Source organism: Sphaerisporangium sp. NPDC049457 (assembly GCF_055586705.1).
Window position 1 is genome coordinate 286,158 of the sequence record NZ_JBVJHR010000003.1, and the last position, 47,026, is coordinate 333,183.

Sequence of the window (47,026 nt, forward strand, 5' to 3'; positions counted from 1 at the left end):
CGGGCGGGATGAGGAGGAGTCGGGGGAAACCGACCCGAGAGGGCTCCCGGCGCGCCCGGAGGCCTGCTCTTCCTGCTGCTCCTTCGCCGGCCGGCCGCGGAGATGCGACACGGGCCGGGTCTCGTCGGACCGGTAGCCCGACCCGGTCGAGGAGTCGCTGTCGGACCGGGGGCCGCTTGCGGAGGACGACGACGAGGACCGCGAGGACGAGGCGGTGGAGGCGCTGGAGGCGGTGCCGGAGGCGCCCGGAGTGGTGGGGGCTTTGCCTGCCACGGCGTTCGGCGTGCGGCCGGACTCTGGGGTGCTCTCGTCGTTCTCGTCGGCCTTGCTCGTGTCCCGGCCCTTGCCGGTATCCGTCGCCGCGGTCGTGCGGTCGCGCTGGGCGCCCGCTGGGCGGGCGGTCTCCTCGGAACGCGAGGCGGGCGGCTCGGACGAGCGGCCGGGTTCGGAGCGGAGGGCGGCCGTGCCGGAAGGACGGGCGGACTCCGGACGCGACGCGGACGGCTCCGCGGTGCGGGAGGACGAGGAGGCGGTAGACGTCCGTTCGGCCGGCGAGGAGGCGGTGGACGTCCGCTCGGACGGGGAGGAGGGTCCGGCGGGGGCGCCGGTGGTGGAGAGGCGGTCAGGGGTGGGGGGTGCGGAGGGCTTGTAGCCGTCGGGGAGGCAGGTGGTGCAGGCGCTGAAGCCTTCCTCGCGCGCCTCCTCGTAGGTGAGCTCCTCGGTGTCGCGCCCGGCCAGCTGGCGGCAGCCGGGCAGGTGGAACCGCTTGCGCCCGGGGACCACCAGGACGATCGCCCCGGGGGACGACCCGCCGCGCGCGCCCGCGGCGGCCGGCCCCCGGACCTGCCCCGGCACGGGGATGCCGCGCGCGCCAAGGGGGGTGGCCTGGTGCGGCATGGGCATGGGGCGGCCGAGGGGCGAGGACGGCCCGCGCGGAGGACCCGCGGGCGCGGCCATCATCCCGGATCGCTCCGGACCCACCGTCGCGGCGCTCCCCATCACGCCGCTGCCGACGCCTGCGCCGACCGGGGACATGGACGGGACCACGTCCGCCGGAGCGCCACTGGACGGGAACAGCTCGTGGCGCCGCAACAGCGCACCGATCATCAGGAAGAGCGCGGACAGCACGCTGACCACGATCGACCACATGACCAGGACCGCTGTCCCGGTCACCACGCCCGCGACCAGAAGGCCGAAGGCGAGGACGACCAGAATGGCGCTGACGTAGATCACAGGTGCTCCAAGACGCGGGTCGGTGACTGCCCTGACCCGTTACCTTAACGGCGGTCGTTGTGCGGGCCGTCAACTCCCTGGAAGGCGCCGGAGTGCTGGGAGGGCTCGGGGGCGAAGGGGTTGTTCGGGGCGCCCTGCAGCTGCTGCTGGCCACCCTGGGGAACCGCGTGGGACATGGCCGGAGCCCCGCCCATCTGCGCGCCCACGACGGGGAAGCCGCCGCTGCCCTCGGCCGAGACGTTGAGCTCGGCGAGCTGGTTCTCGAGGTAGAGCTTGAGCCTGCTGCGGTACTCGCGCTCGAAGCTGCGCAGCTCCTCCACCTTGCGCTCGAGCTCGTCGCGGGTCTGCACCAGCGAGCCCATCGCCTGGCGGTGGCGCTCTTGCGCGTCGCGCTCAAGGGTCTCGGCACGGGCGCGCGCGTCGCCGATGATCTGCTCGGCCTGACGGCGGGCCTTGCCGAGGATCTCGTCGGCCTCGCGCCGGGCGCGGGTCACCGTCTCGTCGGCCTCGCGGCGGGCGTCGGCGATCGCCTGGTCGGCGGTCTGCTGCGCCAGCGCGAGCACGCGAGCCGCGGTGTCCATGTTGTCCTCGGCCGGGGGCATGCCCATGTTGACGGGCACCGGCTCGGGCCGCATCGGCTCCGGCGGCTTCATCGGCTCAGGCTGCTGCATCATCATTTCGGGCTTGGGCTCGGCGACCGGTGCCGGCGCCATGCTCATGCCCATGCCACCCGGCACCTTGCCGCGCAGACACTCGGTGAGCTTCGCCCGGAGCTCCTCGTTCTCCTGGATGAGGCGGTCGAGCTCGGCCTCGACCTCGTCCAGGAAGGCGTCAACCTCTTCCTCGTCGTACCCCGGCCTGAGCCGGGTCGTACTGAACTGCTTGTTCCGCACATCAGCGGGCGTCAGCGGCATTTCGGTCTCCTTGGCGCGCTCGGAGTCTGTCCGGAGGACGGTACCCGATCAAAAACGAAGCGCGGACACGATTTGGATCATGACCAAGACCACAATGAACAGCACTGTGAAGCTTAGGTCAAAGGCCACCGTACCCAACCGGACGGGCGGAATGAAACGGCGGAGGAACTTGAGAGGTGGATCCGTCGCCGTGTACGTGACCTCCGCCAGCACCAGGACGACCCCACGGGGACGCCAGGAGCGGGCGAACGCCTGCACCGCATCAAAGATCATTCTGCCTATCAGCAGGACGAGGTAGATGGACAGGACGGTGACCAAGATGTTGCTAACGATCCCCACGGTCGCGTCCTGCCTCCATCCCGATCTGCCGACCTCGGTCCGGACTGGCCATGCGTGGCCGTTCACTGCTCATGGTGGAACTCTAGCTCTGGTTGAAGAACCCTCGTTCCGCGATTCGGGCCTTGTCCTCGGCGGTCACCTCGACATTGGCAGGGGACAACAGGAACACCTTGTTGGTAACACGTTCAATGCTGCCATGTAGGCCAAAGACCAGACCTGCCGCGAAATCAACAAGCCGCTTCGCGTCGCTGTCGACCATTTCAGTCAAATTCATGATGACAGGTGTGCCCTCGCGGAAGTGCTCTCCGATGGTGCGCGCCTCGTTGTACGTGCGAGGGTGCAGGGTCGTTATGCGCGCCAGATCGGTCGTACGGCGCTCCACGACGGCGGCCCCCGCCCGGGGGGCCGGAACGGCGCTTTCGACCTCTTCCTGACCCTCTTGGGGCGTTCCAAGCACCCGCTCGTCGCCGCGACGGCGCTCGACGTAGTCGTCGGTGTAGTCGTCGTCATCGGCGTAGTTGCCGTAGTCGGGGTAGCGGTCGTCCTCCACGAGACCGAGGTAGACCGCCATCTTGCGCATCGCGCCGGCCATCGCTACGTCGTCCTCCTGCTCATGGTCGCCGCACCCAAGGGCAACTTAAGGCACCGCTGTCGACCTCTGCTCGGATACATGGACATCAAGGTCCACTCGGGGGGACATTACCTGACGAAGGGCTTCCGGCGACCGAGCAACGCCGTACCGACACGCACGAGTGTCGAACCATGGGCTATCGCTTGGTCGAGATCTCCGCTCATGCCCGCCGAGATCACCGTGGCTTCCGGATGATCCGCCCGGAGATCTGATGAAAGTTCCGCCAGCCGGGCGAACGCCCTGCCGGGATCGCCTCCGAGCGGGGCGACGGCCATCACGCCGCCGAGGACGAGGCTCTCGGACGCCGCCACCGTCTCGGCCAGCGCCGGCAGTCCGGCGGGGACGACGCCGCCGCGGCCGGGGTCGTCGTCCAGCGCCACCTGCACCAGGCAGGTGACCCGCCGCCCCGCCTTGACCGCCTCGCGGCTCAGCGCCTCCGCCAGCCGGGGACGGTCGACCGAGTGGACCACGTCGGCGTACGACACGACCGACCTGGCCTTGTTGGTCTGGATCTGGCCGACGAAGTGCCAGGTCAGCGGCAGGTCGGCGCAGTCGCGGGCCTTGGGCGCCGCCTCCTGGTCGCGGTTCTCGCCGACGTCGGCCACCCCCAAATCGGCCAGGACGCGCACGTCCGAGGCGGGATAGGTCTTGGTCACCGCGACAAGGGTGATCTCGTGGCGTGCGCGCCCCGCGGCGGCGCAGGCGGCGGCGACGCGGCGTTCGACCTCGGCCAGGCCGGCCGCGATCTCGTCGCGGCGGGTGATGTTCGGGTTGTTCAAGGGGGTTCGATCACTTCGGAGGTGCGGGGCGTGCCGAGTGCCGGACGCCTGCGGGAACCCGGGCGGCGAGCGGAGCGGTCCGCGGCCGCGCGGGACGGGACGCCACCAGGCTACGCAAGGCGAGATGCGCGTGCCGCCGCTCCCCCGGGGGGAACGGCGGCACGCGCCGGGCTCACTTCAGGAAGTCAGGAACGTCCAGCTCCTCTTCCTGCTCCTCGAAGACCACCGGGCGGCGCCGGGCGGGCTCGGAGACGCGGGAGGTGATCGGCGTCGGCGGCTCGGGAGCCGGCCTCGGGATCGACACCGGCCCCTGTGACTGCTGCTCGCCGGGCGCGGCCTGGCCCGCCTGCGCGGCCGGGGCGGCCTGCGCGCCGTGGGCGGCCTCCGCCGCGGCGGGCTCGCGGGTGAACGGCGTGGCGGCCTGGGCGGACGCCGCGGCGGCCGGAGCCGCCGCCTCGGCGGGCGGCGCCGGGTCGGGCACCGCGGCCGGCTGCGCGGAGGGCAGCGGGCGCACGGGCGCGGGACGCTGCTCGGCCCGCGGCGGCTCGTTCTTGGGCGCCGCGAAGGCGGAGGTGGCCGGGCGGGACGGCTGGGCGGGCGCCGCCGGGGCTGTGGCCGGCCGCGACGGCGGCTGGGTGCGCGCCGCCGGCTGGGCCGCGGTCTTCTCTGGCGCGGGCTCGTCGAACCCGGCGGCGATCACCGTGACGCGGACCTCGTCGCCGAGGGCGTCGTCGATGACCGTGCCGAAGATGATGTTGGCGTCCATGGCGGCGGCGTTGGAGACGAGCTGGGCCGCCTCGTTGATCTCGAACAGGCCGAGGTCGGAGCCGCCCGCGATGGACAGCAGCACCCCGTGGGCGCCGTCGATGCTGGCCTCCAGCAGCGGGCTGGACACGGCCATCTCGGCGGCGGCGACCGACCGGTCGTCGCCGCGCGCGTGCCCGATGCCCATGAGCGCCGAGCCCGCGCCGGACATGACCGACTTCACGTCGGCGAAGTCCAGGTTGATCAGGCCGGGCGTGGTGATGAGGTCGGTGATTCCCTGCACACCGGACAGCAGCACCTGGTCGGCCGCCTTGAAGGCGTCAAGGACGCTCACCTGGCGGTCGGAGATCGACAGCAGGCGGTCGTTGGGGATGACGATGAGGGTGTCGACCTCGTCGCGCAGCGTCTCTATGCCGGCCTCGGCCTGCATCGCCCGGCGACGGCCCTCGAAACTGAAGGGCCGGGTGACGACGCCGATGGTCAGCGCACCGAGCGAGCGGGCGATGTTGGCCACCACGGGCGCGCCGCCGGTGCCGGTGCCGCCGCCCTCCCCCGCCGTGACGAAGACCATGTCGGCCCCCTTGAGGACCTCCTCGATCTCCTCGCGGTGGTCCTCCGCGGCCTTGCGCCCGACCTCGGGATTGGCTCCCGCGCCGAGGCCGCGCGTGAGCTCGCGGCCCACGTCCAGCTTGACGTCGGCGTCACTCATCAGCAGCGCCTGGGCGTCGGTGTTGATGGCGATGAACTCGACGCCCTTGAGTCCCTCCTCGATCATCCGGTTCACGGCGTTGACTCCGCCGCCGCCGATGCCGACGACCTTGATGACCGCGAGGTAGTTCTGCGGTGCTGCCACGACGAGGGGCCTTTCCGCTCGTTTACTTGCATTACGTGAAGCCCGAAACGGTGCCGGACCTTCTGGTTTAACTCTCACCCTCAAGTTGAGATTTAGAGTTATGTCAACCTGAGGAATGATACGGACAGTAGGGTTGCCCCTCCCCCAGGGTCAACTCACCGCGCCGCAAGCTCGTCCGGCGTGTCGCGCCCTGTCCCTTTCGCTCCCGCCGGAGGCCGTCCGGCTGTGGGGCTCGTCACTCGACCGTCACGACGTCCGGCGAGCTGACGTCGTAGGCGTCGGCCGGGCGTCGCAGCAGCGTGAGCGCCACACGGGCCTTGTCCTTGGTGCGATCGGCCCCACCCCACATGATCGTACGGCCGTCGGCCAGAAGCAACGACACGTCCTGTGTCGTCGTCGCGCGGATGGTGCGCACCATGTGGCGCAGGTCGGCCGGGAGCCCGGCGGCGACCGCGAGCGCGGCCCCGGTGGCGGGATCGCCGGGGGCGAAACGGCCGAGGCTCAGCGACGGCAGCCCGGCCGGGGCGGCGGCCCTGGCCTCGATCACGACGCCGTGCCGGTCGACCACGTCGGCCCTGCCCGCCGCGGGCACCACGGCCACCGGCCGGCGCTGGACGACGCGGACCTTCAGCGTGCCCGGCCAGGCGCGCTCGACGCTCACCGACTCGATCTGGCGCAGCGCGGCGATGCGGCGGCGGACCTGGTCGAGGTCCACGGTGGCCAGCGGCTGGCGGTCGGGCACCGCTGCGGCCCGGCGCACCTGGTCGGCGGCCGTCCCCGCCGCGCCGGAGACCGCGACGCGCTGGACGCCGAGGACGGGCGAGAAGAACACCAGCCAGGCGGCGGCCCCCACCACCCCGAAGGACAGCAGGACGACGAAGGCGGTGCGCCACGCCGACGAGCTCACCGTGAGGCGAGCTCGGCGACGATGTGCGGGCCCAGCTCGGTCACGTCGCCCGCGCCCATGGTGAGCACGATGTCGCCGGGGCGCGCCCGCTCGGCCACCAGGCCCGCGACCGCGGCCCGGTCGGGCGCGAAGGCGACGTGCTCGGCCGGCAGCGGCACCTTGCCCGCCACCAGCGCGCCGGAGACCCCGGGCTCGGGATCCTCGCGAGCGCCGTAGACGTCGAGCACGATGGCCTCGTCGGCCAGCCCGAGCGCGGCGCCGAACTCGTCGGCGAAGAAGCGGGTGCGGGAGTACAGGTGGGGCTGGAAGACGGCGATCACCCGGCCGGACGGCCCGGAGAAGCTGGCCACGACGTCGCGGGCGGCGCGCAGGTCGGCGGCCAGCTCGGTCGGGTGGTGGGCGTAGCTGTCGAAGACGGCGACCCCGGCGGCCTCGCCCTTGGCCTCGAACCGGCGCTTGGCCCCGGTGAAGGCGGCCAGCCCGTCGCGGAACTCGTCGAACGGCACGCCGAGCTCCTCGGCGACGGCCAGGGCGGCGGTGGCGTTCAGCGCGTTGTGCCGGCCGGGGACGACCAGCCGCACATCGCCCTTGCCCTCGACACTGAACACGACCCCGAACCCGTCGGGGGCGATGCCGGTGAGGCGGAAGTCGGCACCCTCGGCCTCGCCGTAGGTGCGCACGCGCAGGCCGCGGGCGCGGGCGAGCGGGACGAGCGCCGCGGCGCCCGGGTCGTCGGCGCAGACCACCAGGACCGAGCCGATGCGCTCGACGAAGCGGGCGAAGCTGTCGTGCACCGCCTGCGGGTCGCCGTAGTTGTCCAGGTGGTCGGCCTCGACGTTGGTCACCACGGCCACCTGGGGGGCGAGCATGAGGAAGGAGCCGTCGCTCTCGTCGGCCTCGGCCACGAAGACCTCGCCGGCGCCTTCGTCGGCGCCCAGGCCGGTGGTCACGAGCTGGCCGCCCACGCAGTACGACGGGTCGCGGCCGCACTTCTGCAGGGCGACGGTGAGCATCGAGGTCGTGGTCGTCTTGCCGTGGGTGCCGGCGACGGCGATGCCCGCGCGCCCGACCATGACGGCGGCCAGCGCCGCCGCCCGGGGGATGACGCGCAGCCCCTGGCGCAGCGCCTCGCCCAGCTCGGGGTTGGAGTCGCGGATGGCGGTGGACACCACGACGGTGTCGACGTTCTTGATGTGGGAGGCGGCGTGCCCGACGTGCACCGTGGCGCCGAGCTCGCGCAGCTCGGACACCATCTGGGAGCTGCGGGCGTCGCTGCCGGAGACCGCCACCCCGCGCTTGAGCAGGATGCGCGCGATGCCGGACATGCCGGCGCCCCCGATGCCGATGAAGTGGACGCGGCCGAGGTCGGCGGCGGCGACCGGTTCGATCAGTTTGACCAGGCTCATCGGCGGCCTCCGGCCGAGACGATCTGCATCACCTTGCGGGCCAGCACCGTGTCGGCGTCCTTTCGTCCGATGCGGGAGGCGGCGTCGGACATCTGCACCACCCGCTCGGGGTCGCGCAGGATCGGCAGCACGTGCTGGAGGATCCAGTCGGCTGTCAGGTCGGCGTTGTCCACCATCAGTCCTCCGCCGGCCTCGACGATGGGCGCGGCGTTGAGCTTCTGCTCGCCGTTGCCGTGCGGCAGCGGGACGTAGGCGGCCGGCAGGCCGACGGCGGTCAGCTCGGCGCACGTCATGGCGCCGCTGCGGCACAGCACGAAGTCGGCGGCGGCGTAGGCGAGATCCATGCGGTCGACGTAGGGCAGCACCACGTACTGCGGGTCGCCGGGCGGCGGCTCGACCTCGACGGTGTTCTTCGGGCCGATGACGTGCAGCACCTGGACGCCCGCCTGGCGCAGCACGGGCGCGGCGCCGAGCGCCGCCTCGTTGACGGCCCGCGCCCCCTGCGAGCCGCCGAACACCAGCAGCGTCGGCCGGTCGTTCTCCAGCCCGAAGTAGGACCTGGCCTTGTCGCCGGTGGACAGTCGGTCGAGCATGACGATCTCGCGGCGCAGCGGGATGCCGACGTACTCGGCGTGCGGCAGCGAGGCGTCGGGGTGCCCGGTGAAGACGTGCTCGGTGAGCCGGGCGCCGAGCCGGTTGGCCAGGCCCGGGCGCGGGTTGGCCTCGTGCACCGCGATGGGCACCCCGCGCCGCCTGGCGCCGAGATAGGCCGGGGTGGCGACGTATCCGCCGAACCCGACCAGCACGTCGGCCTGGACGCGGTCCATGATGCCGGCGGCCGCGTTGATCGCCCCCGCCAGCCTGCCGGGAACCGTGAGCAACTGCGGCGTGATGGCGCGCGGCAACGGCACGGCGGGCACCAGCGCCAGCTCGTACCCCCGCGCGGGCACCAGCCTGGTCTCCAGCCCGCGCTCGGTGCCGAGGCAGGTGATCCCGATGCCCGGATCAAGCCTGCGCAGCGCGTCGGCCAGCGCCAGGGCGGGTTCGATGTGGCCGGCCGTACCGCCGCCTGCGAGGACCACCCTCATGTCGGTCCTTTCAAATCCGCGTGCCTCGATGTCGGCCTGCGCCGCTCGGGACGGCGGACCCCCGCCGGCGGGCGACCCAGGCCAAGCCAGCTTAGAGCCCTCGCCGCGGGCCCGGGTCCACGAGCGGCCAGCGCGTCGGCCGCGCCGGGCTCGCGTTTGGCGAACGACAACAGCATGCCGAGCGCCGCGAGCGTCGGCAACAGGGCCGAACCACCGTACGACACAAGGGGCAGCGGGATGCCTGTGATCGGCAGCGCGCCGATCACCGCGCCGATGTTGACGATGGCCTGACCTGCGATCCAGGCCACCGCGGCGGAGGCCGACAGCCGGATGAAGGGATCTTTGACCCGGGAGGCGACGCGCAGCCCGGCGTACCCCAGCAGGCCGAACAGGGCGATCACCACGAGGGTGCCCATCAGGCCGAGCTCCTCGCCGAGGATGGAGAAGATGAAGTCGCTCTCGGCGTGCGGCACCCGGCCCCACTTCTGCCGGCTGCTGCCCAGGCCGAGCCCGAACCAGCCTCCCGAGCCCATCGCGATCTGCCCCATGGCGGCCTGGTAGCCGGTGCCGGAGGCGTTGCCCCAGACGTCCAGCCACCCTTCGATGCGGTCGGAGCGGTAGCCCTCGACGCTGATCATGATGACGGTGGCCATGGTGGCCAGGGCCAGGATGCCGCCGAACAGCCGCAGCGGCGCGCCCACCACCCACAGCAGCGCGAGGAAGATCAGCATGAGCACGACGGTGGTGCCGAGGTCGCGCCCGAGCATGACGAGGATCGCGATGATCGCGGTGCCGGGCATGAGCGGGAGCAGCAGATGGCGCCATTCGATCAGGCCGCCCTTGGCCCGGCGTGCCAGCAGGTCGGCCCCCCACAGCATCAGGCCGAGCTTGGCCGGCTCGGACGCCTGGACGGTGAACCCGCCGATGTCGAGCCACCGCTGGGCGCCGAGCTCGGTGCGGCCGATGAAGACCGTCATGATCAGGCCGATGATGGAGATGGCCATCAGGGGGTAGCCGGCGAGCCGGAAGAACCGGGGCGGCAGCCGTGAGCAGACCCACATCAGCGGCAGGCCGATGGCGACCGACGTCGACTGCTTCAGGAACCAGTAGAACGGGTTGCCGGTGAGCTGCAGCGCCTTGATGCTGGAGGCCGACAGCACCATCATCAGCCCGAGCGTGAGCAGCAGGGCGCTGCAGCCGAGCAGCAGATAGTAGGAGGTCAGCGGCCGGTCGAGCAGCTTGCCGAGCGCGGTGAGCCGCTCGTGCCCCCACCCGCGGCCCGCGGCGGCCGCGGGGTCGCCCGCGCCGCCGCCCGCGGCCCTGCCGTCGGCGTGCGGGGCGCCGGGAGCGCCCGGGGCGCCTGGGACGATGGCGGCGTCGCTCATCGCACGCCCGAGGTCGCCAGGCGGTGCACGGCTGTCGCGAACGCCTCCCCACGGGCTCCGTAGTCGGCGAACATGTCCAGCGAGGCGCCCGCGGGGGCGAGCAGCACGGTGTCCCCCGGGGAGGCCAGCCGGGCGGCTTCGGTCACGACACGGTCCATGACCCCAGTGTCTTGCCCCTCGACCTCCACGACCGGAACATTCGCCGCGTGTCGCGCCAGCGCCTCGCGAATTCGTGCCCGGTCGGCGCCCAGGAGCACCGCCGCGCGCAGCCGTCCCGCCGCCTGGCGCACCAGGTCGCCGACGTCGGCGCCCTTCAGCAGCCCCCCGGCGACCCAGACGACGGACGGGTAGGAGGCCAGCGACGCGGCGGCGGCGTGCGGGTTGGTGGCCTTGGAGTCGTCCACGTAGTCGACGCCGGCCACCCGGGCGACGTGGGCGATGCGGTGCGGGTCGGGCACGTGATCGAGCAGGCCCTGCCGCACGGCGGCGGCGGGCACGCCGTACGCGCGGGCCAGCGCGGCGGCGGCGAGCGCGTTGGCCACGTTGTGCGGCGCGAACGGGCGGACGTCGGCCAGCGTGGCGAGCTCCTCGGCGGCGTGGTCGGGGTCGTCGACGAACGCGCGGTCGACGAGCAGGTCCTCCACGACGCCGAGCTGCCCGCGCGCGGGCACCTCCAGGGTGAACCCGGCCGTGCGCGGCCCGCCGCCCGCCTGCGCGGCGTACGGGGCGGCCAGGCGGGCCGACCACGCGTCGTCGGCGTTGTGCACGACCACGCCCGCGCGCTCGAAGATGCGGCCCTTGACCCTGGCGTACTCCTGCATGGAGCCGTGCCAGTCGATGTGGTCGTCGGCGACGTTCAGCACGGCGGCGGCGTGTGGCGCGAGGGTGGAGGACCAGTGGAGCTGGAAGCTGGACAGCTCGACCGCCAGCACGTCGTAGGGCTGCTCGACGACCTCGACGATGGGCGTGCCCACGTTGCCGACGGCGGCCGCGGCGTGCCCGGCCGCCCTGAGCATGGCGGTCAGCATGCGCACGGCCGTGGTCTTGCCGTTGGTGCCGGTCAGCGCCAGCCAGGGGGCGGCGCCGGGGGGACGCCGCCGCCAGGCCAGCTCGACCTCGCCGATCACCTCGACGCCGCGCGCCGCGGCCGCCACCAGCAGCGGCTGGTCGGGGCGCCAGCCGGGCGAGGTGACCACCAGGGAGGCGTCCTCCGGCAGCGCGCCGCCGAAGTTCACCTGCGCCCCGAGCTCGGCCAGCTCGGCCGCCGCCGCCCGCTGCCGCTCTCCGTCGCGGGTCTCGACCACCACGACGCGCTCGCCGTCCCGCAGCAGGCTGCGCGCCGCCGCCACCCCGGAGACGCCCAGACCCGTGACACAGATGGTCATGCCTTGGGCATCCACTCGACGTAGAACAGGCCGAGGCCGGCGGCGGCGCAAAGCCCGGCGATGAGCCAGAAGCGGACCACGATGGTGGTCTCGGCCCAGCCCTTGAGCTCGAAGTGGTGCTGCAGGGGCGCCATGCGGAAGACCCGTCTGCCGGTCATCTTGAAGAAGCCGACCTGGATGATCACCGAGGCGGTGATGACGACGCACAGCCCGGCCAGGATGAACAGCAGGAACTGGGTGCGGGTGGTGATCGCCAGCCCGGCCAGCACGCCGCCGAGGGCCAGCGAGCCGGTGTCGCCCATGAAGATCTTGGCGGGCGGGGCGTTCCACCACAGGAAGCCCACGAGGGCGCCGAGGACGGCGGCGGCGACCACGGCCAGGTCGAGCGGGTCGCGCACCCAGTAGCAGTTGGGGCCGAGCTGGTTGAGGCAGCTGTTGCGCAGCTGCCAGTTGCCGATCAGCACGTAGGCGGTCAGGACGGCGCCGGTGGCGCCGCTGGCCAGGCCGTCGAGGCCGTCGGTGAGGTTCACGGCGTTCGAGAAGCCGACGATCATGATGAGCACCCAGATGGTGAACACCACGATGCCGATGGAGGGCCCGAAGTCGCGCAGGAACGACAGCCGCGTCTCGGCGGGGGTGATCGAGTAGGCGTTCTTGAACTGCACGACCAGGACCGCGAAGATGGCGCCGACGACGAGCTGGCCGAGCGCCTTGGCGCCGCTGCGCAGGCCGAGGCTGCGCTGCTTGTAGATCTTGATGAAGTCGTCGAGGAAGCCGACGGTGCCGAGCCCGGCCATCAGGAACAGCACCAGCACGGCCGAGGCCGTCGGCGGGGTCAGCGTGGCCAGGTGGGAACACGCGAAGCCGATCAGCGCGGCGATCACGATGACCGTGCCGCCCATGGTGGGGGTGCCGCGCTTCTCGTGGTGCCCTGAGGGGCCCTCCTCGCGGATGTTCTGCCCGTACCCCCTGCGGCTGAAGAGCCTGATCGCCAGCGGGGTGCCGAGCATCGACAGCAGCAGAGCCACCCCTGCGGCGACGAGGATGTCCCTCATCGGGCGTCACCGCCGAGCAGGGCTTCGGCGACCCGTTCGAGGCCTTCGGCGCGCGGCCCCTTGATCAGCACCACGTCGCCGGGGGCGAGCCTGGCCGAAAGCTCGGCGGCCGCCGCGGCCGCGTCGGGCACGTGGACGGCCTGCGCCCCCTTGGCGCCCGCCAGCACCGGCCAGGGGGCCTGCCCGACCACCCACAGCCCCGCGAGGCCCGCCTGCGCGGCGACCCGGCCGATCTCCTCGTTCAGCGCGTCGCTCTCGTCGCCCAGCTCGCGCAGGGCGGCGATCACGGCGTACTTGCGGCGGTCCTTGCCGAGCACCCCGAGGGTGTCGAAGGCGGCCCGCATGGAGTCGGGGTTGGCGTTGTAGGCGTCGTTGATCACGGTGACGCCGTCGGGGCGGTCGGTGACCTCCATGCGCCAGCGGCTGGCCGGCTCGGCGGCCGACAGCTCCTCGGCGATGGTCGCGACCGGCAGCCCCAGCTCGTAGGCGGCCGCGGCGGCCGCCAGGGCGTTCTGCACGGCGTGCGCCCCGTACAGGCGCAGCCGCACCCGCGCGGCGCCCGAGGGCGTGCGCAGGGTGAAGGAGGCCCGGCCGCGCTCGTCGGACGTCTCGTCCTCGACCCGCACGCCGGCCTCGGCCGAGCGCCCGAACCAGCTGACGCGGGCCTGGGTGCGCTCGGCCATGGCCCGCACGAACGGGTCGTCGGCGTTCAGCACGGCGACCCCGCCGGCGGGCAGGGCCTCGACCAGCTCGCCCTTGGCCTTGGCGATCTGCTCGCGCCCGCCGAACACGCCGAGGTGCGCGGTGCCGACGTTGAGCACCACGCCGACCTGCGGCGGGGCGATGCGGGCCAGGTAGGCGATGTGGCCCTCCTCGCGGGCGCTCAGTTCGAGCACCATGAAGCGGGTGTCCACGTCGGCCCGCAGCACCGTCAGGGGGTGGCCGATCTCGTTGTTGTGGCTGCCCGCCGGGGCGATGGTGGGCCCCATGCGGGCGGTGAGCCTGGCGAGCAGGTCCTTGGTGGTGGTCTTGCCCGCCGACCCTGTGACGCCGACGACGGTGGCCTGCGGCAGTTCGGCCACCGTGGCGGCGGCGAGGTCGGCGAGCGCCGTCACGACGTCGCCCACGACCACGCAGGGCGCCTCGACGGGCCGGCTCGCCAGCACGGCGACCGCGCCGGCCTGGCAGGCCTGGGCCGCGAAGTCGTGCCCGTCGGACCGTGCTCCTCTGATCGCCACGAACAGCGAACCCGGCTCGGCGGCGCGCGAGTCGATGAGGACGGGCCCGCGGACCACGGCGCGCGGGTCGGCCATGCCCGCGAGGGCGCCCGAGGTCACCTCGGCGATCCTCGCCAGCGGCAACGGGATCATTCGTTTTCCCTACTCTCCATACAAGCTGTCCGTGCGTGTCGGGAGGGCCGGCGCCTCGCACGGGGCGCCCGGCCCGGCTTTCGCATCAGCCTCGCACAACCACACCGGTCACATGTGGTCCCGTCTGCGGATGGCCTCCGCGACCACCTGCCTGTCGTCGAACGGCAGCACTTCACCGTCGACGTACTGACCCTGCTCGTGGCCCTTGCCGGCGACGACCACCACGTCACCCGGACCGGCCCGGCCGACGGCCAGGTCGATCGCGGCGGCGCGGTCGGGCTCGACGACCACGTGCGCGCGCTCGCGCGGCGGCACGCGAAGGACGCCCTCGTACATGGCCGCGAGGATGCGCAGCGGGTCTTCGGAACGCGGGTTGTCGCTGGTGAGGACCGCCAGGTCGGCCAGGCGCGCCGCGGCCTCGCCCATCATCGGGCGCTTGCCGCGGTCGCGGTCGCCGCCGCAGCCGAGGACGATGATCAGGCTGCCCGAGGTGACCTCGCGCAGCGCCCGCAGCACCGACTCGACGGCGCCCGGCTTGTGGGAGTAGTCGACGATGGCCTGGAAGCCGCGCGCGCCCGGCACGCGCTCCATGCGGCCGGGGACGCCGGTGACCGTCCCCACGCCGTGCACGGCCGTCTGCAGCGGCACTCCGGCCTCGACGAGGGTGACGAGCGCGCCGAGGGTGTTGGCGACGTTGAACGGGCCGGGCAGGGACACCGACACGTCCGCCTCGACGCCGCCGGGCCCGACCACCCTGAAGGTGCTGCCGTCGGAGCCCAGGCGCACGTCACGGGCCCGCCAGTCGGCCTCGGCGGCCCCGGCGGCGGAGAAGGTGGTGATCGGCACCTTGGCGATGCGGGTCAGCTCTCTGCCGTGCTCGTCGTCGATGTTGACGACCCCCGCGCGGCACAGTTCGGGGGTGAACAGCCTCGCCTTGGTCAGGAAGTAGTCCTCAAGGTCGCTGTGGAAGTCCAGGTGGTCCTGCGAGAGGTTGGTGAACAGCGCCACGTCGTAGGCCGCCCCGTCGACCCGGCCGAGGGCCAGGGCGTGGCTGGAGACCTCCATGGCGGCGGCGGTGACGCCGTCCTCGCGCATGAGCGCCAGCAACCCTTGCAGGTCGGTGGCCTCGGGGGTGGTGAGCGTGGGCGGGAAGACGGTGTCGCCGACGTGGATCTCGACGCCGCCGACGAGGCCGGTGCGGTGGCCGGCGGCCCGCAGCCCGGCCTCCAGCAGGAAGCTCGTCGTCGACTTGCCGCTGGTGCCGGTCACGCCGAGGAGCAGCAGGCCGGAGGAGGGCTGCCCGTAGACCCAGGCGGCGACCCGGCCGAGCACCGAGCGCGGGTCGGGCACCACCAGGACCGGCACCCCGGTCGCCACCGCGGTCTCGCGGCCGGCCGGGTCGGTCAGGATGGCCACGGCCCCGCCTGCGACGGCGGCGGCCGAGAAGGCGGCGCCGTGGGCGGTGGAGCCGGGCAGGGCGACGTAGAGGTCGCCGCGCTGGACCTGGCGCGAGTCGATGGTGACGCCGGTCACGGCGGCGAGCGGCGCACGAGGGCCGCCCGAGGGCGCGCCGAGCATGGCCGCCAGGCCGGAGAGCGGGCGGACCGGGCAGGTCTTGGGACGCATTGACGACGGGGGACGCACGGGCGAGAGCGTACCTTCCCCCGTCACCCGCCGGTGCTCATGCGCACCGATGGAGCGGTCGTACCGGTCGGCGGTATCTTGCGACTCTTCAACGCGAACGTCATGACATCCTTGAACACGGGTGCGGCGATCTCCCCGCCGAAGTGGCCGTTCTCCGGAGCCTGGAGCACTGCCAGCGCCACCAGCCGGGGCGCGTCGGCGGGAGTGAACCCCACAAACGTAGCGGTATATCCGCAATACCCCTGGCAGCTTTCGTCGTACCGCATGGCCGTGCCGGTTTTACCCGCCACCCGGTAACCCTTGATCGCGGCGAGGGAGCCGGTGCTGCCCTCGGCGCTGACCGCGGCCTCCAGCATGCGGGTGATGTCCTTGGCGGTGCGCGGGGTGATGACCCGGGTCTGCCTGGCCGGCTTGGCGGGGACGAACTTGCGGTGCTGGTCGATCGTGCCGGCGACGATCTGCGGCGTGACGCGCACGCCCCCGTTGGCGATGGTCTGGTAGACGCTCGCCATCTGCAGGGCCGTCACCGACACGCCCTGGCCGAAGGCGATGGTGCACCGCTGGCTGCCCGACCAGGTCTCGCGCTTGGGCAGCAGCCCGGCCTCCTCGCCGTAGAGGCCCGAGCCGGTCTTGGCGCCGAAGCCGAAGGCCTTCAGCATGTTGTACAGCGGCTGGTCGCCGACCCTGTCGGCCACCATGATGGTGCCGACGTTGCTGGACTCGGCGATGATGCCGGTGAAGGTAAGGTTCTCGGGCGCGTGCGGGTGGGCGTCGCTGAGCACCCGGTCGGCGCAGCGGTACTTGTCGGCGACCTCGAACACCGTCTCGGGCCTGACCGCCCCGGCCTCCAGGGCGGCGGCCGCCGTGATGACCTTGTTGGTGCTGCCCGGCTCGAAGACCTCCGACACCGCGCGGTTGCCCAGCGCAGGAGTGCGCTGCCAGTTGCCGAGATCCACCTCGGGGGCGTTCGCCATGGCGACCACCTGGCCGTTGCGCACGTCCATGACGATGACGCTGCCGCTGCGGGCGCCGGTGGCCTTGACCTGCTTGGCGATGGCCTCCTGGGCGGCCCACTGGATGTCGCGGTCGATGGTCAGCCGCAGGCCCCGCCCGGCGACCGGCTCCTGCTTGGTGCTGCGCGTCATGGGGATGCGCTGGCCGGTGCCGCCGGTCTCGACGGTCTGCTTGCCGTCCTGCCCGGCCAGCAGCTTGTCGTAGACGTGCTCGAAGCCCACCAGGCCGTGGCCCTCGTCGCCGACGTAGCCGATCACCCCGCCGGCGAGGTTCCCGCCCGGGTACAGGCGCTCGTAGTGCGGCGTCGCGGCCAGCCCGTCGATCTCGAGGTCGAGCACCTTCGCGGCGGTCGCCGTGGGGACGTTGCCCGCCAGCAGCGTGTACCGCGTCTTGGGCCGGGCGAGCTTGGCGGCGATGACGCCCTTGTCGACGCCCAGCAGCGGGGCCAGCGACGCGGCGACCTGGTCGCGCTTGTCCGCGGGCACCTTGCTCGGGTCGGCGGAGATCGCGCGGGCCTCGACCGTGAGGGCGAGCTCGTGGCCGTTGACGTCGGTGATGGAGCCCCGGCGCGCGGTCAGCGTCTCTTCCTGGACGCGCAGCCGCTCGGCGCGGGCCTCGAACACCTTGGAGTCCAGGCCCTGGAGCTGGACCAGCCGCCCGGCGAACAGCGACAGCACGACGGCCATGCCCATCAGGCCGATGTTGATGCGGCGCGAGGGGTTGCCCAGGCGCAGCGGGGCCGGCGGGCGGGGCGTCCAGGTGATGCGCAGCCCGGGACGGCGGGGGTCGTCGGGGTCGAGCGGGCGGCCGCGCGGCGGCACCCGGCGTGGGCCGGGCCTGAACGGGGGCCCGGCCCCCTCGCCTCTGGCCGCGCCGCGCCGGAGCGGACGCGCCGAGCCTTCGCCCCTGGCGCCGCCCGGCCTGAGCGGGCGCCCGGAGCCGCCCTGCCGCCCGCCCGGGACGCCGGCGCGTCCGCCCGCTCCCTCGGAACGACCCGAACCCCCCGTACGACCACCACCGCCGTCGGAACGGCCGGAACCCGCCGCACGACCACCGGAACCGTCGGTGCGGCCGGAGCCGCCCGCGCCCTCGGGACGGCCGGAACCGCCCGCACGGCCGCCGGCCCTGTCGGAACGGCCGGAACCGCCGGCCTTGCCGGGACGGCCCTCGCCGCCCGCCGCGCCCGTCCCGCCTGAACGGCCCGAACCGCCGGAGGCGTTCGAGCGGCCGGAGCCGCCGGAGGCGCGGCCGGGATCGTCGGGGCGGCCGGCATCGCCGGAACGCCCGGACCCGCCCGAACGCCCTCCGGGCGCGTCGAAGCGCCCAGGGCCTTCGGACCGGCCCTGGCGCCCGCCCGAGCCGGAGCCCGGGCCGCGCCTGGGCCCGCCGGGTCCCCCGGGGCCGCCGCGACCGCCTGAGCCGCCTCCTGGACCGTTGCGGCCGGGCCCCGAGGGGCGGCCGCCGCCTTCCCTCACCGGGTCGCGACCTCCGCCTGCGCCCGCGGGTCACCGCCCGCCGGAGCCTGGCCTTGGCCCTGGCCCGCCGGAGCCTGGCCCTGGTTCGCCGTGCGGCCGACTTCGCGTCCCTGCCGGTCGAGCTCCAGGAACCGCGGCTCCTTCGTGCCCGGCTTCTCGCCGAGCTGCTCGGCGCGGTCGGCCAGCCGCTGCGGCTGCGAGTCGATCAGCAGCTTGGTGCGCTTGTCCTGGGCCTCCTGGCGCAGGCGCTGCGTGGTCTTCTGCAGGTCGGTGGCCCGGAAGGAGTCCTTGGCCAGGACGGTGTTGAGCAGCAGCAGGCTCACCAGGCCGCCGCAGAGCAGGCCCACGACGAGCAGCACGAACGGCGTGCGCGGCGCAGGGCGCCGCAGGGGCGCGCGACTCGGCGTCCGCACGGCCTGGGCCGCCGGACGCGCGGGCATGGGCGCGGCCTCGCGTTCGGGGCCGCGGGGCGGCGCCGAACGCCGGACGGTGCGGTCGGGCCGGGGCGGGGCGGTGACCGTGCGGGTGCCGCGCGCCGTGCGCACGGGCCTGTCGCCGACGGCCGTCGCCGTGCCGCCGCCGGTCTCTTGCCTTGTCTCCTTGGTCTCCTTGTCGATGCTCATTCCGGCTCCCGGATCCTCTCTGCCGCCCGCAACCTGGCCGAGGCGGCGCGCGGGTTGCGCGCCACCTCCTCCTCGTCTGGGAGCTCGGCTCCCCTCGTCACCAGACGGAACCGCGGCTGGTGGGCCGGCAGCGGGACGGGCAGCCCCGGAGGGCTGGTGTCCCTGGTTCGCGCCGTGAGGGCCTGCTTGCTCAGCCGGTCCTCCAGTGAGTGGTAGGAGAGCACGACCACGCGCCCTCCGACCTTCAGTGCGTCGAGTGCCGCGGGGAGCGCCCGTTCGAGAGCGGTCAACTCCCCGTTCACCTCGATGCGTAACGCCTGGAACGTTCTTTTCGCGGGATTTCCCCCGGTACGGCGGGTGGCCGCGGGGATCGCCTCCCGGACGATCTCGGCCAGCCGCTTGGTGGAGGTGATCGGCTCGGCCTCACGCTCGCGGACGATGAACCGCGCGACGCGGGCGGCGAAACGCTCTTCGCCGTAGTCGCGCAGGATGCGGGTCAACTCGCCCTCGGAGTAGGTGTTGACCACGCCGCCCGCCGTGAGCTCCTGGTCGGGGTCCATGCGCATGTCGAGCGGGGCGTCGTAGGAGTAGGCGAACCCGCGCTCGGCCTCGTCGAGCTGCGGGGACGACACCCCGAGGTCGAACAGCACCCCGTCGACGCGCGGATGGCCGGCGCGCGACAGCACCTCGGGAAGCTCGTCGGAGACCGCCCGCACCAAAGTCGTCCGCGCGGCGTACGGCGCGAGGCGCGCGGTGGACCGCTCGATGGCGGCCGGGTCGCGGTCGATGCCTATCAGGCGCAGATCTGGGTGCGCGGCCAGCAGCGCCTCGGCGTGACCGCCGAGGCCCAGGTTGGCGTCGACCAGCACGGGGCTCGGACCCGACAGCGCGGGAGCGAGAAGCTCCAGGACGCGCCGAAGCATCACCGGGACGTGCCCGCCCGGCTCCGCATGATCATGGACATGCATGGTCAAACCCCCTTTGCCGCCTCGGTCGTGTCCTTCGAATCCCCCCGGACACTTCCCCTGCTCGCGGATTCGCGGCTTTTCGCGTTATTCGGCCATCTCATCAGCGGGCTTCGCCCCCGCGCCACGTCAACGGCTCGTCCGGCCAGGTCCCCATCCGCGTCCCCTCTTCGCGCCCCGCCACCTGACACCGGGGAAGGTGCATCAGCTGGCGGCGGCGCTGCGGTGGCCGGGAACCGTCCCGGCACCATGGGAGCGGGTGGAGACCTCGCCGAACGACGTTTTCACCGACGAGTCGACCCGTTGTCTAAAGGACTCCTGGCAGCACCTCCTCCGACAGTTCGGAGAACGCCTGCTCTTGGTCGGCCAGATAGGTGTCCCAGGCCGTCGCGTCCCAGATCTCCAGCCGGGTGTTGGCCCCGATGACCACACAGTCTCGGCGGAGGCCCGCGTACTCGCGCAGGCTCTGGGGGATGGTGATCCGCCCTTGTTTGTCGGGCGTCTCGTCGGAAGCACTGGCGAAGAAGACGCGACTGTAATCGCGGACGGCCTTGGCTGTCACGGGCGCTGTGCGCAGCGCCTCGGTGATGCGCTGGAACTCCTCTACAGGAAATACGTAGAGGCACCGCTCCTGGCCCTTGGTGATCACAAGACCCTCCGCCAGCTCCTCACGGTACTTCGCCGGCAGGAACAGTCGTCCTTTCTCGTCCAGACGCGGTTGATGGGTGCCGAGGAACATCGGCCCCACCTCCCGTGCCAAGTGGAAAGACTGGTCGCTACTACCCCAGCCCCTCCACTGCGCACCACCATACTCCACTTCTCCCCACCGTCAACTGATTCAAAGCGCGCCACGCCGATATGGCGAACGCGTTTTCGCAGGTCAATAGCGGTGGAGCGAAGTGGAGCGCCCTCGGTGGCCGAAGACGGCGGCGGGCGTGTCGGAGGAGCCTTCGACACCCCGCGACCGGCCGCCGCGGCCACACGCCGGGGCGGGCGGCCGTGAAAGGGCGGAACGGCCCGGCGGCGGGCCCTCCGGTGGGGGAAAGTGGAGTGTCCGGCGGCGGGGAGGAGGCGTCCGCGGGGCGTCCGAGACGGCCGCGCGCGAGGCCGGAGAAGGAGACGCGGCCAAAGAAGCGGCCCGGAAAGCGGCCCGGGAGGCCGGCCGGGAAAGCGGAGGGGCGCGAGGGGCGCGCGTGTCACGGGATTCGCACATCGGCGGCACCTGAACGCGACCACGGAGAAGAACACTGGGGCTGTTCATCCCCGAATATGGCGGAAAGTCGCCCTGGAACCCACGGCACCGTAGTGTCGGTACGCACAATGGAAAAGGAAAGCAAAGCCCCCCGCAATACGATGCCGGCGCGGGGCTGCCGCACCCTCATGGAGGCCCGGTGGGAATAACCCACGATGTCGGACAGGAGCTGGAAGGTCTGGTCGCCACGGCGCACCGGATCCGTGAGGCGATCGAATCGGTAATCGAGGGCAAGGACGACGTCGTCCGGCTGACCCTCACGGTGCTGCTCGCCGAAGGGCACCTGCTCATCGAGGACGTGCCGGGAGTCGGCAAGACCATGCTGGCCAAGGCGCTGGCCCGGTCCATCGACTGTCCCGTCCGCCGCGTCCAGTTCACCCCTGATCTGCTTCCCAGCGACATCACGGGCGTCAGCGCCTTCAACCAGCAGTCGCGCGAGTTCGAGTTCAAGCCCGGCCCGGTATTCGCCAACATCGTCGTCGGCGACGAGATCAACCGCGCCTCCCCCAAGACCCAGTCGGCATTGCTGGAGTGCATGGAAGAGCACCAGGTCACCGTCGACGGCACCACATATCGGCTCGATACACCGTTCATGGTCATCGCGACCCAGAACCCGATCGAGATGGAGGGCACCTATCCCCTGCCCGAGGCCCAGCGCGACCGCTTCACCGCCCGCATCGCGATGGGCTATCCCGAGGCCGCCGCCGAGCTGGAGATGCTGGACGTCCACGGCGCCTCCTCGCCGCTGGACAAGCTGGAGCCGGTCGCCACGACCGCCGAGGTGAAGGCGCTGATCGACGCCGTGCGCGCCGTCTACGTCTCCCAGGCGGTCAAGAAGTACGCCATCGAGATGGTGTCGGCCACCCGCCAGTCCCCCGACCTGCGGCTCGGCGCCTCACCTCGCGCCACGCTCCACCTGGTGCGCGCCGCCCGCGCCCACGCCGCGCTGTCCGGGCGCGACTACGTCATCCCCGACGACATGCAGGAGCTGGCCGTCCCCGTGCTGGCCCACCGCCTGCTCCCGAGCCTTGAGGCCCAGGGCCGCCGCCGCCGTCCCGAGCACGTCCTCGCCGAGCTGGTACGCCGCGTCCCGGTGCCGGACAGCCGGGAGAGGGGGTTCGACGAGGAGGGGGCGCGCAGGTGATGGCCGGGCTCCGGGCGCTCACCTCGCGCGGCCGCTCGTTCCTGGCCTCGGGCGCCGCCGCCCTGCTGTGCGCGTTCGTCCTCGGCGAACACGACCTGCTGAGGGTCAGCGTGCTGATCATCATGCTGCCGCTGCTCGCCGCCCTGGTCGTGGCCCGCACCCGCTACCGCCTGAGCTGCGCGCGGCGGCTGGACCCCGCCAGGGTCGAGGTCGGCTCCGACAGCACGGTCACCGTGCGGCTGGAGAACGTCACCCGCCTGCCCACCGGGCTGCTGCTGATCGAGGACACCGTCCCCTACGCCGTCGGCACCCGGCCCCGCTTCGTCCTTGACCGGGTGGAGTCGCGCGGCATCCGTGAGATCGACTACAAGGTCCGCTCCGACCTGCGGGGCAGGTTCCCCATCGGGCCGCTGTCGGTGCGCATCGCCGACCCGTTCGGGCTGGTCGAGCTGACCCGCGCGTTCACGGCCACCGACACGCTGATGGTCGTCCCGGAGGTCGTGCCGCTGCCCCACGTGCGCCTGTCGGGCGAGCTGACCGGCGGCGGCGACAGCCGCAGCACCAGCGTGGCCGCCGCGGGCGACGACGACATCGGGCCGCGCGAGTACCGCCAGGGCGACGACCTGCGCCGGGTGCACTGGCGGTCCACCGCGCGGTACGGCGAGCTGATGGTGCGCCGCGAGGAGCAGCAGTGGCAGAGCCGCGGCGCGCTGCTGCTGGACACCCGCAGGCACGCCCACCGCGGCGAGGGCCCGCGCTCGTCGTTCGAGGTGGGCGTCTCAGCGGCCGCCTCGATCGGCATGCAGCTCGCCCGCGAGGGCCTCGGCCTGCGGCTGGTGACCGACCAGGGCGCCCAGCACCTGCCCGACTCCGCGAGCGGGCACTCCCTGCTGGACGCGCTCGCCGTCGTGCGGCAGAGCACCGCCCGCTCGCTGGAGTCGGGAGTCACGGCGCTGCGCCAGGGCGGCGGGGACGGCCTGATCGTCGCCGTCCTCGGCGACCTGGACGCCGAGGAGGCCCAGGCGCTCGCCCGGCTGCGGAGCGGCGGCGTCACCGGCGTCGCCGTCATGCTTGACGTGCGCGGCTGGCAGGTGACCCCGGCCCACCACCAGGAGGCGGACGAGTCCTTCGAGATCGCGCGTGCCGTGCTGGCCGGGTCGGGCTGGCGCGTCGTACGGCTGCCCGCGGGCACGTCCTTGGCCGCCGTCTGGCCGGACGCCGGCCAGAGCAGCCACTACGCCGGTCCCAGGGACACGATCACGGCAGGAGACGCCGCATGAGGCTCCCCATCGCGGCGGCGCTCGCCACGGCCGCGACCTCCCTTTCCCTCTATCCGCTGCTGCGCGGGGGCACCTGGTTCTGGGCCGGAATAGGGGCGATCATCGTGGTCGCCGCCGCCTCCCTCCTGACCACCCGCCACGCCACGCCGCGATGGCTCGGCCCCCCGGCCGAGCTGTTCCTGCTGTGGATCTACCTGACGGTGGTGTTCACCCGGGACGACAACTGGGCGTGGGTGGTGCCCACCCGCGACTCGGTACTGTCCTTGGGCGAGCTGCTGGCCGAGGGGTTCAAGGACATCCAGCGCTACGCCGCCCCGGTGCCGGACAACCCGCCGATCGCGCTGCTCACCGTGGGCGGCGTCGGCCTGATCGCCGTGCTCGTCGACCTGCTGGCCGTGCGGCTGCGCCGCGCGGCGCTGGCCGGTCTGCCGCTGCTGGCCCTGTTCACCGTCCCGGCGGCGGTGATGACCGACCCGATCGGCTGGCCGGTGTTCATCATCGGCGCGCTCGGGTACGTGGGGCTGCTCACCGCCGACGGGCGCGAGCGACTCAGCCACTGGGGCCGCGCCGTGCTGGTGCGCCGCTCGCGCGGCACCGGCGCCGGAACGCAGGTCGACACCGCGCCGCTGTCGCTGACCGGCAAACGCATCGGCTTCGCCGCGATCGCCCTGGCCATCGGCCTGCCGGCGCTGCTGCCGACGCTGGAGCCGAGCCCGCTGTTCGGGTTCGGCGTGGGGTCGGGCAACGGCAGGGGCGGCAACACCATCACCATCCCCAACCCGATCGCGAGCCTGCGGGGCCAGCTCACCCAGCCGCAGAACGCCACGGTGCTGACCTACACCAACAACGACAACGTCCCCCGCTACCTGCGCATCTACGCGCTGGACACCTTCGACGGCGAACAGTGGACGATGTCGCAGCCCAAGGGCAGGCCCGAGGACCGCGTCTCCGAGGGGCCGATGCCGGCGCCGCCCGGCCTGTCCTCGTCCGTCCCGGTCAAGCCGGTCCGCACCGAGATCACGGTGAGCGACGACGTCGAAGGGCTCAGCTTCCTGCCGTTGCCCTACCCGTCCTCGTCGGTGCAGGTGGACGGCGACTGGCGCGCCGACCAGAGCTCGCTCATGGTGTTCTCCACGCGGGACACGGCCGGCGGGCAGACCTACCGCGTCACCGGGCAGGAGCCGCAGCCGTCCCCCGACGAGCTGCGGACGGTGCCCGCCGTCACCGACCCCGTGACCGTCGCCCGTTACCTGGCCCTGCCGGCGGACCTGCCGCCGCGGATCGACACCCTCGCCCACGCCGTGGTCGCCGGCGCCGGGACGCCCTACGAGATGGCGGTCAAGCTCCAGTCGTGGTTCACCGGCGACAACCGGTTCACCTACAGCCTCGCCACCCAGGGCAACGGCAGCCAGGCGCTGCTCGACTTCCTGCGCAACCGCACCGGCTACTGCGAGCAGTTCGCCGCGGCCATGGCGGTGATGGCCCGCGTCCTCGGCATCCCCGCCCGCGTGGGCATCGGCTACACCGGCGGCGCCTACATCGGCGGGTCGTGGCAGGTGCGCACCCACGACCTGCACGCCTGGCCCGAGCTGTACTTCCCGGGCACCGGGTGGCTGCGGTTCGAGCCGACCCCGGCGGGCGGTCTCGGCCAGGCCACGGCCCGCGTCCCCGGCTACAGCCGCCCGCCGGTCGACATCACCGCGCCGGGAGACACCCCGAGCGCGGGGCCGAGCGACGGGACCGACCCGGCCGACGCGGCCGGACCGACGGCGCGCGGGCGCGACCCCCGTGACCCCGACGCGGGCCGGGACGCCGGTCCCGTGGTCCTGGACACGGGCCTGTCGCTGCCCACCAAGATCGGCATCGGCGTGGGCGTGCTGTTGCTGATCGGGCTCATCCCCGCCGCCGCGCGGTCCGTGACGCGCTATCGGCGCCGCCGCGCCTGGGGCCGGGTCAACGCCGCGGACCCGGCCGCCCTCGGCTCCGGGGCGTCCCGGGCGCATCTCGGCGACGCCGTGCGCGCGTCCTGGCAGGAGCTGATCGACACGCTGGACGACCTGGGGCTCGGCCACGAGGCCGGCGAGAGCCCGCGCGCCCTCGCCAGGAGGGTCGTCCAGCAGTGCGCGCTGGACGACGCCGCCGCCGCGTCCATCACCGCGATCGCCTCGGCCGAGGAGCGCATGCGCTACGCGCGGACGCCGGGACGGGTCGGCGCGCTGGACGGCGACCTGAGGCGGGTGCGGAACGCGCTGTACGCCGGGGTCACGCGCGGGCGCGGGCTGCGGGCCACGCTGCTGCCGCCCTCCACGCTGCGCAGGCTGAAGGGCGCCGGAGAGAAGGTGCTCGACGGGTTCGACCGGCTGGAGACGCTACGCCTGTGGCCGCGCCGCCGCCACGTCGCCGACCGCACCGGCGCCGACCCCGTGGAGGAGCGCGTGCTGACCGGCTCCCGCCGCTAGAACGCCCCTCCATCCGACGAAGGCCCGCGGAAACCCGCGGGCCTTCACACTGCGCGGGCCTTCACACTGCGCGGGCCTTCACACTGGGCGGCCCTCCACACCGGGTGGACCTGCACACCGCGCGGGCCTGCGCATCGGGTGGCGGGCGGCGGCGTGCGATGGAGATCGCCGTACGGCTACGAGGGCGGGGCCGTCGCCCTCGTGCGCCCTTGGGGTGCCGGGGCGGGCCGTGAGTCGTGCGGGGCACGACGGCGGGCCCGCCGCGGCGGTCAGCGTTCTTCGCCCCGGCGGCGCCAGCGCTCTTCCATGCGTTCCATGAAACTCTGCTTGCCGGCACGCCGGCGCTCGGGCTTGCCGGTCGCGGCCGGCCTCGCCTCACCGCCGAACCCGTTCATGCGTTTCCAGCTGGACAGACCCCACAGACACGCGGCGAGCATGACCACGAAGCCGCCGACACCGAGTGGGATGATCGGTGCCACGACGCCCACCATCAACAGCACGACGCCCAGGACGAAGCCGATCGAGGCTTTCACCAGGCGACGCTTGTAATGGTTGCGCGGATCACTGATCCGAACGGTATTGGCCCACTTCGGGTCCTCGGCGTAGAGGGCCTGCTCGATCTGGTCGAGCAAGCGCTGCTCGTGCTCAGAGAGCGGCACGGCGCCTCCCAAGGACGGCCCCTAGTCGGGGAAGACGGCAACGGGCACCACAGGGTGTCCGGACCTCGCGGTCGGTTATCCCCAGAATACGAGGCTGTAGACGTAGGCGAAAGAAAACGTCCAACGTAGACCAAACCGGAGGTGACGTCATAGATCCATTCCATCAAACCGTGGGCGGACGAGCGAAGCCGGGCGGACCGCCTCGGGGCCGAACCTGCGCGTGGCCTTGTCCATCGCCATTTCGGCCTCCCGCCAGCCGGTTTCGCGTTCGCCGAGGCCCATCTGGTGGGTCGCCGTGCCAGCGGGACGGAGGTTCTCGACCCGCACGCCGACCAGACGGAGCCGCACGCGATCGAGCCCGGCGGCCCTGTAGAGCTCACAGGCAGTGGCATATATCTCTTTCGCCACATCGGTCGCCTCGCGGAGCGTGCGGGCACGGGTGATCGTCGTGAAGTCGGAGCGGCGGAGTTTGACGCTCACGGTGCGGCCGACGTGACCGCCGGCGCGCAGCCGGGCGGCGACCCGCTCGGACAGCCGCAGCAGCTCACGCCGGATGGCGTCGGGATCGTCCACGTCGTGGGCGAAGGTCTCTTCGGCGCCGATGCTCTTGTCGGGGGCGTGCGGGGTGACCCTGCGGTCGTCGCGGCCCCAGGCGAGGGCGGCCAGGTGCGCCCCCACCGCCCCGAACTCGCGCTGGAGGGTGGAGACGGGCACATGGGCGAGGTCGCCCACGGTCTTGATGCCGAGCCGCACCAGGGCCTGCTCGGTGCGCTCGCCGACGCCCCACAGGGCGGCGACCGGGAGCGGGTGGAGGAACTCCACCACCCCGTCGGCGGGGACCACCAGCAGGCCGTCGGGCTTGCAGTGCCGGGAGGCGAGCTTGGCGACGAACTTGCTGCTCGCCACGCCCACCGAGCAGGTGATGCCGTGGCGCTCGGCGACCTGGGCGCGGATCAGCGCGGCGATCTCGGCCGGGGACCCGAGCCTGCGGACGGCGCCGCGCACGTCGAGGAACGCCTCGTCGGAGGCGATCGGCTCGACCTCCGGGGTGATCGCCTGGAAGATCTCCATCACGCCCTTGGAGACCTCGGAGTATTTGCCGTGGCTGGGCGGGATGACGACGGCGCGCGGGCACAGGCGGCGGGCGCGGGTCATCGGCATCGCCGAGTGCACCCCGAACCGCCGGGCCTCGTAGGTGGCGCTCAGCACGACGCCGCGGGCCCCCGTGGCGCCGATGATCACCGGGGTGCCCTTCAGCTCAGGGCGGTCGAGCAGCTCGACGCTGGCGAAGAAGGCGTCCATGTCGACGTGCAGGATCGGGCAGCCGGTGTCGTCGGCCAGCGGGGCCCGCGCCCCGCCGTGGCCTCGCCCCGGCTCGGACCGCAGAACCTGCTTGCGCGACACAGGATCATCCTACCCGAACAGGCGTTCTACCTGCGAGAGGCGCCGACGGGCCCGCCGCGGCTCTCATCGGTGCCCGAGGAAGTGGAGCTGGGTGGCGATGTCGCGCAGCACCGGGTGGGCGGCGGCGGCCTTCTCGAGCGCGATCAGCGCCCGCGCGGCCCCCGGCTCGCCGTCGAGCAGCCGGCCGGGCACCAGATCGGCGAAGACCCGCACGCCCCTGGCCTCGCCGAGGGTGAACCCCGCCTCCGCCAGCAGGCCCGCGAGCGCCTCGCCGGCGAACCGCCGGGGGGTCGGATCTTGCTCGCCCCACCTGCCGGACGGATCGCCGAGGGCGTGGCGCGCCTCGTCGAAGTGGCCGGAGAGCGAGCGGTGGATCGCGGTGGCGACCGGGTTGGCCGCGAGCACGCTGATCACCCCGCCGGGCCTGAGCACCGCGGCGACGGCGGCGAGGGCGCTGGCGGGGTCTTCGACGTACTCAAGGACGCTGTGGCACAGCACCAGGTCGGCGCAGCCGGGTTCGAGCAGGTCGCGCAGGTCGGAGGCGTCGCCCTGGATGCCCTTGACGCTCACCCCGGCCTCGGCCGCCCGGCGTTCGAGGGCGGCCAGGGAGTCGGGGCTCGGGTCGACCACGGTGACCGCGTGCCCGCGCTCGGCGAGCGGGACGGCGAACCCGCCCGTGCCGCCGCCGGCGTCGACGATGTCGAGCCGCTCACGCCCGGTGGCGCCGACCCGGCCGGCCAGGGCTGCCAGGAGCGCGTCCCACACCACGGCGGTGCGCACCGCCGGAGAGGTGGCCGCCTGGCGTGGGGCGCCGTCGGTGCGCAACTTCAGCTCGCCTCCTAAAGCGTGTCGGTGGGCCCAGCCTACGCCGTGCGGGCGGCGGGCCGGCCTTCAGAGGGCAAGGGACGGCTTGAGCTGTTTGAACCGGGCGAGCAGGCCGTTGACGAACTGCGGCGACTCGTCGGTGGACAGCTCTGAGGCCAGGTGGACCCACTCGCTGATGACCACCGCCTCGGGGACGTCCGTGACCCACAGCAGCTCGTAGGTGCCGGCCCGCAGCAGGTTGCGGTCGACGGCGGGCATGCGGTCGAGCGTCCACCCCTCGGCGTAGGTCGAGATCAGCTCGTCGATGCGCGCCCGGTGCCGGGTCACGCCCTCGACCAGCGTGGCGGTGTACTCGTTGACGGGCGGTTCTGCCCGCTCCACTCGCTCCGCGAGCACGCTGACCGGCGGCTCGTCGCGCAGCTCGGCCTCGAAGAGGATGTCCAGTGCGCGCCTGCGAGCCTTTCCCCGAGCCGACACCTCAGGCCCGGCCGAGGTACTCGCCGGTGCGAGTGTCGACCTTGACCTTCTCACCCGTGGTGATGAAGAGCGGGACCTTGATCTCGGCGCCTGTCTCCAGCGTCGCGGGCTTGGTGCCGCCGGTCGAGCGGTCGCCCTGCAGGCCCGGCTCGGTCTGGGAGATGGTCAGCTCGACGGCCGCCGGGAGCTCCACGTACAGGACGTTGCCCTCGTTGACGGCCACCGTGGCCAGGGTGTTCTCGAGCAGGTAGTTGGCGGCGTCGCCGACCGTCGCGCGCGAGACGTTCAGCATGTCGTAGGTCTCGGTGTCCATGAAGACGAAGTCGTCGCCGTCGAGGTAGGAGAACTGCATCTCGCGCTTGTCGACGTTGGCCACCTCGACCTTCACGCCGGCGTTGAAGGTCTTGTCGACGACCTTGCCCGAGAGCACGTTCTTGAGCTTGGTGCGGACGAAGGCACCGCCCTTGCCCGGCTTGACGTGCTGAAAGTCCACCACGCTCCAGAGGTCACCGCCTTCGAGCTTGAGCACCAGGCCGGTCTTGAGGTCGTTGGTCGTCGCCACTCGTTACTCTCCTGCGTCGTCATGGTCGCGCTGAGCGCCGTCCTGCCTCACAGGACGAGCAGCTCCTTGGTGGTGCGGGTGAGGAGCTCCGGGCCGCCGGCGCGCGTCACCAAGGTGTCCTCGATGCGGACGCCGCCCCTGCCTGGCAAGTACACGCCGGGCTCGACGGTGATCGGAACCCGATCGTCAAGTCTACCGGCACCCGCGGGACGCAGGAACGGATCCTCGTGGATCTCCAGGCCGACGCCGTGTCCCAGGCCGTGGCCGAAGTGCGCGGCGTACCCGGCCGCGGAGATGATCTCGCGCGCGGCGGCGTCCACCTCGGCCGCGCCGGCTCCGGGGCTGAGCGCGTGCCGCCCTGCGCGTTGCGCGGCGCGGACCAGATCGTACAGCTCCTGCTGCCAGCCGGACACGGCTCCGACGGCGACGGTCCTGGTCATGTCGGCGTGGTAGCCGCCGTACAGCGCGCCGAAGTCCATGGTGACCAGGTCTCCGCGCTCGATGGGACGGTCGCAGGGGACGTGGTGGGGGACGGCGCCGTTCGGCCCGCTCGCCACGATGGTGTCGAACGCCGGCTTGTCGGCGCCGAGCTCGGCCATGCGGGCGTCCAGCGCCCGGGCGACCTGCCGTTCGGTCATGCCCGGCGCGATCGTGGCGACCACGTCGGCGAAGGCGCGGTCGGTGAGCTCGCACGCGGTGCGCAGCGCCTCGATCTCGGGCTCGTCCTTGACGACGCGCACCTGCTCGACCAGGCCCTCGACCGGCGGCAGATCACCGCCGAGCCGCCGGTAGCGGGCCACGGACATGTCGTGGGCCTCGATCGCGGGCCGGCGCGCGCGGTCGGCCAGGCCGCGGGTCACGTCGCGTTCTTCGACGACCTCGACGTCGGGGCAGTCGCGGCGCGCCGTCTCGATGTAGCGGGAGTCGGTGGCGAGGACGGCGGAGGCGTCCGCGCGCACGAGCAGTGCGGCGTTCGAGCTGACCAGGCCGGTCAGGTAGCGGACGTTGACGCCGCGGGTGACCAGCAGGGCGCCGAGGCCGCGCTCGGACAGCAGGGCGGCGACCCTGGCACGCCGCGTTTGGTGCATGACGGTCATGTAGCGAACTGTACGGGTCAACCGGTCTCGGCCGCCTCGCCGCGCGAGGAGCGCAGCGGCAGCTCGCGCAGGCAGATCACCGCGACGAACCCGATGACGGCCGCGGGGACGCACGCCAGGAAGACGGCCTGCATGGCGTTGGCGAAGGAGTCGATGACGGCGTGCTGGAGTGCCGGGGACAGTTGCCTGATGGCCTCGGGCGTGCCGAGACCGAGATCGGCGCCCGGGGGGACCGGGATGCGTTCGGCGGTCAGCATGTCGGTGATGCCGCCTCTGACCCGGTTGGTGAGCAGCGCACCGAGGGCCGCCACGCCCACCGCCCCGCCGAGGTTGCGGAAGAAGGAGACGCCCGAGGTGGACACCGCCATGTCGCGTCTCTGGGCGGCGTTCTGCGCGGCCAGGACGAGCATCTGCATGCTGAAGCCGAAACCCGTGCCGAGCAGGGCGATGTCGAAACCGATCAACCAGTCGCTGGAGTCGCTGCGCACCGTCGACAGCAGCGCGCTGCCGGCGCCGATGAGGAACAGGCCGGCGACCGGGTAGATCTTCCACCGGCCCGTGCGGGTGACCAACCGCCCGGACACCACGGCCGACAGCAGCAGGCTGAGCACCATCGGCGTGGTCATGACGCCCGACATGGTGGGGGTCATGCCCTTGACGACCTGGAAGTACTGCGGCAGGTAGGTCATCGCCCCGTAGAGCGCGAGGCCGACCAGCAGCGAGGCGGCGCCCGCCAGGACGAAGGTGCGGTCGCGGAACAGGCGCGGCGGCAGGATCGGCTCGGAGGCGTGCCGCTCGGCGAGGACCGACGCGGCGATCAGCACCGCCGCGAGGGCGCCGAGGGCGTAGGTCCAGGCGGAGTTCCAGGGGAACTCGTTGCCGCCGAACGCCAGCAGCAGCATCAGCGCGCTGGCCCCGCCGGTGATGGTGAAGGCCCCCCACCAGTCGATGCGGGCGTCGCGCGGGCCGTGCGCGTGGCGCAGCACGCGCTGGATGACGGCGAAGGCGGCCACGGCGAAGGGGACGCAGATGTAGAAGCACCAGCGCCAGCCGAGCCAGGGGGAGTCCACGATGAACCCGCCGAGCAGCGGGCCGCCGACGGTGGAGACCCCGTAGACCACGCCGATGTAGCCGGAGTAGCGGCCGCGCTCGCGCGGCAGGACCACGTCCCCGAGGATCACCTGGGTCAGCGCGGACAGCCCGCCGCTGCCTGCGCCCTGCAGGGCGCGGGCGGCGACGAGCATGCCGATGCTCTGCGCCATGCCGGCCAGGATGGAGGCGACGATGAACACCGCGAGGGCGAGCTGGAACATGCGCTTGCGGCCGAACAGGTCGGAGAGCTTGCCCCACAGCGGGGTGGAGGCGGTCATCGTCAGCAGCGGCGCGCTCGCGACCCAGGCGAGCTCGTCCTGCGCGCCGAAATCGCCCACGACGGTGGGCAGCGCGTTGCCCACCAGGGATGTCGAGATCATCGCGGTCATCAGGGCGATGAGCAGCCCAGACATGATCTTGAGGATCTCGCGATGCGTATAGGTCCGGCGGTCCCCCGACTCGCCATGTGCGTCCGCTCGGGCGTCCCCCTGTACCGCCACTACAGGCCCCCAGTTTTCTGTTTTTACCAACTATTTGTATTAGAGGGGTGTTTACCTTGTCAAACAAGCACACACCGTTATATGCACCCGAATGCATATATCGATTGGTGCCGCAGCCGTTACTCGGCGTTCGCCACCAGGGCGGACGCCGGCCGCACGCGCCGGCCGGAGACACCGGGGACGCGGGCCGGCGGACACCGGGGACGCCGACCGGGAGACGCCGGGGGACGCCGGGGGACGCCGGGGGACGCCGGGGGACGCCGGGGGACGCCGGGGGACGCCGTCCGGGGGGACGCCGTCCGGGGGGGACGCCTGCCCGGGACGCCGGGGGCGCCGGCCGGGGACGCCCTAACCGTTCAGGTCAGACGGCCAGTTCCTTGATCTTCTCGATCAGCGCCAGCCGCTCCTTGTGCGTGCCGGCGACCGGGTTGACGTTGATCGTGGTGACCCCGGACTCCCTCATGGCGGCCACGCGGTCGCGGACGAAGCCCTCCGGGCCGATCAGGGACATCCTCTCCAGCAGTTCCATGGGCACGAGCGCCGCCGCCTCGTCCTTCTTGCCCTCGAGGTAGAGGTCCTGGATGCGCTCGGCCTCCCGCTCGTAGCCGTACCGGCGGGCCAGGTCGTTGTAGAAGTTCTTGCCCTTGGCGCCCATGCCGCCGATGTACAGCGCCGCCATGGGCCTGCCGAACTCCAGGAAGCCGGAGACGTCGTCGCCGATCGCCAGCGTGGCCTGGGCGATGACGTCCAGCTCGCCGAGCTCGGGGTCGCGCCGCGCCCTGCCCGCGGCCAGGGAGGCGCCCCACACGTCGGCGGCCTTCTCGGGGACGTAGAAGATCGGCTCCCAGCCCTCGGCCAGCTCGGCGGTCAGCTCGACGTTCTTCGGCCCGATGGCGGCGACCACGATCGGGATGCGCGGCCGGACCGGGTGGTTGATCAGCTTGAGCGGCTTGCCGAGACCGGTGCCCTGCCCCGCGGGCAGCGGCATCGTGTAGTGCCGGCCCTCGTGGGTCAGCCGCTCGCGCCGCCACACCTTGCGGCAGATCTCGATCACCTCGCGCGTGCGGGCCAGCGGCGCGGTGTACGGCACGCCGTGGAAGCCCTCGATCACCTGCGGGCCCGACGCGCCGATGCCCAGCACGAACCGGCCGTCGGAGACGTAGTCCATGCCGGCCGCGGTCATGGCGAGCAGCGTGGGAGTGCGCGAGTAGATCGGCAGGATGCCGGAGGCGATCTGCAGCCGCTCGGTCTTGGCGGCGATGTAGCCCATCTGGCTCACCGCGTCGAAGCTGTAGGCCTCGGCGACGAACACGATGTCGAGTCCCGCGCGCTCGTAGTCGGCCAGTTCGGCGACGGTCTCCTTGAATCCCCCGGCGTAGTTCAGTGCCATGCCGATGCGCATCCCGCGACCTCCTACTGATTGGTAACCGAACTATATTCTCCCGTTCGGTCACCCAAGGCTAGCCAGCCGCGGCCCCTCGGACCACCCGCCCGCACCGGCCCGCGCACGGCGGGGACGGCGCGCGGGGCCGAGGGCACACAGGCTTGGACGGCGAGCGCGAGGCCCGAAGCCATGACGGGGACGGCGCGCCGGGGCCAGGGCACGCGGCCGGGCGGGCTCACCGGTCGGCGGCCCGCAGGGCGTCCAGGTCGCCGGGGGTGTCGACGTCGGCGGGGTCGCCCACGTCGTCGCAGGCCACCGTGGTGACCAGCTCGGGATGGGCGCGCAGGAACGGGCGGGCCCCGACGTCGCCCTCGGCCAGCGCCCGCACGCGCTCGAAGTGCTCGCGGCCGATCAGCACGGGGTTGCGCGGCGCGCCGCTGTAGGCGGCCACCGCGACGGTGGCCCCGGCGCGGTGGGCGGCGATCAGGCGGCGCACCGCCTCGGGGCGGATCAGCGGCTGGTCCACCAGGGCGATCACCACCGCGAGCGCCTCCCGCGGCACCGCCGCCAGGCCGGCCCGCAGAGACGAGCCCATGCCCGTCTCCCAGTCGGGGTTGTGCACCGTCAGGGCGCCGGGGACGCCGGCGCGCGCCGCGCCCAGCACCACGAGGACGGGGTCGCACCCGCCGTCGCGCAGCAGCCGCACCCCGCGGTCGGCGAGCCGCTCCCCCTCGTACTCCACCAGCGCCTTCGGCGCGCCGAACCGCCTGCCGCCGCCCGCGGCGAGCAGCAGGCCCGCGACCCCCTGCTCGGTCACTGGGCGTCGCGTCCCGGCGTGGTCACTGGCGTCGCCTCCCTGCTCGGTCACCCGGCGTCGCCTCCGGGCTCGGCGCCGTGGATGCGGCCGCTGGTGTCGGTCAGCGCCCGCCCCGAGCCGCCCCAGCGGAGCTGGATGAGCTCGGCGGCGATCGACACGGCCGTCTCCTCCGGGGTGCGGGCGCCGAGGTCCAGGCCGATCGGCGAGCGCAGCCGGCCGACCTCCTCCGGGGTCAGGCCGGCCTCGCGCAGCCGCTCCAGGCGGTCGTGGTGGGTGCGGCGCGAACCCATGGCGCCCACGTAGCCGGCGGGGGTGCGCAGGGCGACCTCCAGCAGCGGCACGTCGAACTTGGGGTCGTGGGTGAGCACGCAGATGACGGTGCGCTCGTCGACGTGCGCGGTGGACAAATAGTCGTGCGGCCACCTGACCACCACCTCGTCGGCCTCGGGGAAGCGCTTGGCGGTGGCGAACACCGGCCGCGCGTCGCAGACCACGACGTGGTAGCCGAGGAACTTGCCGACGCGCGCGACGGCGGCGGCGAAGTCGATGGCGCCGAAGACGAGCATGCGCGGCGGCGGGGCGAAGGAGTGGACGAAGACCGCGAGGTCGTCCAGCCGCCGTTCGCCCTCCGGGCCGTACCTGCGCACGCCCGTGAGGCCCTGGGCGAGCATGCCCCGCGCGTCGTCGTCCACGGCGGCGTCCAGGCGTGCCACTCCGAGCGACCCCGAGGCGCGGTCCGGCCAGATCACCCGGCGCGCGCCCACGCGCCCGGGCGCGGACATGACCGTGGCGACCGCGACCGGCTCCTGCCGCCGCACCGACGCGGCGATCGCGCCAAGTTCGGGGAAGGTGCGCCGCGACACCGGCTCCACCAGGATGTCGATGATGCCGCCGCAGGTCAGCCCGACCGAGAAGGCGTCGTCGTCGCTGACCCCGTACCGCTGGAGCACCGGGGCGCCGGTGGCGACGACCTCCCGGGCCAGCTCGTACACCGCGCCCTCCACGCAGCCGCCCGACACGCTGCCGACGGCCTCCTCGCCGAGGACGGCCATGGAGGCGCCGGGCGGTCTCGGCGCGCTGCGGAAGGTGCCGACCACCGTCGCCAGGCCGAAGTCCTCCCCGGCCTCCCACCACCGCAGGATCTGCGACAGCACGTCACGCATGCGACAGCCTCTCCGCGAGTTCCTCGAAGGCCGCGAGACTGTGTCCCGCGACGAACGCCCCGACGTAGGGCAGGGCGGCGCGCATGCCGCCGGTCAGCGGCCGGTAGCCCTCGCGGCCCTTGTGCGGGTTGACCCACACCACCCGGCGGGCCAGCCGGGACAGCCGCGCCATCTGCCGGCCGAGCAGGGACGGGTCTCCGCGCTCCCAGCCGTCCGAGGCGATCACCACGACCGCGCCCCGGGCGCACGACCACCGGTCGAGGAACTCGCACAGCTCCTCTCCCAGCCGCGTGCCGCCGCTCCAGTCGGGGATGGCCGCCGAGACCCGCAGCATGGCCGTGCCGGCCTCGCGATGGCGCAGCTCGGGGGTCAGGCGGGTGAGCCGGGTGCCGACGCTGAACACCTCGGTGGCCCGCGGCTCGCACCGCACCAGCGCGTGGGCGAAGCGCAGCAGCGTGTCGGCGTAGGGGGCCATCGACCCGCTGACGTCGACGAGCAGCACGACGCGGCGCGGCCGTACGCGGCGGGCGCGGCGCCGCAGGCGGGCGGTCTCGCCGCCCCTGCGCAGGGTCTCGCGCATCGTGCGGCGCGGGTCCAGGCGGCCGCGCGGGGCGGGGGCGAACCGCCGGGAGCGGCGCTGCTCGCGGCGGGCGCGCAGCATGGCGAGCAGGCGGTGGATCTCGTCCCGCTCCGCGGCGGTCAGGCGGGCGATGTCGCGCCGCCTGAGCACCTCGGTGGCGCTGGCGGTGGCCGCGATGGCCTGCCGCTCGTCGGTGTCGCGCGTTCCGGCGCCGTTGGTCGCGGCCGTGTGCCGCACGACGGTGACGGCCGGCGGGGCCGAGCGGCCCGCGCGGGCGCGGTCGCCGCCGAAGTAGGCCGCGAAGCACCGGTCGTAGCGGGGCAGGTCGTCGGGGCCGGCGCACAGCGTGAGGCGGCCGGCCCAGTAGACGGCGCCCGGATCGGCGGCGCCGAGGTGCCCGGCGGCGCGCAGGAACGCCTGGGTGCGCTCGTGGTCGGCGGGAACGCCCGCCGACCGCAGCGTGCGGGCGAACCCCGTCATCGTCTTGGCGACGGCCTCCTCACCCATGGCGCAAAAGCCCGTTCGCCAGGGCGGCCTCCTGGTCCTCGCGGTACTTCAGCACCGCGCCGAGGGTCGCGGCGGCGAGCCCGGGGTCGAGGTCGCGGGCGCCGAGGGTGAGCAGGGCCTCGGTCCAGTCGAGGGTCTCGGCGACGCCCGGCGGCTTGAGCAGGCCCGCGCCGCGCAGCCGTCCCGCGGCGGCGGCCACCTGCCCGGCGAGGGTCTCGGTGCACGCGGGCAGGCGCCGGCGCAGGATGGCGACCTCCCGGTCGAAGCCCGGGTGCTCCAGCCAGTGGTACAGGCACCGGCGCTTGAGCGCGTCGTGCACGTCGCGGGTGCGGTTGGAGGTGACGACCACGACGGGCGGCGTCGCGGCGCGCACCGTGCCGAGCTCGGGGATGGAGATGGTGAAGTCCGACAGCACTTCCAGCAGGAACGCCTCGAACTCGTCGTCGGCCCGGTCGATCTCGTCGACCAGCAGCACGCTGGGGTGGGTCTCCAGCGCCCGCAGCAGCGGGCGGGCGATCAGGAAGCGGCGGTCGTACAGCTCGCCCTCCAGGCGGGCGGCCTCGCCTGCGCCGGTCGCGCCGGTCGCCTCGGCGGCCTTGAGGTGCAGGAGCTGCCGGGCGAAGTCCCAGTCGTAGAGCGCCTGGGCGGCGTCCAGGCCCTCGTAGCACTGCAGGCGGATCAGCGGCGCGCCGAGCACGTCGGCCAGGGTCTTGGCCAGCTCGGTCTTGCCGACGCCGGCCTCCCCCTCAAGGAACAGGGGACGGCCCATCTTCAGCGCGAGGAAGCACGCGGTCGCCAGCCCCTCGTCCGCCATGTACGCCCGCTCGTCGAGCAGCCCGGCGAGCATGGCGGGGGATTCGATATCGGACGCCCGGAGTTTCTCGTGCCGCACTCCCTCAGATTACGCGTCCCGCCCCCGGAAGGAAGTTCCGCGAAACAGGCGCGGGCCCCGCGCCGGCCGGCCGTTCACACCGGCAGGCGGGCGCGTCACACCTTCAGGAGCCGGACGTCGTACTCGTGGATGTGGCCGTCTCTGGTGGCGAGGACCAGGCCCTCGGCTCTGGCCTGCGCCACCAGCATGCGGTCGAACGGATCACGATGCAGGAGCGGGAGCCTGCCGGCCTCGATGGCATGCGCGAAACGCAGGGGAAGTTCGCGCAGCTCGCTGTCTCTGATGCGCTCTGGCAGATCGTCGGGCGCCTCCAGCTTGCCGAGGCTCTGCTTGATGGCGACCTCCCACAGGGTCACCGCGCTGACGAAGACGTCCGGCTCCTCGTCGATCAGGTCTTTGACGTCATCGCCGAGCTCCGGGTCGTCGCTCAGCCACCAGAGAACGACGTGGGTGTCGAGCAGCACCCTCACGTCATCAGCCCGAAGTCCCGCGCGATGGCGTCGTTGACCTCGGGCGAGTCCCAGTCGGCGGCGGTGCGCAACCTCCCCTTCAACGAACCGCGCCCGCGCCGCCGAACCTTCGCCGGCAGCGGGATCACCTTGGCGACGGGACGTCCCGCCCGGCTGATGACGATCTCCTCGCCATGCTCCACCCTGTCGATGATGCGAGACAGGTTCGTCTTGGCCTCATGGATGTTGTACTGCTGAGCGGCGCTCTCGGACATGGCGACCTCCTTAGCCAAGCTAGCTTAGTCCTGGCAGCGCCGCCACGCGATGATGGCAACGCCGGCCCCGCTTGGGACGACGTCCAGGACCAAGGCGCGTACGGCGGCGAGCGTGTCTAGGGCGTTCTCGCCCGGCCGCACCGGGCGGCCGGGCTAGCGGTGGTCGGGGGCCTCGCCGTAAGTGTGGATGAGGGCTCGGAGTTCGGCGACGGCCTTGCGGGAGCGGGCCTTCTCGGCGCCCTGGATGCCCATGGCGCCGACGCTGGAGCCGTCGGCCAGGTCGAGCTTGGGCCACGGCTCGCCCTCGGGCATGGTCACGCCCAGCACCTCCGCCCATTCGTACCGGTGGACGCGCAGGGCGTTGACGACGGTGACGCCGCGGTCGTCGGCCTCCACCCGCAGCCGCCCGAGCAGGTGGAGGATGAAGGCGACCAGGCACCCGAAGGCCACCACGCCGATCTTGTCGGGCAGCTTGAACGGGTGGGGCAGCAGCAGGGCGAGCACGATCGACCCCACGACCATCACCGTGGCGAACCCGTACGCCAGATACATGGCCCGGCGCGGCCGCCAGGTCACCGGGAGGGGCGGCGGCTGATCGCTGTCAGGCACGGCGGCCCGTCCGGCGGGGGCGGCAGGTGGATCGGCGCGGCAATTCGCTCATCCCTTCAGGTCACGCAGCACCATCGCTGTCTCGATCGCCGCGACCGTGGCCTCGTACCCCTTGTCCTCGTGGCTGCCGGGGAGACCCGCCCGGTCGACGACCTGATCAAGGTTGTCACATGTCAGCACCCCGTTGCCCACCGGAGTCGACTCGTCCAGGGACACTCGGGTCAGTCCTGATGTGACCGAGTCGCAAACGTACTGGAAGTGGGCGGTCTCCCCGCGGATGACCACACCGAGCGCGACGACCGCGTCGTACCGCCGGGCCAGGGACTGGGCCACGACCGGGATCTCCAGCGAGCCGGCCACCCGGACGGTGACCCACTCGGCCCCGCACTCTTCCGCGGCCCGTTCGGCGCGGGCCACCAGCTGGTCGGTGATCTCCTGATGCCAGCGGGCGGCGACGATGCCGACCTTCATCCCCTCGGCGACGACGGGGGCGGCCTGGGGCCGTCCGGTACCGCTCACCGGTGCTCCTCTCTGTGCGCGCCGCGGACGGCGCCGCCGGCGGCGCGGGGCGCCGTCCGGCTCATCGGACTCCTTCGATCTGGTGGCCGAGGCGGTCGCGCTTGGCCGTCAGATACTTGATGTTGTACGGGTTGGCCGCCACGGGCATGGGCTCGCGGCCGAGCACCTTGATGCCGTACCCGTCCAGGCCGCGCAGCTTGGCGGGGTTGTTGGTCAGCACGCGCACCGACCGCACGCCGAGGTCGGCGAGCATCTGGCCGGCGTTGGAGAACTCCCGGGCGTCCACCGGCAGGCCGAGTTCGAGGTTGGCGTCCACGGTGTCGCTGCCGTTGTCCTGGAGGCTGTAGGCCTTCAGCTTGGCCAGCAGGCCGATGCCGCGTCCCTCGTGCCCGCGCAGGTAGACGATCACTCCCTTGCCCTCGGCGGCGACGGCGCGCATGGCGTGGTCGAGCTGCACCCCGCAGTCGCAGCGCAGCGAGCCGAGCACGTCCCCGGTGAGGCACTCGCTGTGGGCCCGCACGAGGATGTCCTCCCCGTCGCCGAGGTCGCCGTACACCAGGGCGAGGTGCTCGCCGCCGTCGATGCCGCTGGCGAAGCCGTACGCGCGCCACACGCCGTACTTGTTGGGGATCTCGGTGACGGCGACCCGCTGGACGACCCGTTCGGTGCGGCGGCGGTACTCGGCGAGCTGCTCGATGGACACCAGCGCGAGGTCGTGCTCGTCGGCGAACACCCGCAGCTCGGGCAGGCGCGCCATCGTCCCGTCGTCGTTGACGATCTCGGCGAGCACTCCGGCGGGGGTGAGCCCGGCCAGGCGCGCGAGGTCGACGGCCGCCTCGGTGTGGCCGCGCCGGGCGAGCACGCCGCCCTCGTGGTAGCGCAGCGGGAAGATGTGGCCGGGCCGCGCCAGCTCGAACGGCTCGGTGGCCGAGTCGGCCAGGGTGCGGATGGTCTTGGCCCGGTCGGCCGCGGAGATGCCGGTGGTGACCCCGTCGCGGGCGTCCACGCTGATGGTGTACGCCGTGCGCAGCCGCTCGCGGTTCTGGTGGACCATGAGCGGCAGGCCCAGGCGGTCCAGGTCCTTGCCGAGCATGGGGACGCAGATCACGCCGCTGGTGTAGCGGATCGTGAAGGCCAGCAGCTCGGGAGTGGCCTTGGAGGCGGCGAAGATGATGTCGCCCTCGTTCTCCCGGTTCTCGTCGTCGACGACGACGACCGGCCTGCCCCGGCGGATGTCGTCGATCGCCCTCTCGATCTGGTCGAGTTCTATCTGGTCGAGCGTGATGTCGCTCATGCCGTTGCCACCTCCAGCCGGCGGCTGTACTGCCGCCGCCATTCACGGATCCCGAGCAGGACCATGACGAAGAAGATCCCGTACACCACGCCTGAGACGATCAGGCCGGAGTTGAACGCCAGCGGGACGCCGACCAGGTCGACGGCGATCCAGATCCACCAGAAGTCGATCAGGGCCCTGCCCTGGGCGTAGGTGGCGATGGCGCTGCCGACGAAGATGTAGGCGTCCGGGAGCGGCGCCCACGACCAGCCGGTGTAGGAGAAGAACAGGGCGACGAGCGCCGTGGCGGCCGCCATCACGGCCACCAGCGCGACGCGCTCGCCGGTGCGTCCGGGGCGCACGGCCAGCTGCTCGCCGTCCCTGGTGCCGCGCATCCAGCGGACCCAGCCGTAGAGGGCGAGCAGGCCGAACATGGCCTGCTTGAGCGCGTTGCCGGTGATGTGCGCCTGCACCGAGGCGACGAACAGCAGCACCGAGCCGACGAGCTGCACCGGCCAGGTCCAGATGGTGCGCTTCATGGCGAGCACGACGGTGGACAGCGCGCAGATGTTGCCGATCAGGTCGGTCCACAGCAGGTGCTGGCCGAACAGGTCGAAGCCGGCCTGGGTCCAGCTCATGACGCCACGCCCTGCCCCCGGGGGCCGACGAGCCTCTCGACGTACTTGGCGATCACGTCGACCTCGAGGTTCACCGGGTCGCCGGGCTTCTTGTGGCCGAGGGTGGTGAGCTGGAGGGTGGTGGGGATCAGGCTGACGGCGAACTCGCCCGGCGGCAGGGCGGCGACGGTGAGGCTGACGCCGTCGACGGCGATCGAGCCCTTCTCCACGACGTACCGCTCCAGCGCGGCGGGCAGGGACACCCGAACGACCTCCCAGTGCTCGGCGGGCTCGCGGGCGAGGACGACGCCGGTGCCGTCCACGTGGCCCTGCACGATGTGGCCGCCGAGCCGCTGGTCGGCGCGCACGGCGCGTTCGAGGTTGACCCGGTCGCCGGGGGCGAGGGACCCGAGCGAGCTGCGGTCGAGGGTCTCCTTCATCACATCGGCGGTGAAGACGTCCCCGCGGACCTCGACGACGGTCAGGCAGACGCCGTTGACCGCGATCGACTCGCCGTGCTGGGCTCCGGGGGCGACGGCCGGGCCGCGGATGGAGAAGCGCGCCGCGTCGGGCAGCGCCTCCACCGCGGCGATCTCGCCGAGTTCCTCGACGATTCCTGTGAACATCAGATCTCCTTGTGCGACGCGGCCGGCGGCTCGCCGGAGCGCGGGCCGATCGATGACGTGCGTGAGGAGGCAACTCGCCGGGACGTCTCCGTCTTCCGCGGGGCACGGGAGAGCTTCCGCGGTGCACGGGACGGCCACGCCGGAACGGTCACGGCGGGAGATGGCGCGGCGCGCTCGGCGGCGCGGCGCGCGTGAGATGACGGTCGGCCCACCCGGCCCCCTCCTACTCGCCAGTAGCTTTCTGCCACGGCGGGCCCCGGGGTGATCGGGTGCGGCACGCACCACGGAGGCGTACGGCGACGGATCGCCGGACGCTCGCGCGCTTCCTCCCATCCGGACTTTCACCGTCGGTCCCGGAATTCCACCAGGTCCACCGGCCGATGGACTCGGCCGGGTCGCGGACTGTCACCGCCGGTTCGGAATTTCACCGACCCCGGAGCACGCTGCTCTGCCTATCAGTGTGCCATGCTCGGCAAAGCGGACGTAACCCGCGAACACCCCTACGGTAAGCAAGCGCTTGCTACACGGGGTACCCCAGTTCCAGGCGCCGTCAGACCGCGGCCATCAGGCGCCGGGCGCGCCTGGCGTCCGGGCTGTACCGCAGGCCCTCCGGGATCACCCGGGTGCCGCGGTACAGCGCCTTGAGCGCCGCGCCGGCCCACACGTCCTCCAGCGGCGTCGCCGGCAGCCTGTACAGCCGGCGGGCCCAGCGCGGCAGCGTCGCGAACGCGAGCAAAGTGATCATTGGCACGGCCGGCTTCAGCGCGGCCAGCCGGAGCGGCACCGGCGCGTTCAGCGACAGCAGCAGCGGGTGGGACGCCTCGGGCACCAGGTACAGGCCGGGGCGCCGGGCGTCGATGTAGGCGCGCATCTCGGCCACCGACCCGGGCACGTCGTCCCCGGCCAGCCCGACGAGCCGCGCCGAGGCGCGCTGCTCGGCCACGAACCGGTCGGCGTCCTCGTCGCTGAGCGCCAGGCCCGCGCGCCGCGCCACGGTCAGGTAGGAGTCGACCTCGCCCATGTGCACCCAGCGCAGCGCGTCGGGGTCGTCGAGCCGGAAGTCCTCCCCGGTGTCGGGGTCGTACGCGGTGAGCGAGGCGTGGATTCTGCGGACCCTGGCGGCGGCCCGCTCCACCTCGGCGCGGGTGCCATAGGTGCGGACGCGGACGAACTCGGTCGTGCGCCAGAAGCGCGCCCACGCCTGGGCGGGGTCGAGGAGGGCGGAGTTCTGCGTCAGGCCGCGCATGGCCCTGGGATGCAGGCCCTGCATGAGCAGCGCGCGGAAGCCGCCGACGAACTGGACGGGCTCGCCCATCACCCGCCACGTCACCGACCGCGGACCGAAGAGGCCGTGGTCCATCGCGCCTCACCTCCGCCCGAAGCCCGAAGCTGTAAGTGATGCATTACCCCGGCGGACGCGGCGCACACCGCCGGATGGCGGGCAGCGGACGGATTTGCGGGGCACGCCGGTTTTCGGCGCCGATTCGTCATGGCCTTGTCATGTTCGTGTCACAGAATCGTGACACGGCCAATGAGATGGGTCTCACAGTGTGTCGCACAGCATCACCGCAGGTCAATGGGGTGACGGACACAACCTGATTGACATTCCACAACGAACGTCGAAATGGCGCCCCGGAGGCCTCCATGAGATTGACCAACGGCTAATTCATTGCCAAAGTTCCGTCTAGTCACGATTTACTGCGATCCGATCTCTGGGGTGGCACCCGCACAATGGCTCTCCCCTCTCCGGCCGGGACCGACGTTTCCGACACCGTGGACTCCGTCCAGGCCGCGACCGCCGGCACCGGCGCGACCACCCTGGTGGGCCGCTCGCCGGCCCAGCTGATGTGGCGGCGTTTCCGCCGTGACAAGACAGGCGTGACCTCCGCCGTCATCGTGCTGTTCTTCATCCTGGTCGCGCTCGGCGCGCCGTTGATCTCGGCCGTGTACGGCAAGGACCCCTACACCACCTACGGGCTGGACAACCCCGGGCTGCTCAACGCCTACGGCTTCCCGATCCTGCCGAACGGCGGCATCAGCTCGCAGTTCTGGTTCGGCATCGAGCCGGGCCTCGGCCGCGACGTGTTCATGCAGCTCGTGTACGGCATCCGCACCTCGCTGCTGATCGCGCTGGCCGCCACGGTCATCACGACGATCCTCGGCATCGTCGTGGGCATCGTCGCCGGGTACGCGGGCGGGCGCACCGACTACCTCATCGGCCGCGCCATCGACGTCCTGCTGTCGTTCCCCTCGACGCTGTTCATCATCGCGTTCATGCCCGTGCTGGAGAACCTCCTGGTCAAACCGGAAGAGGAGACCCCGGTGTGGCTGCGCGCCGCCGCGCTGATCATCTTCCTGACCGTGTTCGGCTGGGCAGGGCTGGCCCGTCTGCTGCGCGGCAACGTGCTGTCGCTGCGCGAGCGGGAGTTCGTGGAGGCCGCGCGGGTCACGGGGGCGTCGCCGTCCAGGATCATCTTCAAGGAGCTGCTGCCCAACCTGTGGACCCCGATCCTCATCCAGTCGACGCTGCTGCTGCCGGCGCTGGTGACCTCCGAGGCGGCGCTGTCGTTCCTCGGCGTCGGCATGATCGAGCCGGTCCCCGACTGGGGCCGCATGTTCCTGCGCGGCACCGAGGTCTACCAGTCCGACATCACCTACCTGATGTTCCCCGGCGTCGCGCTCCTCGTCTTCGTCATCGCCTTCAACCTCCTGGGTGACTCGGTCCGGGACGCCTTCGACCCGAGGATCAAGCATTGACCCGGCCCTCCATCCTGCACATCTCTAGTAGGAGTGAAATGTCAGCACGAACGCGGTCCGCTCTGGCCGTACTCGCCGTCGGATCCCTCGCGCTCACCGCCGCGTGCGCGCAGGGGAACGCCGGCGCCCCCGCCGCCACCGGTACCGGCCCCGCCGCGTCCGCGTCCCCCACGAACCTCACGGACCTGTTCGCCCCGCCGAAGGTCACGGTGGGCACGGCGGACGACTCAAGCGGCCCGGCCATCCCGCCGGAGGGCGTCGTCAAGGGCGGCACGGTCAACATGATCGACCGCGACGACTACCCGCACCTCGACCCGGGCCGGGTCTACGACAACGTGACGGCCAACTTCCACAAGCTCATCACCCGCCAGCTCACCGGCTACAAGCGCGTGGGCAAGGGCGAGTACAGGGTGGTCGGCGACCTCGCCACCGACGCCGGGCAGGTGTCCGACGGCGGCAAGACCTGGAAGTTCACCCTCAAGGACGGGGTGAAGTGGCAGGACGGCAGCGCGATCACCTCCGCCGACGTCAAGTGGACGATAGAGCGGCTGTTCGCCCCCTACATCACCGAGGGCCCGCCCTACATCCAGCAGTGGCTGACCGCCGAGGACTACAAGAAGGCCTACGGGGGGCCGTACGGCGGCAAGGAGCTCGACACCATCGAGACCCCCGACGACAAGACGGTGATCTTCCACTTCACCTCGCCGCACGCGGACGCCAACTACGCGCTCGCCATGACCGGCTACGGCATCGTGCCCAAGGAGAAGGACACCAAGGAGAAGTACGACAAGGAGCCCTTCTCCAGCGGCCCGTACATCATCGCCAAGCACACCGTCGACAAGTCGATGGACCTGGAGCGCAACCCCAACTGGGACCCGGCCACCGACCCGATCCGCGGCGCCTACCCCGACAAGTGGCACCTGGAGTTCGGCTTCCAGGCGCTGCAGGTGACCGACCGGTTCGTCGCCGACACCGGGGACGACAAGAAGACCTTCAGCTTCTACAGCCACGTCGCCGCCGAGCGGACCCAGCAGGTCGTCGAGAACCCCGACCTGCAGTCGCGCCTGCTCAAGGCGCCCTCGCCCTACGGTGACTACTACTACTTCAACCTCGACAGGGTGAAGGACATCAAGCTGCGGCAGGCGATCAACTACGCCTGGCCGACCCAGCAGATCATGCAGATCAGCGGCGGCCCCGCCAGCTCGGTGATCAACACCACGATCCTCAACCCGAGCGTTTCGGGCTGGCAGGACTACGACGTCTTCGGCATGAAGCAGCACCCCGAGGGCGACCTGGCCAAGGCCAAGGAGCTGCTGGCCCAGTCGAGCGACCCGACGCCGACGATCGTCTACGGCTACAACGACACCCCCACGGAAGAGCGCATCACGGTCGCCATCAAGAACCAGCTCGCCAAGATCGGCGTCAAGGTGGTGGCCAAGCCGATGAACACCAAGACCTGGTACGACTCGACCAGCAAGGTGGACAACGGCCTCGACATGTACTGGGGCGGCTGGGGCGCCGACTGGCCGACCGCGGCCACCGTGTTCCCGGTCATCTTCGGCCCGATCCACGACGGCGGATACAACCAGTCGCACCTGAACGACCCCGCCATCACCGCCGAGATCAAGCGCATCGAGGCGCTGCCGGACGCGACCGAGGCCAACCAGGCGTGGGGCGCGCTCGACAAGAAGATCATGGAGACGGTCACCCCGCTGGTGCCCGCGCTGAACAACGTGGGTCTCCAGCTGCACGGCTCGCTGGTGGGCGGCGCCGAGATCGACCCGATCCAGTGGGTCGTCTCGCCCGACACCATCTTCGTGAAGTCCTCGTGAACCACTAGCACTCCCGGCTCCGGGGGGGGGGGGGGGGGGCCGGGGGGGGGGTGGGGGGGGGGGGAGGGGACACCTTGGGTTTTTTTCCCTCCCGCCCCTCGTGGGGGGGTTGTCCTCCTTGTCCTCGCCATCTCTGAGTTTTTT

At 72.5% G+C, this 47,026-nt stretch carries 43 protein-coding genes and 1 riboswitch (1 of these 44 running past the window's edge); of the genes, 5 read left to right on the forward strand and 38 right to left on the reverse strand.

Annotated features, from left to right (window positions below; translation table 11 throughout):
* The 18 genes from ACZ6QO_RS07235 to mraZ all read right to left on the reverse strand — a co-directional run.
* Window positions 1–1,233: the 5' portion of a hypothetical protein gene (locus tag ACZ6QO_RS07235; RefSeq protein WP_465848520.1), read on the reverse strand. Its footprint begins 963 nt before the window's first position; the window shows 1,233 of its 2,196 coding nt (coding positions 1–1,233); the start codon lies at window positions 1,231–1,233; its stop codon lies off the left edge, out of view.
* 44 nt (window positions 1,234–1,277) lie between these two features.
* Window positions 1,278–2,147, reverse strand: a complete 870-nt coding sequence (locus ACZ6QO_RS07240; RefSeq protein WP_465848522.1) for a DivIVA domain-containing protein — start codon at window positions 2,145–2,147, stop codon at window positions 1,278–1,280.
* A gap of 48 nt (window positions 2,148–2,195) precedes the next feature.
* Complete coding sequence (locus ACZ6QO_RS07245) at window positions 2,196–2,486, reverse strand: YggT family protein (RefSeq protein ID WP_465848524.1); 291 nt, start codon at window positions 2,484–2,486, stop codon at window positions 2,196–2,198.
* A gap of 82 nt (window positions 2,487–2,568) precedes the next feature.
* Window positions 2,569–3,078, reverse strand: coding sequence for a cell division protein SepF (locus tag ACZ6QO_RS07250; protein ID WP_380851027.1), 510 nt, complete (start codon window positions 3,076–3,078; stop codon window positions 2,569–2,571).
* A 107-nt stretch (window positions 3,079–3,185) separates the two neighbouring features.
* A complete protein-coding gene (locus tag ACZ6QO_RS07255) occupies window positions 3,186–3,896 on the reverse strand; it encodes a YggS family pyridoxal phosphate-dependent enzyme (RefSeq protein WP_465848525.1) in 711 nt (236 codons plus the stop codon).
* A 172-nt stretch (window positions 3,897–4,068) separates the two neighbouring features.
* Window positions 4,069–5,514, reverse strand: a complete 1,446-nt coding sequence (ftsZ, locus tag ACZ6QO_RS07260; RefSeq protein ID WP_465848526.1) for a cell division protein FtsZ — start codon at window positions 5,512–5,514, stop codon at window positions 4,069–4,071.
* Window positions 5,515–5,749: 235 nt separating this feature from the next.
* Complete coding sequence (locus ACZ6QO_RS07265; protein WP_465848527.1) at window positions 5,750–6,421, reverse strand: cell division protein FtsQ/DivIB; 672 nt, start codon at window positions 6,419–6,421, stop codon at window positions 5,750–5,752.
* A complete protein-coding gene (gene murC / locus ACZ6QO_RS07270; RefSeq protein ID WP_465848528.1) occupies window positions 6,418–7,827 on the reverse strand; it encodes a UDP-N-acetylmuramate--L-alanine ligase in 1,410 nt (469 codons plus the stop codon). Before murC ends, ACZ6QO_RS07265 begins: the two co-directional genes overlap by 4 nt.
* Window positions 7,824–8,915 (reverse strand): undecaprenyldiphospho-muramoylpentapeptide beta-N-acetylglucosaminyltransferase, encoded by a 1,092-nt coding sequence (gene murG, locus ACZ6QO_RS07275; RefSeq protein WP_465848529.1) that lies wholly within the window; start codon window positions 8,913–8,915, stop codon window positions 7,824–7,826. The genes murC and murG overlap by 4 nt, the downstream gene beginning before the upstream one ends.
* Complete coding sequence (ftsW, locus tag ACZ6QO_RS07280; protein WP_465848531.1) at window positions 8,912–10,300, reverse strand: putative lipid II flippase FtsW; 1,389 nt, start codon at window positions 10,298–10,300, stop codon at window positions 8,912–8,914. The genes murG and ftsW overlap by 4 nt, the downstream gene beginning before the upstream one ends.
* Window positions 10,297–11,685: a UDP-N-acetylmuramoyl-L-alanine--D-glutamate ligase gene (murD, locus tag ACZ6QO_RS07285; RefSeq protein WP_465848532.1), complete on the reverse strand. Its 1,389-nt coding sequence runs from the start codon at window positions 11,683–11,685 to the stop codon at window positions 10,297–10,299. Before murD ends, ftsW begins: the two co-directional genes overlap by 4 nt.
* Window positions 11,682–12,740, reverse strand: coding sequence for a phospho-N-acetylmuramoyl-pentapeptide-transferase (gene mraY / locus ACZ6QO_RS07290; protein ID WP_465848534.1), 1,059 nt, complete (start codon window positions 12,738–12,740; stop codon window positions 11,682–11,684). Before mraY ends, murD begins: the two co-directional genes overlap by 4 nt.
* A complete protein-coding gene (locus tag ACZ6QO_RS07295) occupies window positions 12,737–14,110 on the reverse strand; it encodes a UDP-N-acetylmuramoyl-tripeptide--D-alanyl-D-alanine ligase (RefSeq protein ID WP_465848536.1) in 1,374 nt (457 codons plus the stop codon). The genes mraY and ACZ6QO_RS07295 overlap by 4 nt, the downstream gene beginning before the upstream one ends.
* Window positions 14,111–14,218: 108 nt before the next feature.
* Entirely contained in the window at window positions 14,219–15,736 is a 1,518-nt protein-coding gene (locus tag ACZ6QO_RS07300; RefSeq protein WP_465848667.1) for a UDP-N-acetylmuramoyl-L-alanyl-D-glutamate--2,6-diaminopimelate ligase, read from the reverse strand.
* A 41-nt stretch (window positions 15,737–15,777) separates the two neighbouring features.
* A complete protein-coding gene (locus ACZ6QO_RS07305; protein ID WP_465848668.1) occupies window positions 15,778–17,460 on the reverse strand; it encodes a peptidoglycan D,D-transpeptidase FtsI family protein in 1,683 nt (560 codons plus the stop codon).
* Window positions 17,461–18,239: 779 nt separating this feature from the next.
* The gene (ftsL, locus tag ACZ6QO_RS07310) at window positions 18,240–18,866 is read right to left on the reverse strand and encodes a cell division protein FtsL (RefSeq protein WP_465848537.1); all 627 of its coding nucleotides are present in this window, start codon (window positions 18,864–18,866) and stop codon (window positions 18,240–18,242) included.
* Window positions 18,863–19,834 carry a 16S rRNA (cytosine(1402)-N(4))-methyltransferase RsmH gene (gene rsmH / locus ACZ6QO_RS07315; protein WP_465848539.1) on the reverse strand — a complete coding sequence of 324 codons (972 nt, stop codon included), beginning with the start codon at window positions 19,832–19,834 and terminating at the stop codon, window positions 18,863–18,865. The genes ftsL and rsmH overlap by 4 nt, the downstream gene beginning before the upstream one ends.
* Window positions 19,835–20,138: 304 nt before the next feature.
* Window positions 20,139–20,570 (reverse strand): division/cell wall cluster transcriptional repressor MraZ, encoded by a 432-nt coding sequence (gene mraZ, locus ACZ6QO_RS07320; RefSeq protein ID WP_248965511.1) that lies wholly within the window; start codon window positions 20,568–20,570, stop codon window positions 20,139–20,141.
* A 652-nt stretch (window positions 20,571–21,222) separates the two neighbouring features.
* On the opposite strand from mraZ, the gene ACZ6QO_RS07325 reads away from it, so the two are divergent.
* The 3 genes from ACZ6QO_RS07325 to ACZ6QO_RS07335 are packed head-to-tail and all read left to right on the forward strand — an operon-like array spanning window position 21,223 to window position 25,966.
* Entirely contained in the window at window positions 21,223–22,227 is a 1,005-nt protein-coding gene (locus ACZ6QO_RS07325; protein WP_465848541.1) for an AAA family ATPase, read from the forward strand.
* Window positions 22,227–23,507: a DUF58 domain-containing protein gene (locus ACZ6QO_RS07330; protein WP_465848670.1), complete on the forward strand. Its 1,281-nt coding sequence runs from the start codon at window positions 22,227–22,229 to the stop codon at window positions 23,505–23,507. Before ACZ6QO_RS07325 ends, ACZ6QO_RS07330 begins: the two co-directional genes overlap by 1 nt.
* Complete coding sequence (locus ACZ6QO_RS07335) at window positions 23,504–25,966, forward strand: transglutaminase TgpA family protein (RefSeq protein WP_465848543.1); 2,463 nt, start codon at window positions 23,504–23,506, stop codon at window positions 25,964–25,966. Before ACZ6QO_RS07330 ends, ACZ6QO_RS07335 begins: the two co-directional genes overlap by 4 nt.
* Before the next feature lie 269 nt (window positions 25,967–26,235).
* On the opposite strand, the gene ACZ6QO_RS07340 is transcribed toward ACZ6QO_RS07335, so the two are convergent.
* From ACZ6QO_RS07340 to ACZ6QO_RS07435, 20 genes are all read right to left on the reverse strand, one after another.
* Window positions 26,236–26,625: a DUF3040 domain-containing protein gene (locus ACZ6QO_RS07340; protein ID WP_465848545.1), complete on the reverse strand. Its 390-nt coding sequence runs from the start codon at window positions 26,623–26,625 to the stop codon at window positions 26,236–26,238.
* Window positions 26,626–26,772: 147 nt separating this feature from the next.
* A complete protein-coding gene (locus ACZ6QO_RS07345) occupies window positions 26,773–28,029 on the reverse strand; it encodes a DNA polymerase IV (RefSeq protein WP_465848546.1) in 1,257 nt (418 codons plus the stop codon).
* 63 nt (window positions 28,030–28,092) lie between these two features.
* Entirely contained in the window at window positions 28,093–28,854 is a 762-nt protein-coding gene (locus tag ACZ6QO_RS07350) for a methyltransferase domain-containing protein (RefSeq protein WP_465848547.1), read from the reverse strand.
* 66 nt (window positions 28,855–28,920) lie between these two features.
* On the reverse strand, window positions 28,921–29,331 hold the full coding sequence (nusB, locus tag ACZ6QO_RS07355; RefSeq protein WP_465848549.1) for a transcription antitermination factor NusB: 411 nt from the start codon (window positions 29,329–29,331) through the stop codon (window positions 28,921–28,923).
* Window position 29,332: 1 nt separating this feature from the next.
* Entirely contained in the window at window positions 29,333–29,893 is a 561-nt protein-coding gene (gene efp, locus ACZ6QO_RS07360) for an elongation factor P (protein ID WP_465848551.1), read from the reverse strand.
* A gap of 47 nt (window positions 29,894–29,940) precedes the next feature.
* Entirely contained in the window at window positions 29,941–30,990 is a 1,050-nt protein-coding gene (locus ACZ6QO_RS07365; RefSeq protein WP_465848553.1) for a M24 family metallopeptidase, read from the reverse strand.
* Window positions 30,991–31,007: 17 nt separating this feature from the next.
* Window positions 31,008–32,582, reverse strand: a complete 1,575-nt coding sequence (locus tag ACZ6QO_RS07370; protein WP_465848554.1) for an MDR family MFS transporter — start codon at window positions 32,580–32,582, stop codon at window positions 31,008–31,010.
* A 361-nt stretch (window positions 32,583–32,943) separates the two neighbouring features.
* Complete coding sequence (locus ACZ6QO_RS07375; RefSeq protein ID WP_465848556.1) at window positions 32,944–33,984, reverse strand: LLM class F420-dependent oxidoreductase; 1,041 nt, start codon at window positions 33,982–33,984, stop codon at window positions 32,944–32,946.
* 217 nt (window positions 33,985–34,201) lie between these two features.
* Complete coding sequence (locus ACZ6QO_RS07380) at window positions 34,202–34,783, reverse strand: nucleotidyltransferase family protein (protein ID WP_465848671.1); 582 nt, start codon at window positions 34,781–34,783, stop codon at window positions 34,202–34,204.
* Between the two features lie 47 nt (window positions 34,784–34,830).
* The gene (locus ACZ6QO_RS07385; protein WP_465848558.1) at window positions 34,831–35,946 is read right to left on the reverse strand and encodes an XdhC family protein; all 1,116 of its coding nucleotides are present in this window, start codon (window positions 35,944–35,946) and stop codon (window positions 34,831–34,833) included.
* Window positions 35,939–37,033 carry a vWA domain-containing protein gene (locus ACZ6QO_RS07390; RefSeq protein WP_465848559.1) on the reverse strand — a complete coding sequence of 365 codons (1,095 nt, stop codon included), beginning with the start codon at window positions 37,031–37,033 and terminating at the stop codon, window positions 35,939–35,941. The genes ACZ6QO_RS07385 and ACZ6QO_RS07390 overlap by 8 nt, the downstream gene beginning before the upstream one ends.
* Window positions 37,026–37,880 (reverse strand): AAA family ATPase, encoded by an 855-nt coding sequence (locus ACZ6QO_RS07395; RefSeq protein WP_465848672.1) that lies wholly within the window; start codon window positions 37,878–37,880, stop codon window positions 37,026–37,028. The genes ACZ6QO_RS07390 and ACZ6QO_RS07395 overlap by 8 nt, the downstream gene beginning before the upstream one ends.
* A 140-nt stretch (window positions 37,881–38,020) precedes the next feature.
* Entirely contained in the window at window positions 38,021–38,389 is a 369-nt protein-coding gene (locus ACZ6QO_RS07400) for a type II toxin-antitoxin system VapC family toxin (protein ID WP_465848561.1), read from the reverse strand.
* A 2-nt stretch (window positions 38,390–38,391) separates the two neighbouring features.
* Window positions 38,392–38,649 carry a type II toxin-antitoxin system Phd/YefM family antitoxin gene (locus tag ACZ6QO_RS07405; protein ID WP_465848562.1) on the reverse strand — a complete coding sequence of 86 codons (258 nt, stop codon included), beginning with the start codon at window positions 38,647–38,649 and terminating at the stop codon, window positions 38,392–38,394.
* A gap of 153 nt (window positions 38,650–38,802) precedes the next feature.
* Complete coding sequence (locus ACZ6QO_RS07410) at window positions 38,803–39,258, reverse strand: PH domain-containing protein (RefSeq protein WP_465848563.1); 456 nt, start codon at window positions 39,256–39,258, stop codon at window positions 38,803–38,805.
* 48 nt (window positions 39,259–39,306) lie between these two features.
* Window positions 39,307–39,777 carry a 6,7-dimethyl-8-ribityllumazine synthase gene (gene ribH / locus ACZ6QO_RS07415; RefSeq protein WP_465848565.1) on the reverse strand — a complete coding sequence of 157 codons (471 nt, stop codon included), beginning with the start codon at window positions 39,775–39,777 and terminating at the stop codon, window positions 39,307–39,309.
* Between the two features lie 61 nt (window positions 39,778–39,838).
* Window positions 39,839–41,071 (reverse strand): bifunctional 3,4-dihydroxy-2-butanone-4-phosphate synthase/GTP cyclohydrolase II, encoded by a 1,233-nt coding sequence (locus ACZ6QO_RS07420; protein ID WP_465848566.1) that lies wholly within the window; start codon window positions 41,069–41,071, stop codon window positions 39,839–39,841.
* Complete coding sequence (locus ACZ6QO_RS07425; protein WP_465848568.1) at window positions 41,068–41,688, reverse strand: nicotinamide mononucleotide transporter family protein; 621 nt, start codon at window positions 41,686–41,688, stop codon at window positions 41,068–41,070. Before ACZ6QO_RS07425 ends, ACZ6QO_RS07420 begins: the two co-directional genes overlap by 4 nt.
* Entirely contained in the window at window positions 41,685–42,293 is a 609-nt protein-coding gene (locus tag ACZ6QO_RS07430; protein WP_465848569.1) for a riboflavin synthase, read from the reverse strand. The genes ACZ6QO_RS07425 and ACZ6QO_RS07430 overlap by 4 nt, the downstream gene beginning before the upstream one ends.
* A 315-nt stretch (window positions 42,294–42,608) precedes the next feature.
* A riboswitch (FMN riboswitch) is annotated at window positions 42,609–42,739 on the reverse strand.
* Between the two features lie 104 nt (window positions 42,740–42,843).
* Window positions 42,844–43,653, reverse strand: coding sequence for an oxygenase MpaB family protein (locus tag ACZ6QO_RS07435; protein ID WP_465848570.1), 810 nt, complete (start codon window positions 43,651–43,653; stop codon window positions 42,844–42,846).
* A gap of 371 nt (window positions 43,654–44,024) precedes the next feature.
* Between ACZ6QO_RS07435 and ACZ6QO_RS07440 the strand changes: the two genes are divergently transcribed.
* Both ACZ6QO_RS07440 and ACZ6QO_RS07445 read left to right on the forward strand, forming a co-directional pair.
* Complete coding sequence (locus ACZ6QO_RS07440; protein ID WP_465848571.1) at window positions 44,025–45,050, forward strand: ABC transporter permease; 1,026 nt, start codon at window positions 44,025–44,027, stop codon at window positions 45,048–45,050.
* Between the two features lie 38 nt (window positions 45,051–45,088).
* Window positions 45,089–46,882: an ABC transporter substrate-binding protein gene (locus ACZ6QO_RS07445; protein WP_465848572.1), complete on the forward strand. Its 1,794-nt coding sequence runs from the start codon at window positions 45,089–45,091 to the stop codon at window positions 46,880–46,882.
* Window positions 46,883–47,026 lie beyond the last annotated feature (144 nt).

Coding starts and splice junctions, on each gene's coding strand:
- ACZ6QO_RS07385 (WP_465848558.1), bottom strand. CDS start 35,946: ATGCGTGACGTGCTGTCGCAGATCCTGCGGTGGTGGGAGGCCGGGGAG.
- mraY (WP_465848534.1), bottom strand. CDS start 12,740: ATGAGGGACATCCTCGTCGCCGCAGGGGTGGCTCTGCTGCTGTCGATG.
- ACZ6QO_RS07295 (WP_465848536.1), bottom strand. CDS start 14,110: ATGATCCCGTTGCCGCTGGCGAGGATCGCCGAGGTGACCTCGGGCGCC.
- ACZ6QO_RS07300 (WP_465848667.1), bottom strand. CDS start 15,736: ATGCGTCCCAAGACCTGCCCGGTCCGCCCGCTCTCCGGCCTGGCGGCC.
- ACZ6QO_RS07405 (WP_465848562.1), bottom strand. CDS start 38,649: ATGTCCGAGAGCGCCGCTCAGCAGTACAACATCCATGAGGCCAAGACG.
- ftsL (WP_465848537.1), bottom strand. CDS start 18,866: ATGAGCATCGACAAGGAGACCAAGGAGACAAGGCAAGAGACCGGCGGC.
- ACZ6QO_RS07240 (WP_465848522.1), bottom strand. CDS start 2,147: ATGCCGCTGACGCCCGCTGATGTGCGGAACAAGCAGTTCAGTACGACC.
- ACZ6QO_RS07395 (WP_465848672.1), bottom strand. CDS start 37,880: ATGCTCGCCGGGCTGCTCGACGAGCGGGCGTACATGGCGGACGAGGGG.
- ACZ6QO_RS07365 (WP_465848553.1), bottom strand. CDS start 30,990: ATGACCGTCATGCACCAAACGCGGCGTGCCAGGGTCGCCGCCCTGCTG.
- ACZ6QO_RS07445 (WP_465848572.1), top strand. CDS start 45,089: ATGTCAGCACGAACGCGGTCCGCTCTGGCCGTACTCGCCGTCGGATCC.
- ACZ6QO_RS07390 (WP_465848559.1), bottom strand. CDS start 37,033: ATGGGTGAGGAGGCCGTCGCCAAGACGATGACGGGGTTCGCCCGCACG.
- ACZ6QO_RS07435 (WP_465848570.1), bottom strand. CDS start 43,653: ATGGACCACGGCCTCTTCGGTCCGCGGTCGGTGACGTGGCGGGTGATG.
- murD (WP_465848532.1), bottom strand. CDS start 11,685: ATGACCATCTGTGTCACGGGTCTGGGCGTCTCCGGGGTGGCGGCGGCG.
- ACZ6QO_RS07425 (WP_465848568.1), bottom strand. CDS start 41,688: ATGAGCTGGACCCAGGCCGGCTTCGACCTGTTCGGCCAGCACCTGCTG.
- ACZ6QO_RS07440 (WP_465848571.1), top strand. CDS start 44,025: ATGGCTCTCCCCTCTCCGGCCGGGACCGACGTTTCCGACACCGTGGAC.
- mraZ (WP_248965511.1), bottom strand. CDS start 20,570: ATGTTCCTCGGCACCCATCAACCGCGTCTGGACGAGAAAGGACGACTG.
- ftsW (WP_465848531.1), bottom strand. CDS start 10,300: ATGAGCGACGCCGCCATCGTCCCAGGCGCCCCGGGCGCTCCCGGCGCC.
- ACZ6QO_RS07375 (WP_465848556.1), bottom strand. CDS start 33,984: ATGCGCATCGGCATGGCACTGAACTACGCCGGGGGATTCAAGGAGACC.
- ACZ6QO_RS07430 (WP_465848569.1), bottom strand. CDS start 42,293: ATGTTCACAGGAATCGTCGAGGAACTCGGCGAGATCGCCGCGGTGGAG.
- ACZ6QO_RS07250 (WP_380851027.1), bottom strand. CDS start 3,078: ATGGCCGGCGCGATGCGCAAGATGGCGGTCTACCTCGGTCTCGTGGAG.
- murG (WP_465848529.1), bottom strand. CDS start 8,915: ATGAGGGTGGTCCTCGCAGGCGGCGGTACGGCCGGCCACATCGAACCC.
- ACZ6QO_RS07420 (WP_465848566.1), bottom strand. CDS start 41,071: ATGAGCGACATCACGCTCGACCAGATAGAACTCGACCAGATCGAGAGG.
- ACZ6QO_RS07330 (WP_465848670.1), top strand. CDS start 22,227: ATGGCCGGGCTCCGGGCGCTCACCTCGCGCGGCCGCTCGTTCCTGGCC.
- ACZ6QO_RS07335 (WP_465848543.1), top strand. CDS start 23,504: ATGAGGCTCCCCATCGCGGCGGCGCTCGCCACGGCCGCGACCTCCCTT.
- rsmH (WP_465848539.1), bottom strand. CDS start 19,834: ATGCATGTCCATGATCATGCGGAGCCGGGCGGGCACGTCCCGGTGATG.
- murC (WP_465848528.1), bottom strand. CDS start 7,827: ATGAGCCTGGTCAAACTGATCGAACCGGTCGCCGCCGCCGACCTCGGC.
- ACZ6QO_RS07305 (WP_465848668.1), bottom strand. CDS start 17,460: ATGGGCATGGCCGTCGTGCTGTCGCTGTTCGCCGGGCGGCTGGTCCAG.